General features: G+C 72.1%; 51 protein-coding genes and 1 tRNA gene (1 of these 52 running past the window's edge). 35 read left to right on the forward strand and 17 right to left on the reverse strand.

Features of this window, described 5'->3' with window-relative positions; genetic code table 11:
* Positions 1-175: 175 nt before the first annotated feature.
* Positions 176-931 carry a carbohydrate-binding protein gene (locus tag ABZX22_RS32260; RefSeq protein WP_354916346.1) on the reverse strand — a complete coding sequence of 252 codons (756 nt, stop codon included), beginning with the start codon at positions 929-931 and terminating at the stop codon, positions 176-178.
* 132 nt (positions 932-1063) lie between these two features.
* Here ABZX22_RS32260 and ABZX22_RS32265 point away from each other — a divergent pair, with 132 nt between their 5' ends.
* The 19 genes from ABZX22_RS32265 to ABZX22_RS32355 all read left to right on the forward strand — a co-directional run bounded on the left by ABZX22_RS32265 (position 1064) and on the right by ABZX22_RS32355 (position 25195).
* Positions 1064-2353, forward strand: coding sequence for a folylpolyglutamate synthase/dihydrofolate synthase family protein (locus tag ABZX22_RS32265; RefSeq protein ID WP_354916700.1), 1290 nt, complete (start codon positions 1064-1066; stop codon positions 2351-2353).
* Positions 2350-2691 (forward strand): DUF4233 domain-containing protein, encoded by a 342-nt coding sequence (locus ABZX22_RS32270; protein ID WP_354916349.1) that lies wholly within the window; start codon positions 2350-2352, stop codon positions 2689-2691. Before ABZX22_RS32265 ends, ABZX22_RS32270 begins: the two co-directional genes overlap by 4 nt.
* Before the next feature lie 11 nt (positions 2692-2702).
* Positions 2703-5069 (forward strand): hypothetical protein, encoded by a 2367-nt coding sequence (locus ABZX22_RS32275; protein ID WP_354916352.1) that lies wholly within the window; start codon positions 2703-2705, stop codon positions 5067-5069.
* A gap of 100 nt (positions 5070-5169) precedes the next feature.
* Positions 5170-5580: a nucleoside-diphosphate kinase gene (gene ndk, locus ABZX22_RS32280; protein WP_354916355.1), complete on the forward strand. Its 411-nt coding sequence runs from the start codon at positions 5170-5172 to the stop codon at positions 5578-5580.
* Between the two features lie 788 nt (positions 5581-6368).
* Positions 6369-7400: a rod shape-determining protein gene (locus tag ABZX22_RS32285; RefSeq protein WP_354916358.1), complete on the forward strand. Its 1032-nt coding sequence runs from the start codon at positions 6369-6371 to the stop codon at positions 7398-7400.
* Position 7401: 1 nt separating this feature from the next.
* Positions 7402-8280, forward strand: a complete 879-nt coding sequence (gene mreC, locus ABZX22_RS32290; RefSeq protein WP_354916361.1) for a rod shape-determining protein MreC — start codon at positions 7402-7404, stop codon at positions 8278-8280.
* Entirely contained in the window at positions 8277-8738 is a 462-nt protein-coding gene (gene mreD / locus ABZX22_RS32295; RefSeq protein ID WP_354916364.1) for a rod shape-determining protein MreD, read from the forward strand. Before mreC ends, mreD begins: the two co-directional genes overlap by 4 nt.
* Entirely contained in the window at positions 8738-10873 is a 2136-nt protein-coding gene (gene mrdA / locus ABZX22_RS32300; protein ID WP_354916367.1) for a penicillin-binding protein 2, read from the forward strand. The genes mreD and mrdA overlap by 1 nt, the downstream gene beginning before the upstream one ends.
* Positions 10870-12033, forward strand: a complete 1164-nt coding sequence (gene rodA, locus ABZX22_RS32305) for a rod shape-determining protein RodA (RefSeq protein ID WP_354916369.1) — start codon at positions 10870-10872, stop codon at positions 12031-12033. The genes mrdA and rodA overlap by 4 nt, the downstream gene beginning before the upstream one ends.
* Before the next feature lie 45 nt (positions 12034-12078).
* Positions 12079-13989 (forward strand): TIGR03960 family B12-binding radical SAM protein, encoded by a 1911-nt coding sequence (locus ABZX22_RS32310; RefSeq protein ID WP_354916372.1) that lies wholly within the window; start codon positions 12079-12081, stop codon positions 13987-13989.
* A 108-nt stretch (positions 13990-14097) separates the two neighbouring features.
* Positions 14098-14841, forward strand: a complete 744-nt coding sequence (locus tag ABZX22_RS32315) for a TIGR03936 family radical SAM-associated protein (RefSeq protein WP_354916374.1) — start codon at positions 14098-14100, stop codon at positions 14839-14841.
* Positions 14842-15062: 221 nt separating this feature from the next.
* Entirely contained in the window at positions 15063-17945 is a 2883-nt protein-coding gene (locus ABZX22_RS32320) for an Rne/Rng family ribonuclease (RefSeq protein ID WP_354916377.1), read from the forward strand.
* Between the two features lie 274 nt (positions 17946-18219).
* Positions 18220-18522: a 50S ribosomal protein L21 gene (rplU, locus tag ABZX22_RS32325; protein ID WP_184973140.1), complete on the forward strand. Its 303-nt coding sequence runs from the start codon at positions 18220-18222 to the stop codon at positions 18520-18522.
* Positions 18523-18537: 15 nt separating this feature from the next.
* Positions 18538-18795, forward strand: coding sequence for a 50S ribosomal protein L27 (gene rpmA, locus ABZX22_RS32330; protein ID WP_012893687.1), 258 nt, complete (start codon positions 18538-18540; stop codon positions 18793-18795).
* Positions 18796-19037: 242 nt separating this feature from the next.
* The gene (gene obgE / locus ABZX22_RS32335; protein WP_354916382.1) at positions 19038-20390 is read left to right on the forward strand and encodes a GTPase ObgE; all 1353 of its coding nucleotides are present in this window, start codon (positions 19038-19040) and stop codon (positions 20388-20390) included.
* A 77-nt stretch (positions 20391-20467) separates the two neighbouring features.
* Positions 20468-21595 carry a glutamate 5-kinase gene (gene proB / locus ABZX22_RS32340; protein WP_354916385.1) on the forward strand — a complete coding sequence of 376 codons (1128 nt, stop codon included), beginning with the start codon at positions 20468-20470 and terminating at the stop codon, positions 21593-21595.
* Positions 21596-21613: 18 nt separating this feature from the next.
* Positions 21614-22894 (forward strand): glutamate-5-semialdehyde dehydrogenase, encoded by a 1281-nt coding sequence (locus ABZX22_RS32345; protein ID WP_354916388.1) that lies wholly within the window; start codon positions 21614-21616, stop codon positions 22892-22894.
* 51 nt (positions 22895-22945) lie between these two features.
* Positions 22946-23122, forward strand: a complete 177-nt coding sequence (locus ABZX22_RS32350; protein WP_354916391.1) for a hypothetical protein — start codon at positions 22946-22948, stop codon at positions 23120-23122.
* A 78-nt stretch (positions 23123-23200) separates the two neighbouring features.
* On the forward strand, positions 23201-25195 hold the full coding sequence (locus ABZX22_RS32355) for a protein kinase (protein ID WP_354916394.1): 1995 nt from the start codon (positions 23201-23203) through the stop codon (positions 25193-25195).
* Between the two features lie 117 nt (positions 25196-25312).
* Here ABZX22_RS32355 and ABZX22_RS32360 read toward each other — a convergent pair whose 3' ends face one another.
* A complete protein-coding gene (locus ABZX22_RS32360) occupies positions 25313-26335 on the reverse strand; it encodes a M48 family metallopeptidase (RefSeq protein WP_354916397.1) in 1023 nt (340 codons plus the stop codon).
* Between the two features lie 86 nt (positions 26336-26421).
* Between ABZX22_RS32360 and nadD the strand changes: the two genes are divergently transcribed.
* The 5 genes from nadD (at position 26422) to ABZX22_RS32385 (ending at position 29216) form a co-directional block, all read left to right on the forward strand.
* Positions 26422-27036 (forward strand): nicotinate-nucleotide adenylyltransferase, encoded by a 615-nt coding sequence (gene nadD, locus ABZX22_RS32365; protein WP_354916400.1) that lies wholly within the window; start codon positions 26422-26424, stop codon positions 27034-27036.
* 197 nt (positions 27037-27233) lie between these two features.
* Positions 27234-27629 carry a ribosome silencing factor gene (rsfS, locus tag ABZX22_RS32370; protein WP_354916402.1) on the forward strand — a complete coding sequence of 132 codons (396 nt, stop codon included), beginning with the start codon at positions 27234-27236 and terminating at the stop codon, positions 27627-27629.
* The gene (locus tag ABZX22_RS32375; protein ID WP_354916405.1) at positions 27626-28255 is read left to right on the forward strand and encodes a histidine phosphatase family protein; all 630 of its coding nucleotides are present in this window, start codon (positions 27626-27628) and stop codon (positions 28253-28255) included. The genes rsfS and ABZX22_RS32375 overlap by 4 nt, the downstream gene beginning before the upstream one ends.
* A gap of 127 nt (positions 28256-28382) precedes the next feature.
* Positions 28383-28455, forward strand: a tRNA-Ala gene (locus ABZX22_RS32380).
* A gap of 95 nt (positions 28456-28550) precedes the next feature.
* Positions 28551-29216: a hypothetical protein gene (locus ABZX22_RS32385; RefSeq protein ID WP_354916407.1), complete on the forward strand. Its 666-nt coding sequence runs from the start codon at positions 28551-28553 to the stop codon at positions 29214-29216.
* A 127-nt stretch (positions 29217-29343) separates the two neighbouring features.
* Here the strand turns inward: ABZX22_RS32385 and ABZX22_RS32390 are convergent, their stop codons facing one another.
* Positions 29344-29994, reverse strand: a complete 651-nt coding sequence (locus tag ABZX22_RS32390; RefSeq protein ID WP_354916410.1) for a response regulator transcription factor — start codon at positions 29992-29994, stop codon at positions 29344-29346.
* The gene (locus ABZX22_RS32395; protein ID WP_354916413.1) at positions 29969-31114 is read right to left on the reverse strand and encodes a sensor histidine kinase; all 1146 of its coding nucleotides are present in this window, start codon (positions 31112-31114) and stop codon (positions 29969-29971) included. The genes ABZX22_RS32390 and ABZX22_RS32395 overlap by 26 nt, the downstream gene beginning before the upstream one ends.
* Before the next feature lie 179 nt (positions 31115-31293).
* Between ABZX22_RS32395 and ABZX22_RS32400 the strand changes: the two genes are divergently transcribed.
* Together ABZX22_RS32400 and ABZX22_RS32405 are read left to right on the forward strand one after the other, a co-directional pair.
* The gene (locus ABZX22_RS32400) at positions 31294-31968 is read left to right on the forward strand and encodes a hypothetical protein (RefSeq protein WP_354916416.1); all 675 of its coding nucleotides are present in this window, start codon (positions 31294-31296) and stop codon (positions 31966-31968) included.
* On the forward strand, positions 31965-32510 hold the full coding sequence (locus ABZX22_RS32405) for a DUF1772 domain-containing protein (protein ID WP_354916418.1): 546 nt from the start codon (positions 31965-31967) through the stop codon (positions 32508-32510). The genes ABZX22_RS32400 and ABZX22_RS32405 overlap by 4 nt, the downstream gene beginning before the upstream one ends.
* 143 nt (positions 32511-32653) lie before the next feature.
* Here the strand turns inward: ABZX22_RS32405 and ABZX22_RS32410 are convergent, their stop codons facing one another.
* The 4 genes from ABZX22_RS32410 to ABZX22_RS32425 all read right to left on the reverse strand — a co-directional run bounded on the left by ABZX22_RS32410 (position 32654) and on the right by ABZX22_RS32425 (position 43832).
* Positions 32654-37924, reverse strand: coding sequence for an amino acid adenylation domain-containing protein (locus ABZX22_RS32410; RefSeq protein ID WP_354916421.1), 5271 nt, complete (start codon positions 37922-37924; stop codon positions 32654-32656).
* Positions 37921-42747 (reverse strand): amino acid adenylation domain-containing protein, encoded by a 4827-nt coding sequence (locus tag ABZX22_RS32415; protein WP_354916424.1) that lies wholly within the window; start codon positions 42745-42747, stop codon positions 37921-37923. The genes ABZX22_RS32410 and ABZX22_RS32415 overlap by 4 nt, the downstream gene beginning before the upstream one ends.
* A 333-nt stretch (positions 42748-43080) precedes the next feature.
* Positions 43081-43458 (reverse strand): cupin domain-containing protein, encoded by a 378-nt coding sequence (locus tag ABZX22_RS32420; protein WP_354916426.1) that lies wholly within the window; start codon positions 43456-43458, stop codon positions 43081-43083.
* Complete coding sequence (locus ABZX22_RS32425) at positions 43458-43832, reverse strand: cupin domain-containing protein (protein ID WP_354916429.1); 375 nt, start codon at positions 43830-43832, stop codon at positions 43458-43460. The genes ABZX22_RS32420 and ABZX22_RS32425 overlap by 1 nt, the downstream gene beginning before the upstream one ends.
* 72 nt (positions 43833-43904) lie before the next feature.
* On the opposite strand from ABZX22_RS32425, the gene ABZX22_RS32430 reads away from it, so the two are divergent.
* Positions 43905-44354 carry a MarR family winged helix-turn-helix transcriptional regulator gene (locus ABZX22_RS32430; protein ID WP_354916431.1) on the forward strand — a complete coding sequence of 150 codons (450 nt, stop codon included), beginning with the start codon at positions 43905-43907 and terminating at the stop codon, positions 44352-44354.
* On the opposite strand, the gene ABZX22_RS32435 is transcribed toward ABZX22_RS32430, so the two are convergent.
* The 6 genes from ABZX22_RS32435 to ABZX22_RS32460 form a co-directional block, all read right to left on the reverse strand.
* Positions 44345-44599, reverse strand: coding sequence for a hypothetical protein (locus ABZX22_RS32435; RefSeq protein ID WP_354916434.1), 255 nt, complete (start codon positions 44597-44599; stop codon positions 44345-44347). The genes ABZX22_RS32430 and ABZX22_RS32435 overlap by 10 nt on opposite strands.
* 96 nt (positions 44600-44695) lie before the next feature.
* Positions 44696-44866 (reverse strand): hypothetical protein, encoded by a 171-nt coding sequence (locus tag ABZX22_RS32440; protein ID WP_354916437.1) that lies wholly within the window; start codon positions 44864-44866, stop codon positions 44696-44698.
* Between the two features lie 625 nt (positions 44867-45491).
* Entirely contained in the window at positions 45492-45887 is a 396-nt protein-coding gene (locus tag ABZX22_RS32445; RefSeq protein ID WP_354916439.1) for a hypothetical protein, read from the reverse strand.
* Between the two features lie 150 nt (positions 45888-46037).
* Positions 46038-47411, reverse strand: a complete 1374-nt coding sequence (locus ABZX22_RS32450) for a hypothetical protein (RefSeq protein ID WP_354916442.1) — start codon at positions 47409-47411, stop codon at positions 46038-46040.
* Positions 47412-47517: 106 nt separating this feature from the next.
* Positions 47518-48753 (reverse strand): alpha/beta family hydrolase, encoded by a 1236-nt coding sequence (locus ABZX22_RS32455; protein ID WP_354916445.1) that lies wholly within the window; start codon positions 48751-48753, stop codon positions 47518-47520.
* 56 nt (positions 48754-48809) lie between these two features.
* A complete protein-coding gene (locus tag ABZX22_RS32460) occupies positions 48810-49799 on the reverse strand; it encodes a serine hydrolase (RefSeq protein ID WP_354916447.1) in 990 nt (329 codons plus the stop codon).
* Positions 49800-49984: 185 nt separating this feature from the next.
* Here ABZX22_RS32460 and ABZX22_RS32465 point away from each other — a divergent pair, with 185 nt between their 5' ends.
* Positions 49985-50365: a hypothetical protein gene (locus ABZX22_RS32465; RefSeq protein ID WP_354916450.1), complete on the forward strand. Its 381-nt coding sequence runs from the start codon at positions 49985-49987 to the stop codon at positions 50363-50365.
* Here ABZX22_RS32465 and ABZX22_RS32470 read toward each other — a convergent pair.
* Genes ABZX22_RS32470 through wrbA form a run of 3 tightly spaced genes read right to left on the reverse strand, consistent with a single transcriptional unit; the run spans position 50341 to position 51864 of the window.
* The gene (locus ABZX22_RS32470; RefSeq protein ID WP_354916452.1) at positions 50341-50835 is read right to left on the reverse strand and encodes a DUF523 domain-containing protein; all 495 of its coding nucleotides are present in this window, start codon (positions 50833-50835) and stop codon (positions 50341-50343) included. The two genes, ABZX22_RS32465 and ABZX22_RS32470, sit on opposite strands and share 25 nt — an antisense overlap.
* Before the next feature lie 4 nt (positions 50836-50839).
* On the reverse strand, positions 50840-51262 hold the full coding sequence (locus ABZX22_RS32475) for a DUF6069 family protein (RefSeq protein ID WP_354916455.1): 423 nt from the start codon (positions 51260-51262) through the stop codon (positions 50840-50842).
* Positions 51259-51864, reverse strand: coding sequence for an NAD(P)H:quinone oxidoreductase (wrbA, locus tag ABZX22_RS32480; protein ID WP_354916458.1), 606 nt, complete (start codon positions 51862-51864; stop codon positions 51259-51261). The genes ABZX22_RS32475 and wrbA overlap by 4 nt, the downstream gene beginning before the upstream one ends.
* 89 nt (positions 51865-51953) lie before the next feature.
* Here wrbA and ABZX22_RS32485 point away from each other — a divergent pair, with 89 nt between their 5' ends.
* From ABZX22_RS32485 to ABZX22_RS32515, 7 genes are all read left to right on the forward strand, one after another.
* On the forward strand, positions 51954-52634 hold the full coding sequence (locus tag ABZX22_RS32485; RefSeq protein WP_354916460.1) for a helix-turn-helix domain-containing protein: 681 nt from the start codon (positions 51954-51956) through the stop codon (positions 52632-52634).
* 102 nt (positions 52635-52736) lie between these two features.
* Positions 52737-53099, forward strand: a complete 363-nt coding sequence (locus ABZX22_RS32490; protein WP_354916463.1) for a hypothetical protein — start codon at positions 52737-52739, stop codon at positions 53097-53099.
* A 61-nt stretch (positions 53100-53160) separates the two neighbouring features.
* Entirely contained in the window at positions 53161-53544 is a 384-nt protein-coding gene (locus ABZX22_RS32495; RefSeq protein ID WP_354916465.1) for a hypothetical protein, read from the forward strand.
* A gap of 31 nt (positions 53545-53575) precedes the next feature.
* Positions 53576-54205: an SRPBCC family protein gene (locus ABZX22_RS32500; protein WP_354916468.1), complete on the forward strand. Its 630-nt coding sequence runs from the start codon at positions 53576-53578 to the stop codon at positions 54203-54205.
* A 281-nt stretch (positions 54206-54486) separates the two neighbouring features.
* Complete coding sequence (locus ABZX22_RS32505; RefSeq protein ID WP_354916470.1) at positions 54487-55746, forward strand: MFS transporter; 1260 nt, start codon at positions 54487-54489, stop codon at positions 55744-55746.
* Positions 55743-56579: a metal-dependent hydrolase gene (locus ABZX22_RS32510; protein ID WP_354916473.1), complete on the forward strand. Its 837-nt coding sequence runs from the start codon at positions 55743-55745 to the stop codon at positions 56577-56579. Before ABZX22_RS32505 ends, ABZX22_RS32510 begins: the two co-directional genes overlap by 4 nt.
* A gap of 156 nt (positions 56580-56735) precedes the next feature.
* Positions 56736-57671: the 5' portion of an amidohydrolase gene (locus ABZX22_RS32515; RefSeq protein ID WP_354916476.1), read on the forward strand. 243 nt of this gene lie beyond the right edge of the window; 936 of the gene's 1179 nt are visible here — the first part of the coding sequence; the start codon lies at positions 56736-56738; the stop codon falls past the right edge of the window.

The following is a 57671-nucleotide window of genomic DNA, read 5'->3' on the forward strand; positions in this document are numbered from 1 at the left end:
GTGTGGGAGAGTAGGTCGCCGCCGCGCAATCTTTACGGTAAGGGCCATCCCGGTTGGGGTGGCCCTTTCTGCTTTTCCGGGCTGTTTCGAGGGCGTGCCGGAACGTTCCCGCACGCCTGTCGGACTTCTCTGGTATGCGCTTTCCCAGATAAGTCGACGCCTCATCGCCAAAAGGTCACACGGGTTGCCAGAGGGCCGGCGTGTTGGGCGGTTCCCAACCGACCTGCGCGGTGTGCGGCTGGAGACAGCGATACGTTCGCCCGCCGTACTGGACCTGGGCTCCGGCGGGGTAGGTGGTGCCGGCGCGCCAGGTGCCGCTTCCGGGCGGCGGTGACGTCGGCGGGGCGCCCGGCACGTTCAGGACGAAGTCGAACGTGGCGGTGCCCGGCTGCGGCACGTTCATGAGCAGGGCGGGGTTGAAGATGGTGTCGGTGTTGTTGCGCGGCTCGCCAGGGAAGTAGAGCTGGGTGGTGAGGACGGGACGGTTCGGTGCCTGCAGCTTGACGTGCAGGTGCCTGGTCCTGCCGGGATAGAGGCCGGGGACGATGGTCGTCAGCCTGAACGCCCCCTGGGCGTCGGTGAACTGGTGACCGCGCAGGTTGTACCCGACGTTGTCGTAGGCGCCCTGGGCGTCGGCCTGCCAGAAGTCCATGAGGACGTTGGCCAGGGGCTGGCAGCTGAGGCCGAAGACGTAGCCGCTGACGGTCAGGGCGGTGCCCGAACCCGGTAAGACCGAGCGGCGCGGGGAGTTCGGCTTGAAGTAGGGACCTTCGGTCTGCGGGGGTGTCGGGCCGTCGCCGTCGTCGCAGGACGGGGTGAGAGCCGGGGGCGATCCGGCCATGGCATGGGCCTGGTTGACCACCAAGGGGAGCGGGGCGGCCAGCAGCGCCGCCTTCAACACGGTTTTGCGGGTGATTCCTTCGCCTTCCATGGCCCAAGAATCGCAACGCCGGGGTGGAGCGGCCTACCCTCCAAACGTGCATACGACCGACGTTATGGAAGGGCCTGCCGTACGAGCGGATAGGGTTGTGGGGTGGATTATCGTGCGGTTGAGCGGGCCATCATGGAACGCGGCGTCGAATGGGACTTCGAGCCGACGCTCGACAGAATCGTGGCCCTTCTGGACCTTCTCGGCTCACCGCAGCGGGCCTTCCCCGTCGTGCACATCGCCGGGACGAACGGCAAGACGAGCACGGCCCGGCTGACCGAGGCCCTGCTGCGGGAGCGCAACCTGCGCGTCGGGCGTTTCACGAGCCCGCATCTGGTCTCCATGCGGGAGCGGATCGTCGTGGACGGCGAGCCGCTCAGCGAGGAGCGGTTCGCGGCCGTCTACGAGGAGATCGCGCCCTACGTCGAGCTGAACGACACCAGGGGCCGGCGCATCCAGTTCTTCGAGCTGCTCACGGCGATGGCGTTCGCGGCGTTCGCCGACACGCCCGTCGACGTGGCGGTGATCGAGACGGGGATGGGCGGCACGTGGGACGCGACGAACGTCATGGACCCCGTCGTGTCCGTGATCACGCCGATCTCGCTCGACCACACCGACCGGCTGGGCCCGGACATCCCGTCCATCGCCGCCGAGAAGGCGGGCATCATCAAGGCGGGCGCCACCACGATCCTCGCCCAGCAGGAGCTGGAGGCGGCCGAGGTGCTCATGCACAAGGCCGTCGAGGTGGGCGCGGTGGTCGCGCGTGAGGGGCTCGAGTTCGGCGTGCTGAGCCGCGAGGTCGCGATGGGCGGCCAGCTGCTCACCCTGCGCGGCCTCAAGGGCGTCTACGAGGACGTCTACCTCCCGCTGTACGGCGCGCACCAGGCGAGCAACGCCGCCTGCGCGCTGGCCGCCGTCGAGGCGATGACCGGCGGCGACGACCCGCTCGACATCGAACTCGTCCGGCAGGGCTTCGCCCAGGCCGCCTCTCCGGGCCGCCTGGAGGTCGTGCGCAGAAGCCCCACGGTCGTCCTCGACGCCGCCCACAACACCGGCGGCATGACGGCCACGCTCGACGGGCTGCATGAGGCCTTCGACTTCGCCAAGGTGATCGGCGTGGTGGCCGTCATGGCGGACAAGGACGTCAGCGGACTGCTCGAGCTGCTGGAGCCGGTGCTCGACCAGATCGTCGTCACCCGTAACTCCTCGCCGCGCTCGATGCCCGCCGACGAGCTGGGCGAGCTGGCCGCCGGGCTGTTCGGCGAGGACCGCGTGCACGTCGTCGGGCGGCTCGACGACGCCATCGACAGGGGGCTCGCCATCGCCGACGCCGAGGGCGAGTTCAGCGGCACGGGAGTCCTCATCACCGGCTCCGTCGTGACCGCGGGCGACGCGCGCCTGCTGCTGAAGGTGGACCAGCCATGAACTTCGAGGTGACACCCGGCATGCGCCGCCTCGGCGCGAGCGTGCTCGGCATGCAGGCGATCGTGGTCGCGCTCATCACGCCCGTGGCCATCAAGATCCAGCAGGTCCCGGTGGCGGTGGCGGTGACGGTCGGCATCGGCCTGGCCGTCCTGTGCGTGGTGGCGGCAGGCCTGCTCAAACGGCCTGTCGGCTACGTCATCGGCAGCCTCGTGCAGGTGCTGGCGATCGCCACCGGGTTCCTCGTGCCCATGATGTTCTTCCTCGGGGCGATCTTCGCGGCACTGTGGATCACAGCGATATTCGTCGCTCGCCGTGTCGAGGGCGTGACTTCCCGCTAAAGTCGGCCAACATGGCCGTCCCCCCCATCGACCCCCCCATCGAGCGGTCCCAGGCCGTCGGCCTCGAGGGACCCGCCGCAGGCGCCAGGTTCTCCTGGCTGCTCGACGTGACACTCGGGCTACTGATCGTCGCCGCGCTGCCCCTGGCGATCCTCGCGATCCCCAACACCGTGTCCCTCGTCGCGGCACTGCTGCCGCCGGAGTTCGACAGGCTCGAGCTGATCAGGGCGCACGGGCTGGCGCTGCCGGCGATGATGCTGACCGTGCCGCTGGCATCGGTGCTGGTGCAGCGGATGAAGGCCGCGCCGATCCTGCTCACGGGGCTGGCGGTGCTGGCCCTGGCCGACGCGGCTGGCGGTTTCGCCGGCTCGGCGCTCCTCGTGGGGCTGCTGCGGGTGGTCCACGGCATCGGCGCGGGCCTGCTGGTCCCCGCCCTGCTGATGGCCGCCTGGGAGCGGGCGCCGCTGCTGCGGGCGCTCTGGACGGGCATGCTCGCCGTCAGCCTCCTCGCCGCCCAGGCGCTGGCGCTCTGGCCGCTCGACGCCGCGCGCCACTGGCGGGTCACGCTGCAGCCGTACCCGCTGCTGACCGGCATCGCGCTCGGCCTGGCGGCCGTCTACCTCGCTCTCGGCGTGGTCATGGGCGCCACGGGCACCCCCGGGCCGCGCGCGGCCGAACGCAGCAGGTTGACGCTGACGGCCGTGCCCGCGGCGGGGCTGGCGGTGCTGGCGGTCGGCACCACCTTCGGCTGGCCGGCGGGGCTGGTCATCCTGGCGGCGCTGTTCTCGATCGCGGCGTTGCTGACGCTGGCCTCGATCGGCACGTTCGAAGGTCCGGCCGGGCGCGCTCTTGCCTACGCCATGTTCGCGGTGGGCGTCGTGGTGCTGCCGACGGCCGCCCAGGTCACCTACATGGAGCTGGGCGGGGTCGGCGGGCCCGGGCTGAGCGGCCTGTGGCTGCCCTTCGTCATCTGCGCGGTCCTGGGCGCGGGCGCGGCGCTGGCCGTCGGCGTGCTCGACAGGGCGGCGATGCCGTGGCTGTCGAGGGCGGGCCTGGTCACGATCGTGGTGGGGCTGTGCGCGGTGCGGCTCATGGTGCCGGCCAGCGACGGTTTCCTGCTGGTCGTGCCGTTCGCGCTGCTGGCCCTGGGCGCGGCCGTGGCGCTGACCGCGGCGCTGCGCATGTCGGGGCCGGGGGCGGCGCTCTACGGGCTGTCGCTGTGCTTCCCCGGGGTGCTGGCCGGATACCTGCTCGGCACCGGCGTGCAGATGGTGCTGCTCGGCAGGCCGCAGTCGGCCCAGCAGCTGGTGGACAGGTTCGTGGAGGCGCTGCATCTGTGGGCGTTGATCGGCGGGTTCCTGGTGGTGGCGGTCATCGTGCTCGCGGCGCTGCTGGGGCGGCGCTCGGCCGCCCGTGCCGCCGCTGCCGCCGGAGATGACGAGGAGACCCCCTGCGGGGCTCCTGGAGACCTCGTGGGTACGGCTGCCGCCGCCGACGGCCTCTCTGGGTCCTCGCCGGACCTGCGGGGGCCGTGGGCGGCGAGGACGGCACGGGAGCGGGCCGCTGAGTTCCCGGTGGCGGGCGACGGCATCGCGCCGGAGGAACCCGCCGGGACGTCGGCCACATGGGCGAGCCGGCAGACGCCGATCGAGCGCGAAACAGGCCGGGAGGCGTCAGGCGGGCCCCGGCCGGGTCAGGAGACGTCGGACGGCTTCGAGACGGCGCGAGAGGCACCGGCCGGCTTGGAGGCGGCGCGAGAGGCGCCGATCGGCTTGGAGGCGGCGCGAGAGGCGTCCGCCGAACGCGGCGGCAGGGCGTGGTTGTCGGCGGAGCGTGGTGAGAGGGTGCCGGACGAGGACACGCCGACAGGCGAGGTTCCCAGGGTGACCGCCGCGCAGGACCGGAGGATGGCTTCACGGGCCGGGGCCGTCGCCGATGAGAGCACCGCGGCCCGGCGCGCGGACGGCTCGCCTGGATCGTCGGCGTCGCCGGGGCAGCCCGCGCCCGGCACGCCAGGTGGCGCTCCCACCCTGTCGACCGGCGACGGCGGCGCTGCAGGTCGGTCGCCCGGCGCCGGCGGTGCGGCTGGCCGATCGACCGCCGAGGGCGAGGCTGCGGGCCGAGCGGCCGGCGACGGCGGGGCTGGTGGTCGAGCGGCCGGCGACGGTGGTGCGCGTGGCCGGGCGATGGGCGATGGCGGCGCGCCCGGGAGCGGGGTGACCGACGGGCTGTCCGCGGGTGGCGCGCGCGACCCGCGGCCGTCGGGCGAGGTTCCCGCCGGCAGGGGTGTTTCAGCGGAAGGGCCGGGCGAGGGGACGGGGCCGATGCCGGTCGTCCCGCCGCCCGCGCAGTCCCCGGAAGACGCCGCCGACGACTAGGTGAGTGTCGTCGAGCACGGGGAATTCGTGAGAGGGCGGTAAGCTTCGCGCGTTCGCCGCATTTCGCGACCAAGACATCCAGTTCAAAGGAGAACCACCAGTGTCCGAGCGCACTCTTGTCCTGATCAAGCCCGACGGGGTGAAGCGCGGCCTCATCGGTGACGTGATCGCTCGCATCGAGCGCAAGGGCCTCAAGATCGTGGCCATGGAGCTGCGCCAGCTCGACGCCGAGACCGCCAAGGCCCACTACGCCGAGCACGCCGAGCGGCCGTTCTTCGGCGAGCTGGTGGAGTTCATCACCTCCGCGCCGCTGGTCGCGCTGGTGGTCGAGGGCCCCCGCGCGATCGAGGCCTTCCGCTCGCTGGCCGGTCTGACCGACCCGGTCAAGTCGGCTCCCGGCACCATCCGTGGCGACCACGCGCTGGAGATCGGCGAGAACGTCGTCCACGGCTCCGACTCGCCCGAGTCGGCCGCGCGCGAGATCAAGATCTTCTTCCCGGACCGCTTCTGAGGTTCCGTCCCAGACGCCGGCCCCGCACCACCGCGGGGCCGGCGTCCGGCGTTTGACGCCCCGTTGGGAGTTCGACGCTCCATGAGCCTCGAACGGTCATCGACGGCAGCTGAACGTCCGGTGGCCTGCGGGTTTGACGGCTCCTTGAAGGTGTTGACGGTCTCTTGAAGGACGTCGCCTCCTTCACGGGGCGGCGGTGCCGTTTCCCGTCCGCTCTGCCGGTCGCCGATCGTCTCGGGCGGCGTCTCGCGCCGGTCGTGCACGGAGGCGCTGTCCGCGGGTGGGCCGGGCGCGGCGTCCCGCGCCGGTCCTGCATGGAGGCGCCGTTTCGTGGGGTGAGGGGCGGCTTCATCGGGTCCCATCCCGTACGGCAAGCCGCCCCGGGCGCCTTCGTGTTCACCGGTCGGCGCCCGTCCAGGGGACGCTTCTCGGGAGCCGCCGGCGGGCCGCCGTCACGGACCCCCGAGACGATCTCCGTGTCCCCCGGCTTTGCCTTTCCTTTGCCCTCCAGTCTGTGACGAAAGGGGCAAATCACCCCACCGAGAAACCCTGACAAATCAGGTCAATCCGCACGTCGGGCGGCGCGCTCGATGATCTCGACGCGCCTGCCCCGAGGATCCGTGAACACCGGGTCTGACGTGGTGCAGGTTTGCGGGCAAACGGGTGGTGAGGGGGAGGCGAGAAGATTTTTGAGGGCCACCCGGGCTCATTGCGCTCACATGCGGGTACGTCACGTTACGATTCAAATGCGATCCGTAATTATTCGCGACGACGTTACGGGGCTCCCCATGAGCAGCAGGCTCGCCTTTCTCGGCCGTGACATGGCGGTCGATCTCGGTACCGCCAACACGTTGGTCTACGTGCGTGGCCGCGGCATCGTGCTCAACGAGCCGTCCGTCGTCGCCATCAATACCACGACCGGCAAGATCGTCGCCGTGGGTATCGAGGCCAAGCGCATGATCGGCCGCACCCCCGGCAACATCGTGGCCGTGCGCCCCCTCAAGGACGGGGTGATCGCCGACTTCGACGTGACGGAGCGGATGCTGCGCTACTTCATCCAGCGCGTCCACAAGCGCCGCCACTTCGCCAAGCCGCGCATCATCATCGCGGTGCCCAGCGGCATCACCGGGGTGGAGCAGCGGGCGGTCAAGGAGGCCGGCTACCAGGCGGGCGCGCGCAAGGTCTACATCGTCGAGGAGCCCATGGCCGCCGCGATCGGAGCCGGGCTGCCCGTCCACGAGCCGACCGGCAACATGGTCGTCGACATCGGCGGCGGCACCACCGAGGTGGCCATCATCTCGATGGGCGGCGTGGTGACCAGCCAGTCGATCAGGGTCGGCGGCGACGAGCTCGACCAGGCGGTGATCACCTTCGCGAAGAAGGAGTACTCCCTGATGCTCGGCGAGCGCACCGCCGAGGAGATCAAGATGGCCATCGGCTCGGCCTGCGCCTCCGACGATGAGTTCAACGCCGAGATCAGGGGCCGCGACCTGGTGAGCGGGCTGCCCAAGACGATCGTGGTCTCGGCCGAGGAGATCAGGAGGGCGATCAGGGAGCAGGTCAACACCATCATCGACGCGGTCAAGACCACGCTCGACAAGTGCCCGCCCGAGCTGTCGGGCGACCTGATGGACCGCGGCATCGCGCTCACCGGCGGCGGCGCCCTGCTCAAGGGCCTGGACGAGCGGCTGAGGGACGAGACCGGCATGCCCGTCCACATGGTGGAGAACCCCCTCGACTCCGTGGCGCTCGGTTCGGGCAAGTGCGTGGAGGAGTTCGAGGCGCTTCACTCGGTGCTGGTCCCGGAACCACGTCACTGAGATGAGGGACACGCGCCGTGCCCGGCTCATCCTCGGGCTGCTGCTGACCGTGGCGCTGGTCGTGCTGACCGTCGACCACCGCGCGGGCGGCAGCTCGCCGTTCGCCCTGCTGCGCGGAGTCGGCTCGTCGCTGTTCGGCGGGGCGGAGCGGCTCGTGGCCGGGGTCGTGACACCGGTCAGCGAGTTCGTGGGGGCGCTGGCCGGCGCTCCGGGAGCCCGTCGGCGGATCAAGGAGCTGGAGGCGCAGAACGCCGAGCTTCGCGCCGGCCTGGTGGCGGCCGCTCTCGACAAGGCCCGTTCGGCGGAGCTGCGCAGGCTGCTCGGCACCGCGCAGCGGGGCGGCTACACGGTCGTCCCCGCCACCGTGGTCGCCCGCAGGGGGCACCCGGGTTTCGAGGACGCCGTCGAGATCGACGCCGGCACCAGCGACGGGGTGCGGCCCGAGATGACCGTGATCAACGGCGACGGCCTGGTGGGCCGGGTGGTACGGGCCACGGCGGACAACGCGACCGTCATGCTGCTGAGCGATCCCGCCTCGTCGGTGGGCGCCAGGCTGGAGGGCGACAACGAGATCGGCGTCATCCACGGCGTCGGCGAGTACGGCAGGCTGGTGCAGTTCCGGCTGCTCGACTCGACCGCCCGCCTCACGCCGGGCACCAGGATCGTCAGCTTCGGCTCGCAGCGCGGCGTGCCGTACGTGCCGGGGGTGCCGATCGGGGTGATCGAGCGGGTGGAGGCGACGCCCGGCGAGCTGACCCGCATCGCCTACGCGCGGCCCTTCGCCAACCTCAGCGGGCTCGACGCGGTGGGGGTGGTGGTGGCCGCGCCCCGGCGTGACCCGCGCGATGTGGTCCTGCCCAGGCTGGCGGGCGAGCGGTGATCGCGATCCTGGTGGTCGTCGTGGCGCTGCTGGTGCAGGTCACGGTCGTCAACAGGTTCCCGCTGCCGCCCGGTGGCGGGCCTGATCTGGTGCTGCTCGTCGTGATCGGGCTGGCGCTGGCCAGGGGGCCGGTGACGGGCGCGGTCATCGGGTTCTGCGCGGGGATCCTCATCGACGTGATGCCGCCGACCGCGCACGTGCTCGGCCAGTACGCCTTCGTCTACGCGCTGGTCGGCTACGTGGCGGGCCGCCGGCCGGGCGGCACGCTGGTGACCGTCATGCTGTGCGTGCTGGCGGCGCCGCTGCTGGCGGCCGCCGTGGGCTGGCTGATCGGCGACCCGCGGGTCACGGCCGCCTCGGTCACCTCGGTGGTGCCGGTCACCGTGCTGTACTCGCTGCTCCTCGCGCCCCTGGTCATCCGGCTGATCATCGCCGGCCGGTCGGAGAGGTACGCGTGATGACCAGGATGCGCACCAGGCTGTTCGTGCTCCACGTGCTCGTCGTCACGCTGCTGGCGGTGCTGTCCGTACGGCTGTGGCAGGTCCAGATGATGCGCGGCGCGGAGTTCGTCAGCGCGGCCGACGAGACCAGGAACAGGAACGTCGTGGTGCCCGCCGTCCGCGGGCAGATCCTCGACGCCTGGGGCCACCCGCTGGTCCGCAACCGGACGGCGCTGGTCATCTCGGTGGACAGGACGGCGCTGACCAGGATGAAGGACGGCGGCGCGAAGGTGCTCCAACGGCTGTCGGAGGTGCTCGGCACGCCGGCCAGGCTGCTGGAGAAGCGCATCCAGCCGTGCGGGCCCAAGGTGACCAGGCCCTGCTGGACCGGCTCGCCGTACAGTCCGATCCCGATCGACCAGAAGGCCACCACCCGCGAGGCGCTGCAGATCCTGGAGCGGCAGGAGGAGTTCCCCGGTGTGACGGCGGAGGTGCAGGCCGTCAGGGAGTACCCGGGCGGGAAGGCGGGCGCGCAGATGCTCGGCTACCTGCAGCCGGCCACCGAGGACGAGCTGGAGAAGCGCGAGGGGCTGAAGGCGGAGTTCTCGGGCGTCGACGTGGTCGGCCGCGACGGCCTGGAGTACGTCTACGACGAGGCGCTGCGCGGCAAGAGCGGGCTGCGCAAGGTCCAGGTCGACAGGATGGGCAAGTCGCTCGGGGTGCGGCAGCGGGTGGCGCCCGTTCCCGGCGACACCCTCATCACCAGCATCGACGCGCGGATCCAGGGCATCGTGGAGAAGGCCATCGACGGGGCGATGAAGAAGGCGCCCCAGGCCGACGGGGCGGCGGGGGTGGTGCTCGACGCGCGCTCCGGCAGGGTGGTCGCGCTGGCCAGCGCGCCCGGATACGACCCCGCCATCTGGACGGGCGGGATCTCCGAGAAGGAGTACCAGCGGTTGCTGTCGGACAAGGAGGGCAAGCCGCTGGTGTCGCGGGCGATCAACGGCCAGTTCGCGCCTGGCTCGACGTTCAAGGTGTCGTCGGTGTCGGCGATGCTGCGCGCCGGCTACCCGTTGCACGGCCAGTACTCCTGCCCAGGCTCGTACATGGTCGGCAGCAGGGCGTTCAACAACTTCCGCGGGATCGGGCTCGGCACGCTGACCCTGCACACCGCGCTGGTGCGCTCGTGCGACACGATCTTCTACAAGTCCGCCTACGAGCAGTGGCTCAAGGACGGCGGGCTGCGGCCCAAGAAGCCGCCGAAGGAGCGGTTCGCGGCGATGGCCCGATCGTTCGGGTTCGGTCGGCCCACGGGTGTCGACCTGCCGGGCGAGTCGTCCGGCCGCATTCCCGACCGGACCTGGAAGAAGGAGATGTGGGCGGCCACCAGCGCCGTCAACTGCCGCCGTGCCCGCACCGGCTACCCCGAGGTGGCCGACAGGGCCAGGGCCGCCTTCCTCAAGCGCCTGGCCTACGAGAACTGCCTGGAGGGCTACCTGCTGAGGCCCGGCGACGCCGCCAACTTCTCCATCGGGCAGGGCGACGTGCTCGTCACGCCGCTGCAGCTGGCCACCGCCTACGCGGCGCTGGTCAGCGACGGCAAGCTGCGCAGCCCGAGGATCGGCTGGGCGCTGGTACGGCCCGACGGCACACTGGTGAAGAAGATCGAGGTGCCGGTCAGGGGCGTGTTGCCGTTGAGCCCCAAGGAGCGCGCCTACATCAAGAACGCGCTCAGCCAGGTCGCCTCCGACGGCACCGCGGCGGGCGCCTTCACCGGGTTCCCGATGGACAAGGTGCGGGTCGGCGGCAAGACGGGTACGGCCGAGGTCTGGGGCAAGGCCGACACCTCGTGGTTCGCCTCCTTCGCGCCGACCGCCAATCCCCGGTTCGTGGTCGTGGTCATGGTGTCGCAGGGCGGCATGGGCGGCTCGACCGCGGCGCCCGCCGTACGGGAGATCTACGAGGGGATCTACGGCTTCCCTTCGGCGGCGGACGGCGAGAAGAAGGACACGGTGACGGACGCGGTGACGGACGCGGTGACGGACCCGGCGAAGGAAGCGGCGAAAGACAAGGACCGGCCCAAGGGAGGGCGGCCCGAGCTGCCGACCGGGGTGCTGCCGAAGATCAAGAGTGACGGCACGGTGGCGCGATGACGGCCCGCACGCAGCTGAGGCCGCGCCGGCACTTCGCGCTGGCCGCCGTGGGCGCGCAGTCGGCGCTGTGGCGGCTCGACTGGGTCATGCTCGTCGCGGTGGCCGCGCTGGGCGTGATCGGCACCCTGCTGGTCTGGTCGTCGACCCGCACGTGGGCGCCGGGCGCGACGGGGCTGGTCAAGAAACACGTGCTCAACCTGCTGCTCGGGGCGGTGATGTGCGGGGTCGTGTCGATGGTCGACCACCGGCTGCTGCGGGCCTACGCGCCGATGGCCTACCTGGTGACGGTGATCGGGCTGGTGCTGGTGGCCACCCCCGTGGGCACGACGGTCAACGGCTCCCACTCGTGGATCATGCTCGGCGGCGGGTTCGCGATCCAGCCCTCGGAGTTCGCCAAGGTCGGGCTGCTGCTGATGCTGGCCATGCTGCTGGCCCAGCCCGCGGAGGGCACCGATCGGCCGCGCGGGCTCGACGTGGCGTTCTCGCTGGCGCTGGCGGTGGGCACGATGGGCCTGGTGATGCTGCAGCCCGACCTCGGCACGACGCTCGTGCTGGCCGTCATCACCGCGTCGGTGCTGGTCATCGCGGGCATCAGGAAGCGGTGGCTGGTTCTGCTGACATTGTGCGGCGTGGCCGGCGGGGCGTGCGTGTGGCTCTTCGAGCTGCTGGAGCCGTACCAGGTGGCGCGTTTCACCGCCTTTCTCGACCCGGGCGTGGATCCCCGGGGCGTCGGCTACAACAGCACCCAGTCGATGATCGCGATCGGCTCCGGCGAGTTCTTCGGCAAGGGCCTGTTCATGGGCGGGCAGACGAACGGCAGGTTCGTGCCCGAACAGCACACCGACTTCATCTTCACGGTCGCCGGCGAGGAGTTCGGCTTCCTCGGCTCGGTCACGGTCGTCGCGCTGCTCGGGGTGGTGCTGCTGCGCGGCCTGCACATCGCCAAGCAGTGCGACGACCGCTTCGGCACGCTGGTGGCGGGCACGATCGTGTGCTGGATCGGGTTCCAGACGTTCGTCAACATCGGGATGACCATCGGCATCATGCCGATCACCGGGCTGCCGCTGCCGTTCGTCTCCTACGGTGGCACCGCGACCTTCGCCAACCTGATCGCGGTGGGGATGCTGCAGGCGATCAGGATCAGGGAGAGAGCGTACTGACGGCGGCCGACCCAGTGGTGTTGTCGCTCCATTACCCTTGGTGCTATGTCTGTCGAGTCATTGTTCCCACGCCTGGAAGCGCTGCTGCCCAAGGTGCAGAAGCCGATCCAGTACGTCGGGGGTGAGCTCAACTCGACGGTGAAGGACTGGGACGAGGCCTCGGTGCGCTGGGCCCTGATGTATCCCGACGCCTACGAGGTGGGCCTGCCCAACCAAGGCGTGGCCATCCTCTACGAGATCCTCAACGAGCTGCCCGACACGCTGGCCGAGCGCACCTACTCGGTGTGGCCGGACCTCGAGGCGCTCATGCGCGAGCAGGGCGTCCCGCAGTTCACCGTGGACGGTCACCGCCCCGTGCGCGCCTTCGACGTGCTGGGCGTGTCCTTCGCCACGGAGCTGGGCTACACCAACATGCTGACCGCGCTCGACCTGGCCGGCATCCCGCTGCTGTCGGTCGACCGCGGCGACGACGACCCGATCGTGCTGGCGGGCGGCCACGCCGCCTTCAACCCCGAGCCGATCGCCGACTTCCTCGACGCGGCCGTGCTGGGCGACGGCGAGCAGATCGCCATCGCCGTCAGCGAGGTCGTGCGCGAGTGGAAGGCGGAGGGACGGCCCGGCGGTCGTGACGAGCTGCTCATGCGGCTGGCCGAGTCGGGCGGTGTCTACGTTCCGAAGTTCTACGACGTCGAGTACCACCCCGACGGCCGCATCAAGCGTGTGGCTCCCAACCGGAGCAGCGTGCCGTGGCGGGTGCACAAGCACACCGTCATGGACCTCGACGAGTGGCCGTATCCGAAGAAGCCGCTCGTCCCGCTGGCCGAGACGGTGCACGAGCGGTTCAGCGTGGAGATCTTCCGCGGCTGCACCAGGGGCTGCAGGTTCTGCCAGGCCGGCATGATCACGCGCCCGGTCCGCGAGCGGTCGATCACCACCGTCGGCGCCATGGTCGAGAACGGCATCAACGAGTCCGGCTTCAACGAGGTGGGCCTGCTGTCGCTGTCGTCGGCCGACCACTCCGAGATCGCCGACATCGCCAAGGGGCTGGCCGACCGTTACGAGGGCACCAACACCTCGCTGTCGCTGCCCTCGACCAGGGTCGACGCCTTCAACATCGACCTGGCCAACGAGTTCTCGCGCAACGGCCGCCGTTCGGGCCTGACCTTCGCGCCCGAAGGCGGTTCCGAGCGCATGCGCAAGGTGATCAACAAGATGGTCACCGAGGAAGACCTGATCCGCACCGTCAGCACGGCCTACAGCCAGGGCTGGCGGCAGGTGAAGCTCTACTTCATGTGCGGCCTGCCCACCGAGCAGGACGAGGACGTGCTCGGCATCGCCGACCTGGCCAAGAAGGTCATCAAGGCGGGCCGCGAGGCCACCGGCTCGCGCGACATCCGCTGCACGGTCTCCATCGGCGGGTTCGTGCCCAAGCCGCACACCCCGTTCCAGTGGGCCGGGCAGGCCGACCACGAGACCGTCGACCGGCGGCTCAAGGCCCTGCGCGAGGCGCTGCGTGGCGACAGGGAGTACGGCAGGGCGATCGGCTACCGTTACCACGACGGCAAGCCCTCGATCGTGGAGGGGCTGCTCTCGCGCGGCGACCGCAGGGTCGGCGCGGTCATCAGGGCCGTCTGGGAGGACGGCGGCCGCTTCGACGGCTGGAGCGAGCACTTCTCCTACGACCGCTGGATGACCGCCGCGGAGAAGGCGGGCGTCGACGTCGACTGGTACACCACGCGCGAGCGCGAGGAGAACGAGGTCCTGCCTTGGGACCACCTCGACGCCGGCCTCGACAGGGAGTGGCTCTGGCAGGACTGGCAGGACGCCGTCAACGAGGCGGAGGTCGAGGACTGCCGGTGGACGCCGTGCTACGACTGCGGTGTCTGCCCGACCATGGGCACCGAGATCCAGATCGGCCCGACGGGCCGCAAGCTGCTGCCGCTCACTGTGGTATAGAGACGGCCTTATCCTGAAACGAAGAAACTCTGACACGGGAAGGAAGACGACGTTCTGAAGCCTGTTCCCGAGGGGCCCGCGCCCGCGCCCACGGTGCAGCGCCTACGCGTGCGCTACGCCAAGCGCGGACGCCTGCGCTTCACCAGCCACCGCGACATCTCGCGGGCCGTCGAGAGGGCGGTCCGCCGTGCCGGCATTCCGGTGGCCTTCAGCGCGGGATTCTCTCCCCATCCGAAGATCTCCTACGCGGGTGCGGCGCCGACGGGCGTCGCCAGCGAGGCCGAATACCTCGAGCTCGGCCTGACCGAGCCGTGCGATCCCGGCAGGATCCGCGCGGATCTCGACGCCTCGCTGCCTCCAGGTCTCGACGTGATCGACGTCGTCGAGGCGCGTACTGGAGCGCTCGCCGACCGCCTGGAGGGTTCGACGTGGGAGCTGCGGCTGCCGGGCGCCGACAGTGAGCTGGCGCGCGCGGCGGTGGAGAAGTTCCTCGCGGCGGGCACCGTCGAGGTCGAACGCCTCACCAAGAAGGGGATGCGGCGCTTCGACGCCCGCGAGGCGGTGCTGACACTGGCTTCAGAAAGAACTGCAGCTCAGGTGCCAGGACAGTCGTGTGTCATACTGCGCATGGTTGTTCGGCACGTGACTCCTGCCGTTCGACCCGACGACGTGCTCACGGGCCTGCGCCTGGTGGCCGACTTCGCGCCGCCGGTCCCCCCCGAGGTGACCAGGCTGGCGCAGGGGCCGCTCGACGCCGTAACCGGTGAGCCCGCCGACCCGTTCGACCTTGACCGCGACATGACGCGCGGCGGCGCAGCGGGACCGGCAGGCACGCACGTCGACGGCAGGTGAGAGATGTGAGCTGCCGCACTGGCACGAACGTGACATGGCGGCTGCGCGTCTCACACCGCAAGGGAGAGCTTTGCGAGCCCCGCACGGTGGCGGGGCCCGGAGGGCTCGACCGCTGACAGGACTTGGCGTCCGCGCCTGTCGCAGGCGCGGACGGACAACGAGACACGAGGGCTCCTGCGCGGCGCGGCGACGCGCCCGGGGGCTGACGGGAGAGCGCCCGCATGCTCGACAACGAGCCCGGCACCGGGGCCCATGGCCCTGACGGGGAAACAACAGAACAGACTGCCGCGCCGAAGCGCCGACGCTCGGCGAGCAGGCCCGCGGGGCCGCCGCCGGAGGAGATCGACGACGTTCCGACGGTAGTCGTCACCACGCAGGCTTCCGGTCCGTCGGGGGCGGCGTCAACCGGTTTTCCGGCCTCCGCGCCGGCGAGCGCGGCGCGGGCCAACGGCACGGCCGCCGCTGACGAGGCTCTCGAGGGTCCGGCTTCCTCCGAGGTCGCCGGTGCCGAGGTGCCGACCGGCGTGCTCGAGGGCGCGGTTCAGGCCGCGCGGGCCGCCGTGGGGCAGGCCGCCGAGCAGGCCGCGGCGGAGCAGGCCGGAGCGGAGGAGGCGCCCGCGCCGAAGCGGGCCACCCGGTCCCGGTCGACCGCCACGACCACGCGCCGCCGTACGACGAGGAAGGCAGCCGAGGAGGCGCAGGCGGCCGAGCAGGCCGCCGCCGCGGAGCCTGACGGCGCCGACACCGCCGCCGAGCAGGTGGCGGAAGAGGCCCCGAAGCGGCGCCGCACCCGCAAGAAGGCCGAGCCGGAGCCCGAGCCGACCGCCGAGGTTGAGCCGTCCGTCGAGACGGCCTCGCCCGTCGAGGCCGCGGTGGCCGCCGAGCTGATCGAGACGCTGCCGGAGAGCGAGCCGCTCGACGACGAGCCCGCGGGCGAGGACCTCGACGAGGAGCCGGCCGCCAGGCCCGCGCTGTTCGCCGACCCGTTCGGCCTGTCGGCCAGGGCGGTCCAGGAGCCCGACACGACCTTCCAGCGTCCGGCCGCGATCTTCACGCCGCTCTTCCAGGCGCCCGACCCGAGCCAGGCCCAGCCCGCCAGGGTCGAGCCGCCGCAGCCGGTGAAGCCGGCGGCCGACGAGGCCGAGGCGCTGTTCGACGAGGAGCAGGCCGAGGAGCTCGACGAGGTCGAGGACGAGACCGACGGCGACGATCAGGAGGACGCCGGCGGCAGGCGCAGGCGCCGGCGCAGGGGCGGCAGGGGCCGCGGCAAGTCGCGCGAGCGCGACGAGGACGGTGCCGACGCCGACGAGTCCGACGAGGACGAGGAGGCCGCCGACGGCGGCGAGGAGGCGGAGGAGTCGTCGGCCGACGAGGAGGAGCAGTCGACGTCCCGTCGCCGCAGGCGCAGGCGGCGCAGGGGCGGCGACGAGGTCGCCGAGCCCGCCAGCGACGACCCGCCCAACACCGTGGTGCGCATCCGCGCCCCGCGCACTGGCCGGTCGAGCTCGCTCGACACCTCCGCCGACGGCGTGCAGAGCGTGCGCGGCTCCACCCGGCTGGAGGCCAAGAAGCAGCGCCGCCGTGAGGGGCGCGAGCTGGGCCGCCGCAGGCCGCCGATCATCACCGAGTCGGAGTTCCTGGCGCGGCGCGAGTCCGTCGACAGGATGATGGTGGTGCGCCGGCAGGGCGGCCGCACCCAGATCGCGGTGCTCGAGGACGGCATCCTCGTCGAGCACTACGTCAACCGCGAGGCCAGCCAGTCCTACGTGGGCAACGTCTACCTCGGCAAGGTGCAGAACGTGCTGCCGTCGATGGAGGCGGCGTTCGTCGACATCGGCAAGGGCCGCAACGCCGTCCTGTACGCCGGTGAGGTCAACTTCGACACCGCCGGACTGGAGGGCCAGCCCAAGCGCATCGAGGCCGCCCTCAAGTCGGGCCAGTCGGTGCTGGTGCAGGTCACCAAGGACCCGCTCGGCCACAAGGGCGCCCGGCTCACCAGCCAGATCTCGCTGCCCGGCCGCTACCTCGTCTACGTGCCCGACGGGTCGATGACCGGCATCAGCCGCAAGCTGCCCGACAAGGAGCGCACGCGGCTGAAGAGCATCCTGAAGAAGGTCATGCCCGAGAACGCCGGCGTCATCGTGCGCACGGCCGCCGAGGGCGCCTCCGAGGAGGAGCTCGGGCGCGACGTGGCCAGGCTGTCGGCGCAGTGGGAGGCCATCCAGAAGAAGGCCAAGTCCGCCAGCCCGCCGGAGCTGCTGTCGTCCGAGCCCGACCTGACCATCCGCGTGGTCCGCGACGTCTTCAACGAGGACTTCTCCTCGCTGGTCGTGCAGGGCGAGGAGGCGTGGGAGACCGTCGACGAGTACGTGAAGTACGTCGCGCCGCACCTGGCCGACCGGCTCACGCGCTGGGACGAGGAAGGCGACGTCTTCGAGTCCTACCGGATCGACGAGCAGCTGGCCAAGGCGCTGGAGCGCAAGGTGTGGCTGCCGTCGGGCGGCTCGCTGGTGATCGACCGCACCGAGGCGATGACCGTCGTCGACGTCAACACCGGCAAGTTCACCGGGCAGGGCGGCAACCTCGAGGAGACCGTCACCCGCAACAACCTGGAGGCGGCCGAGGAGATCGTCCGCCAGCTCAGGCTGCGTGACATCGGCGGCATCATCGTCATCGACTTCATCGACATGGTCCTGGAGTCCAACCGCGACCTTGTGCTGCGGCGGCTGCTGGAGTGCCTGGCCCGCGACAGGACCAAGCACCAGGTCGCCGAGGTCACCTCCCTCGGTCTGGTCCAGATGACCCGTAAGCGGGTCGGTCAGGGCCTGCTGGAGGCCTTCTCGACGCCGTGCGACTGCTGCAACGGGCGTGGCCTGATCGTCTCGACCGAGCCGGTCGAGGGCAAGCCGGAGCCGCGGGGCACCCAGGGCAAGATGGCCATCGAAAAGGCGGTGGCGGAGAAGGTCTCGGCGGCCAATGACTCCGCCAACCGTGATACCGTGACCGGTGCGCTTGATGACGTCCCCGCCACGGAGGACGACCAGGCGAACCAGACTTCCGGCAGGGGGCGGCGACGCTCCCGCCGAGCCAAGTCGGCCGAGTAGCGCCGGCTACGGCGGCGCCCCGCTCCGGCGGGGCGCCAACCGAGCCGGCCTCCCACTACGGCGTGAGCGTCCCTTTCGGCGGGCGGAACGCCAGCGGGCATGGCCGGTTTGTCCGACGACCCAGCCGGTTCGACCGGGGGCCGGTAATCCGGTAACCTAGTCAATCGGTGCGTCCAGTGACGCGCCCTGTTCGCGCGCCCACTCGGTTCGTCGGTTCCAGACAGTGATCGAATGCCGGGCGCAGCATTCAGAGAGTCAGCAGAAGGGTTCCGCGGTGTACGCGATCGTTCGTTGCGGCGGCAGGCAGCAGAAGGTCTCCGTCGGTGACGTCCTCGAGGTGGACAAGGTCGCCGGCGAGGTCGGTTCTTCGGTTTCGCTGCCGACGGTGCTCGTCGTCAACGATGGCGACGTGACCACGGAGGCGGGCAAGTTCACGGTCAGCGCCGAGATCCTCGGCGAGACCAAGGGCCCCAAGATCCGCATCCTCAAGTACAAGAACAAGACCGGTTACAAGAAGCGCCAGGGTCACCGCCAGCGGTACACCCAGGTGAAGATCACCGGTATCAACCAGGCCTGATCGGGAGTTTGAGAGATGGCACACAAGAAGGGCGCGTCGTCCACCCGGAACGGCCGTGACTCCAACGCCCAGCGCCTGGGCGTCAAGCGCTTCGGTGGCCAGCTGGTCAACGCGGGCGAGATCATCGTCCGCCAGCGCGGCACCCACTTCCACCCCGGCGACAACGTCGGCCGTGGTGGCGACGACACGCTGTTCGCGCTGGCCGCCGGCCACGTGCAGTTCGGCGTCAAGCGCGGCCGTCGCGCCGTGAGCATCGTCCCGGTCGCGGAGTAATCCGCCGCCGACGAACGTTGTAGCAAGGGGTGGATCGTCATGGTCCACCCCTTGTTCGCGTTCTCGGGGCCCTGAGGGTCTCCGGTACGGCAGGCGAGCGGGCCGGGCCAGGCGGGCCGCGTCGCGACGGCCGGCCCCGCGCTGGAGGAGCGTCTCCCTGGAGGGACGCCGGCCCCGCGCCGAGGGTGGGCTTGCGCCGGCTTGCCGTACCAGATGAAACGTAGAGGATGGAGAGACGGGTAGTGGCGGACTTCGTGGACCAGGTGGTCCTGCACATCAAGGCCGGCGACGGCGGGAACGGCTGCGCCTCTGTCCACCGGGAGAAGTTCAAGCCGCTCGGCGGGCCCGACGGCGGCAACGGCGGGCGGGGCGGCGATGTCGTTCTCGAGGTCGACCCCAACACCGCCACGCTGCTCGACTACCACCGCCGCCCGCACCGCAAGGCCGACAACGGCAGGCAGGGGCAGGGCAGCAACAGGGAGGGCGCCAACGGCGGCGACGTCGTCCTGCCGGTGCCCAACGGGACCGTGGTCAAGGACGCCAGGACCGGCGAGGTGCTGGTGGACCTGGTGGGCGCCGGTACCCGCTACGTGATCGCCCAGGGCGGGCACGGCGGCCTCGGCAACGCCGCCCTGGCGACGGCCAGGCGCAAGGCGCCGGGGTTCGCGCTGCTCGGCGAGCCGGGTGACGCGCTCGACGTGGTGCTGGAGCTCAAGAGCGTCGCCGACGTGGCGCTGGTGGGCTTTCCCAGCGCCGGCAAGTCGTCGCTGATCGCGGCGCTGAGCGCGGCCCGGCCGAAGATCGCCGACTACCCGTTCACGACCCTGATCCCCAACCTCGGCGTGGTCACGGCGGGGGACACCGTGTTCACGGTGGCCGACGTGCCGGGGCTCATCCCCGGCGCTTCGCAGGGCAAGGGGCTCGGCCACGAGTTCCTGCGCCACGTCGAGCGGTGCGACATGCTCGTGCACGTGATCGACTGCGCCACCATGGAGCCGGGTCGCGACCCGATCACCGACTACGAGGTGATCGAGGCCGAGCTGCACGCCTACGGCCAGCTCGAGGACCGGCCCAGGATGGTCGTGCTGAACAAGGCGGACGTGCCCGACGCCCGCGAGCTGGCCGACATCGTGCGCGCCGACCTGGAGGCGCGCGGCCTGAAGGTGTTCACGGTCTCGGCGGCCACGCACGAGGGGCTGCGCGAGTTCACCTTCGCGATGGGCGAGTGGGTGGCCGCGGCCCGCGCCAACAAGCCGGTCGAGGAGCCGACGCGGCTGGTGCTGCGGCCCAGGCAGCTCGGCGTGGCGGGCTTCGCCGTCCGCAAGGTCAACGACAACGTCTTCCAGGTCACCGGCGAGAAGCCGGAGCGGTGGATCCGGCAGACCGACTTCACCAACGACGAGGCCGTGGGCTACCTGGCCGACCGGCTGGAGCGGCTGGGCGTCGAGGAGCAGCTGGTCAAGGCCGGGGCGGTCGCGGGCGCCGAGGTCGTCATCGGGTCCATGGAGGACGGCTACATCTTCGACTGGCAGCCGACGCTCAACGCCGAGTCCGTCCACGTGGGGCCGCGGGGCACCGACAACAGGCTCGGCTGACGAGATGATCGCGTAGATCGGTAAGGTGTCCGCACGGCCCGGGGGAGTCCCGGGCGCGGCAGCGGGCCTCGGATAGGGTGCGGGACGTGCGGGAACAGATCAGCTCAGCGTCGAGGGTCGTCGTCAAGGTCGGATCCTCCTCGCTCACCACCCCTCAGGGCGTGATCGACGTCGACCGGGTCGACGCGCTGGTCGACGTGCTGTCGGCGCGCCGCCGTGCCGGCACGCAGATCGTGCTGGTCTCCTCCGGCGCGATCGCGGCGGGCCTCGGCCCGCTGGGGCTGTCCGCGCGACCCCGCGACCTGGCCACCCAGCAGGCCGCCGCCTCCGTCGGCCAGGGCGTGCTGGTCGCCCGCTACACCTCCTCCTTCGCCCGGTACGGCCTGCGCGTCGGCCAGGTGCTGCTGACGGCCGACGACATGATGCGCCGCTCGCACCACGCCAACGCCCAGCGCACGCTCAACCGGCTGCTGGAGCTCGGCATCATGCCGGTCGTCAACGAGAACGACACGGTGGCCACCGACGAGATCCGCTTCGGCGACAACGACCGGCTGGCGGCGCTGGTGGCGCACCTCATCCGCGCCGACGGGCTGGTGCTGCTGTCGGACGTCGACGCGCTCTACGACGGGCCGCCCTCGCGGCCCGGTTCCACCCGGCTGGCCGAGGTGCGCGGCCCTGAGGACCTGGTCGGCGTCGAACTGGGCAAGAACGGCGCGGCCGTCGGCACCGGCGGCATGGTGACCAAGGTGCAGGCCGCGCGCATCGCGACCGGCGCGGGCGTGCCCGTGGTGCTCACCGCCGCGGCGCACGCCGCGCAGGCGCTGGCCGGAGCCGATGTCGGCACCTTCTTCCACCCCGGCGGGCGCCACCCCGGCACCAGGCTGCTGTGGCTGGCCCACGCGACCACCGGACGCGGGCGGCTGACGCTCGACGAAGGCGCGGTCGAGGCGGTCGTCACCCGGCGCAAGTCGCTGCTGCCCGCGGGCGTCGTGTCGGTGGAGGGCGACTTCGCCGCGGGCGACCCCGTCGACCTGTGCGGTCCGCGCGGCCGGGTGGTGGCGCGCGGGCTGGTCAACTTCGACGCGGGGGAGATCCCCGGGCTGCTCGGGCGCTCGACGAAGGAGCTGGCCAGCCGTCTCGGTCCGGAATATGAACGCGAGCTCATCCACCGAGACGACATCGTCATACTGGAAGCCCACAGCTAGCTCGAGAGGTAGGGCGCGATGTCCGAGGAGTTCCTGAAGGTTGCCCACGCGGCGCGAGAGGCCGCCGCCGAGCTGGCCCCGCTGCCGCGGGCGGCCAAGGACAGGGCCCTGCGCGCCATCGCCGACGCCCTGGTCGAGCACCGTGCGGAGATCATCGAGGCCAACGCCGCCGACGTGGCCAAGGCCAGGGAGGCCGGCACCTCCGAGGCGATGATCGACCGGCTCCGGCTCGACGAGGCCAGGGTCGAGGCCATCGCGCAGGCCGTCCGTGACATCGCCGAGCTGCCCGACCCGGTGGGTGAGGTCGTGCGGGGCGGCACCCTGCCCAACGGCCTGGAGCTGCGCCAGCTCAGGGTGCCGCTGGGCGTGATCGGCATCATCTACGAGGGCCGTCCCAACGTCACCGTCGACGGCGCGGCGCTGTGCCTCAAGAGCGGCAACGCGGTCCTGCTGCGCGGCTCGTCCAGCGCCTACTCCTCCAACACCGCGCTGGTGAAGGTCATGCAGGCGGCGCTGGAGGCGACCGAGGTGCCCGCCGGAGCCGTCCAGCTCGTGCCCGGTCTGACCCGCGACTCGGTCAAGGAACTGATGAGGGCCCGTGGCCTGGTCGACGTGCTGATCCCGCGGGGCGGCGCCTCGCTGATCAACTCCGTGGTCGAGGAGTCGACGGTTCCGGTGATCGAGACCGGCGTGGGCAACTGCCACGTCTACGTCGACGCCGACGCCGACCTCGATCTGGCCGTGGAGATCCTGGTCAACGCCAAGGCGCAGCGTCCGTCGGTGTGCAACGCGGCCGAGACCCTCCTCGTCCACGCCGACGCGGCCGACCGCTTCCTGCCCAAGGCGCTGGCGGCGCTGGCCGAGGCGGGCGTCACCGTCCACGGCGACGCGCGCGTGGCCGCCTTCGGCGAGGTGGTCCCGGCGACCGAGGACGACTACCTCACCGAGTACCTGTCGCTCGACATCGCCGCCGCCGTCGTCGACTCTCTGGAGGCGGCGGTCGCCCACATCAGGAAGTACGGCTCGGGCCACACCGACGCGATCGTCACGCGCTCGCAGCGCGCCGCCCGCAGGTTCGTCCAGCTGGTCGACTCCGCCGCCGTCGCGGTCAACGCCTCCACGAGGTTCACCGACGGGGGCGAGTTCGGGTTCGGCGCGGAGATCGGGATCTCCACCCAGAAGCTGCACGCGCGCGGACCGATGGGTCTTCCTGAGCTGACCTCGACCAAATGGGTCTACACCGGCGAAGGGCATCTTCGCACGTCAAAGGGTACGGTCATTCCGCCGAGTTGCGGCTGAGCCGCGTGTCCGAGTTGGCACGCGGCGGCGATGGCGGCTTGACTGGCCCCCATGGCTTTGGTGATAGCGATCATTTTCGCGGTTGTGGTGCTGTTCGCCGCCGACCGGTTGCTGCTGTGGATGGAGAGCCGCGGACACATCAACTGGCGCAGGAAAGGCCGTAAGAAGCTCGCCGAGGAGCCCACGACGGGGCTCGACGCCATGCTGTCCGACACTTCCCACCGATGACCGGCGCGCCGCGATCGTAAACAGGCGTCACACCGCTAGGGTTGTGTCCCTTATGGGCGCGCCGAGCGGGGAGGGAGCGTGAGCAAGCTCGGCAAGGTCGGGCCATACACCTTGCTCGAACGGCTCGGCCGGGGCGGCATGGGCGAGGTGTACCTGGCCAGCACCCGCAAGGGAGAGCGCGTCGCCCTCAAGGTGCTGCACGACCTGATCGAGGATTCCGCCTCGCGTATCCGTCTGGAGCGCGAGGTACGCGCGTTGCGCAGGGTCGAGAGCCCCTACGTCGCCAGGGTGCTCGACGCCGATCTCGACTGCGCCAGGCCGTACCTGGTGATGGAGCACATCGAGGGCGACAACCTGCTCGACCGGGTACGGCGCAGCGGCCCGCTGCGCGGCGCCGACCTGGTGGAGGTGGCGCAGGGCGTGGCGGCGGCGCTGGCGATCGTGCACGCCGCGGGTGTCATCCACCGCGACCTCAAGCCCGCCAACATCCTCATGGGCGCCGAGGGGCCGGTGCTGATCGACTTCGGCATCGCCCAGGTGATCGACGCCACCAGGCTGACGATGACCGGCACCTTCCTCGGCACGCCGGGCTACGCGGCTCCGGAGCTGTTCGCCGACGAGCACGTGGGCGAGCCCGCCGACGTCCACGCGTGGGCGGCGACGGTCGCCTTCGCCGCGACGGGGCGGCCGACGTTCGGGCGGGGCACGGTCGAGGCGCAGATGTACGCCGTGCTCAACGGGCAGGCCGACCTCAAGGGGGTGCCGGCCGGGCTGCTGCCGCTGGTGCGGGCGGCGCTCAACAGGGAGCCGGGCAAGCGGCCGACCGCCGCGCTGCTGGCCGACCGGCTGGCCAGGCTCGCCAGGGCGACCGTCGCCGCCGACGAGGACGTGAAAGCGCTCAGAGGCAGGGCCGCCGACGCGGCCAGGACGGCGCGGGCACGCGCCGACGAGGAGGTCAAGCCCGCCAGGAGCAAGGCCGAGGAGCCCAAGGTCGTCAAGCCGCGGGCGGCCGATGACGCCAAGGGGATCAGGCCCAGGACCGGCGAGGACGGCAAGGTCGCCAGACCGCGGCCGGCCCCCGACGACGGCAAGCCGGTCCGGGCGCGGGCCCAGGAGGATGGCAAGCCGGTCCGGGCGCGGGCCCAGGACGACGCCAAGGCGGCCAGGCCACGGGTTCAGGAGGACGGTAAGCCGGTCAGACCACGGGTTCAGGAGGATGGCAAGCCGGTCCGGGCGCGAGTCCAGGACGACGCCAAGGCGGCCAGGACGAGGGCCGGTGAGGACGGCAAGGCCGTTCGGTCCCGGTTCGCCGAGGAGGGCAAGGCGGGCAGGGCGCGCGTGACCGACGACGCCAAGGCCGCCCGCGGGAGGGCCGCCGACGAGCCCAAGGCGGGGCGCGGGCGGGCGGCGGAGGAGCCGAAGCTCGTCCGCAGCCGGATGCCGGGCCTGGCACGGGGCCGGGCGCGCGACGACGGCAAGGCGGCGGCCCGCGCGCAGGCCAGGGCGGCACGGGTCCGGCGGGCCGCGGCGGCGCAGGCGGAGCCGGCCCCCACCACGCTGCCCGCGGGGAACGCGGCACTGCTGCTGCTGGCGGTGCTGGCGGTGCCCTGCGTGGTGACGACCGTGATCTGGCCGATCGCCGGTGTGGCGATCACCGGGGCGTTCGTCGTGCTGGTGCGCACGGTGTGGACCAGCCACTGGCTGGTCAGGAACCGCACCTCGAAACGGGTGCGGGTGTCGCTGCGGGTGCTGCTGTTCCCGTTCGCGCTCGTCTTCTCGCTGGTCACCTCGGCGGGCTGGCCGGGGCTGCCCGTCGCGGCGGCCGCCGGCGGGGTGCTGTGGATGGTGGCGGGCGGCGAGCTGGGGCCCGACTGGTGGCAGCAGCCGGCGCCGGTGACGGCGGCGGGCGTGGTGTTCGGCGTGCTGTGCGGGGCGATCACCGGCAGGGAGGTCGAGCGGGCCGGTGCCGGCCTGCCCGAGCTGCGCAAGGAGGGCCTGCGCGCGCTGGCGGTGCTGGGCGGCTTCGTCGCGGTGTGCGCCGCCGCCGTCCGCGCGATCGCCCTCCTGCTCTGACGGGCACATGATCGCTCTGACCGGTACATGACCGCTCTGACGGGGAAACGACTGCTCTGACGGGCGCATGACAAAGGTCTGGAAGGCGGCACTTCCAGACCTTGCCGGTGGGCCGGGTCAGTTGTCGCGGCGGGAGAAGCGGTTGAAGATGCGCTCGCCCGCGTTGACCGCGCCCTCGGCGACGTCGCGCAGGACGCCGATGAACGGGTCCTGGGACTCCGACCAGGAGCGGCGGTAGGACTCGGCGGCTGCCTTGACCTCGTCGGTGACACGGGCGCTGGCGTCGTCCTCGCGGCGCGGATAGGTGCCGCCGACGATGCGCTCGTACTCGCCGCTGCGCTGCCACTTGTCGAGCTCGGCGACGCGGACCACCGCGAACGGGTGCGTGGTGCCGAGCAGGTTGAGCACCTTGAGGAAGCCGTCGCGCAGGTCACCCGCGGTGTCGTACTCCTGGTACTGGGCCAGGAAGGCCTCGATGTTCATCTCGTGGGTGTAGGCGCCGCCCGCGAGCTTCATCAGCGCCCGCTTGGCCGCCTCGGGGTCCTGCCCGCTGAGCAGGCCGCCGCGGTCGGCCGACAGCTCCGACTTGCGGTACCACTCCTCGAGGCCCGCCACGATCGCGCGCAGGCCGATGTAGCCGAGCGGGATCCAGGCCACGCGGGTGGCCAGGCGGGTGAGGATGTCGAGCATCGTCCGGTAGACGGCGTGGCCCGACAGGATGTGGGCGGTCTCGTGGCCGATGACGAAACGCTGCTCCTCCTCGTTCATGAGGTTCAGCAGACCCGTCGTCACCACGATGAACGGGTCGTCGAAGCCGATCGCCTTGGCCTGGACCTGCGGGTCCTGCTGGACGTAGATCTCCGGAACCCGGTGCAGGTCGAGGATGTAGGCCGCGTCGCGGCCCATGTCGTACAGGGAGCGGAACTGGGTCTCGCTCACCCGTACGGCGGAGGCGAGGTACATCAGGCGCAGCCGGCGCTCGCTGATCAGCCCGGACATCTGCTTGAGAACCGTGTCGAACCCACTGAGCTTGCGCAGAGCGACCAGAGCGGACCTGTCTGCGGGGTGTTCGTAGGCACGGGACGAGATGCCGGGCAGTTGCACGCGGTTGCGATCCGGGGTGGTCGTCATGTCCGGCATGCTACGTCGGCGGCGGGTGTGATGCGCGTTTCTCGGAAAGGGGGGTGCTGAATGGCGGGATATGGCATCCGCGTAAGGTCCGTTCCATGATGAACGCGCCCAGTGTCCAGGGAAAGCGACGCGTGGGGGTGATGGGTGGAACCTTTGACCCGATCCACCACGGTCACCTGGTCGCCGCGAGCGAGGTCGCCCACCACTTCGAGCTCGACGAGGTCGTCTTCGTGCCGACCGGCCGGCCGTACCAGAAGGCGGAGAGGGAGGTGTCGGCGGCCGAGGACCGGTACTTGATGACGGTCATCGCGACGGCGTCGAACCCGCGTTTCTCGGTCAGCAGGGTGGACGTGGACCGGCCGGGACCGACGTTCACCATCGACACCCTGCGCGACGTCAAGCGGATCTACGGCCCCGAGTCCGAGCTGTTCTTCATCACCGGCGCCGACGCGCTGGCCGCGATCCTCGACTGGCAGGACGCCTCCGAGCTGTTCGAGCTGGCGCACTTCGTCGGCTGCACCCGGCCGGGCCACACGCTGCGCGACCCGGGGCTGCCGGAGGGGAAGGTAAGCCTGGCCGAGATCCCCGCGCTGGCGATCTCCTCCTCCGAGTGCAGGTACCGGGTCTCGAAGGGCGAGCCGATCTGGTACCTCGTGCCCGACGGGATCGTGCAGTACATCGGCAAGCGCGGGCTCTACCACACGGTCTAGCCGCACGAGGAGAGCCGGACCCGCATGGGCGTCCCCGGCGGGGCAGCGGAGGCGTGTGCCGCTCGCTCGGGCATCGGTGGGACATGAGCCGACATGTACGGCCTGCGGGCGAGAAGCTATGTCCGGCTAAAGCCGGGGATACTATCAGGGTAAGCGTGGGCTATACACGTAGTCACACAGGAGGACAGACCCGCATCGTGACAGCAACCGAAAGATCCGTTCAGCTGGTCAGGGTCGCGGCCGAGGCCGCCGCCGACAAGCTGGCCGATGACATTCTCGCCTATGACGTGAGCGAGCAACTCGTCATCACCGACGCCTTCGTGCTCTGCTCCGCCACCAACGACCGCCAGGTGCGCGCCATCGTCGACGAGATCGAGGACAGACTCCGCATCGAATGCGATGCCAAGCCGGTCCGCCGCGAGGGCGAGCGGGAGGGGCGCTGGGTGCTCCTCGACTTCGTCGACATCGTCGTCCACGTACAGCATGAAGAGGACCGCACCTTCTACGCGCTCGAGCGCCTCTGGAAGGACTGCCCCTCCATCGCGCTGCCGGAGAGCGTCACCAACACCGCCGCCCAGAGGGCCCGTACGTGAGCAAGCGGATCGTCTGCCTGCGTCACGGCCAGACCCTGTGGAACGTGGAGCACCGCTTCCAGGGGCACACCGACATCCCGCTCGACGAGACGGGCCTCGCCCAGGCGGCGAGGGCGGCCTCGCTGCTGGCGTCGCTGCGACCCACCATGATCGTCTCTTCCGACCTGCGGCGCGCCAACGACACGGCGCTCGCCCTGGGCCGGCTGGTCGGTCTGGACGTCTCGGTCGACAAGGACTTCCGCGAGCGCGGCGGCGGCGCGTGGGAGGGCCTGACCCGCGACGAGATCGCCGCCGGATGGCCGGTCGAGTACGCCTCGTGGGAAGCGCCTGACGGCGAGCCCGTGTCCGAGGTGGCCGATCGGGTCGGGGCCGCGCTGCGCAGGTGGACGGGCAGGCTCGGCGACGGCGGGCTGCTGGTCGTCGCCTCCCACGGCGCGGCGCTGCGGCTCGGCATCGCCCACCTGCTGGGGCTGCCCCAGGAGCTGTGGTCGGCGCTCGGCGGGCTCGGCAACTGCTCGTGGTCGGTGCTGGAGGAGGGGCGCAAGGGATGGCGCCTGCTCGAGCACAACGCGGGCACCCTGCCCGAGCCGATCAACAGCGACGACATCCCCGAAGCGGCGTCGTGACCGTCAGGGGGCGCCCGGCGTCCCCTGACGGCGGGTGAACTCGGCCCGAACGTTCGATTATGCGAAACGGGAGAGAAGGTTATATGCTCTCCGAGCGCCGCAACGAGAGAACTCGGAGCGGTGACCAGGGGCTATAGCGCAGTTGGTAGCGCACCTCCATGGCATGGAGGGGGTCAGGAGTTCGAGTCTCCTTAGCTCCACAGCCAAGAACCGCCCCTTACCTGACGCGACAGGTAGGGGGCGGTTCCGTTTTTCGTGGTGCTCTCGTTCGCCGGGATCGCCTAGAGTGCGCCAGGTGATCATCAAACGTTCGACGGCGGCCGCCGGCCTGTTAGGCGGCCTGCTTCTCATGTCCCCGCCCGCGCTGGCCGAAGGCCTCACCGGGCCTGTGTCCCCGACTGAACTCAAGACCGCCCTGCTCCTGCCGGAGGACCTCGGCGCCGAATTCGTCCACAACAAGATCCGGAACAGGGAGTTCCTGGACGCCGAGACCGCCCATACGAAGGCGTGCGCCAAGGCGATCAAGGGGTTGGCTCCGTTCTCGCGGAGCAAGGCCGCGACCTGGCTGATGCGGGACGGCGTCCCCGAGGGGGTCAGGGAGTTCATCGTGAGCGGGACTCGCGCGCAGCTCTCCACACTGGAGCGGGCGGCCAAGGTCATGGTCCGTGACTGCGGCCAGGTCAGAGCCGGCACCAAGAACATGAAGAAGACGATCACCAAGCTGCCGGTCGGCAGGCTCGGCGACAGCGCGTACGGGATCAGGTATCGGGCGGAGAACCCGGCCACGGACCAGGGCCCGGTGATGGCCGTGGACATCGTGATCATCAAGGTCGGCGACGCCATGATCGCGCTGGAACACAGCGGCTTCTACGGCCGGTTCGATCCCGATCTCACCAGACCCGCCGCCGAGAAGGCGGCGACGAGGCTCCGAGAGGCTCTGGAGAGCTCGTCGCGCGGCTAGGCGAGGTGGTGTTCCGGCCCGCCGGAGAGGGTGGGCCGGGATCCGATCCGTGGGTCAGGCCGTGCGCCGTGAGCGGCCTGGACGGAGTCCAGCGATGACGATTCCTGCCCTCGGGCGTGCGGGCCGGTCAGCGGACGAGACCCGACTGGTAGGCGATCACCACGAGTTGCGCGCGGTCGCGGGCGTCGAGCTTGACCATGGCCCTTCCCACGTGGGTGCGGACCGTCGCCGGGCTGACCACCAGGCGCGCGGCGATCTCGTCGTTGGACAGCCCCTCGCCGACCAGCCCCACGATCTCGCGCTCGCGCTCGGTCAGCTCGTCCAGCCGCCGATTCGGCGCCACCGGCGCCCGGCGGGAGGCGAACGCGCCGATCACCCGGCGCGTCACCGAGGGCGACAGCAGCGAGCCGCCGTCGGCCACCACCCGGATCGCCCTGAGCACCTCTTCCGGGTCGGCGTCCTTGACCAGGAAACCGCCGGCCCCCTCGCGCAGCGCCGCGAAGATGTACTCGTCGATCTCGAACGTGGTCAGCATGATCACATGTGTCCCGGCCAGCGTGGGGTCGGCCAGGATGTCCCGGAGCGTGGCCAGGCCGTCGGCGCCGGGCATCCGGATGTCCATGAGCACCACGTCGGGGCGCAGCCGCCGGGTCAGTTCCAGAGCCCGCTCCCCGTCGGCGGCCTCTCCGGCCACCTCCAGATCGTCCTCGGTCTCGATCAGCACCCTCAGGCCGATCCGGATGAGCGGCTGGTCATCGGCGATCAGCACCCGGATCACGGTCGTCCCCTCTCGTCACCGGCAGCCGCGCGCGCACGGCGAAACCGCCCTCCGGCCGGGGGCCCGCGGTGAGCGTGCCGCGCAGCGCCGCCACCCGTTCGCGCATGCCCGTGATCCCGTTGCCGGGGGTGTGCCGCACGTGCCCGGCACCGTCGTCGGTCACCGAGACCTTGACGTCGTCGGCACCATAGTCGATCGTCACGGTCGCCGTGGCCGGGCCCGCGTGCCGTACCACGTTGGTGAGGGCCTCCTGCACGACCCGGTAGACGGTCCGCCCCGTCGCGTGGTGGAGGCGGGCCGGATCGCCGGCGACGGCCAGCTCGACCGGCTGCCCGGCGGCCCTGATCGACGCCACCAGGTCGGCGACGTGTTCGGGGCCGGGGGCGGCGCCGCGGTCCCTGACGAGGTCGAGGGTCGCGCGCAACTCGTCCAGCGCGTCCTTGCTGGTCTTCCTGATCGCCTCCAGCGCGTCCAGCACCTCGTCAGGGCGACGGCGGGCGACGTGGAGCGCGACGCCGGCGCGCATGCTGATCACGCTGAGGCTGTGCCCGAGCACGTCGTGGACCTCCCGGGCGATCGCCAGGCGCTCGTCCTGGACACGCCGCAGCCGCCGCTCCTCCTCGGCCCGCGCCGCCCCGGCCCGCCGGTCCCGGTCCAGACGGATCACCGCGCCGGCCACGAAGGGAAGCAGCATCGAGGCGTTCCAGGCGATCCAGGCGCCGGCGTCCTCGACGACCCACGCGCGACCCCAGCCGATCATGTCCGCGACCAGCAGCACGGTTCCTGAGACGCCCGCCGCCAGCAGCCCGCGCCGCAGGCCGTGGCGGACCACGACGGTGGCGAGGGCGACGTACAGCGCGAGGAAGATCGGCCCGTAGGCGTGGTGCCGCGCGAGCATCCCCGCACCGCAGGCGAGGGTGACGGCCAGGACCGCCGCCGGATGGCGCGACCGGGCCGCCAGCGCCAGGCCGGCCACGACCAGCAGCGTGTAGGCGAGCGCGTCGAGCGCGCGGAAGGGCGGCACCCTGGTACGGGACGCCTCCACGCTTCCCAGGACGAACAGCGGCACGGCGACGGCCGCCACCGCGCCGTCCCACAGCCGGGCTCGGGATGATCTCACGCCTGCCAGCCTAGGAAGCGGGCGGCCGGCCGTCATCAACGTCCGGACGTACGCGCCGTACGTTCCGGCCGTCACCCGGCTACGGCGGATGTGGCAGGGCCCCTACGGCGCGGCCCGCAGACCACGATGCGCCGGCAGGCCGACGACAGCGGCGGCCGGGCGGGGGAACGCTGGCGTCCATGTCCGATGAACGTGTTGCCCATGGTTCCCGCGCACATCCGACGAGCCGCGGCCCGACCGGGTGGCCGCCGCGCAGGCCCCGGTTGCGCAAGGCGGTGCTCGTCGTCCACGTCGGCGCCTCGGTCGGCTGGCTGGGCGTCGCCGTCGTCATGATCGTCCTGGGGATCACGCTCCGGTACACCCAGGACCCGGCCGTCACCCGGGGCGGCTACCTGATGATGACGGTCATCGACGACGTGATCGTCATTCCGGCGGGGCTGCTCAGCCTCGTCACCGGCATCGCCGGCGGGCTGCTCAGCACGTGGGGCGTCGTCAGGTACCAGTGGGTGGTCGCCAAGCTGGCCCTGGTCGTGCTGACAATGGCCAACGGCTTCTTCTTCCTGCACGGCTGGACCGGCCAGGCCCTGGCCGCCGCGGCGGGACCGGCCGCGGCTTCCGGCGGCCACGGCCCCGACGTCGCCAGGGGCCTGCTGATCGCGGGAAATCTCACCGCCTTCGCCCTGCTGGCCGCGGCGACCGTCCTGTCGATCTACAAGCCGTGGGGGAGGACCCGCTGGGGACGCCGCGTGGCCGCCCGGAGACAACGGGGGCGCGCGGATCGCGACCAGCGGGCCGATCGGCAGGCCGACCGGCGGGCCGCCTGGCCGTCCTTGTCCGGCAGGGAGGCGCGATGACGCGCGTCGTGTGGTCCGCCGCGCTGACGGCGACCGGGCTGATGGCAGGCATCATGGCCGGGGGTGTGCTCACCGCTCGGGCCATGCTCGGCCAACCCGCCGCGGTGTACGCCGCGGTCGCCCGGCCGACGCACCAGACCTTCGCGCTGCCGATGACGGCCGTCGCGCTGGTGGCCATCGCCGCGACCGCGACGCTGCTGACGATGCTGTGGAGGCGCCGCCCTCGCCGGGTCGCGGCGACCGCCGTGGCGCTGCTGTGCCTGCTCGGGGCGATCGCCGCGACGCTCGTGGTCAACGTGCCCATCAACGGTCAGATGATCCATGAATGGCCGGGCCGCATCCCGGCGGACTGGGCCCAGGTCCGCGACAGATGGAACACCTGGCACGTCGTCAGGGCGGCGCTGAGCATCATCGCCCTCGGCTGCCTCGCGGCGGCGCGGGCGCCCAGGTTCCGCGCCCCGCGCTCTTCCACGGCGATCGATGCCGACGCTGCCGACGATGCCGACGCTGCTGACGACGCTGACGCGAGGAGGGCCGGTTGACAGAGGACCCCGGTCGCCGGTGACGGCGAGCCGGGGTCCGAGAGGGGGTTGAGGCCGAGAGGTGGGATCCGGGAGGGGGTTGAGAACCGAGGATCGGGTCCGGGAGGGGTTGAAGTCCGGCGGTTGGATTCCGGGCGGGCCGGTCAGGCCGCGCGCAGGGAACGGTCGGCCTCGGCCTGGACGGCGTCGAGCGACTCGGCGATCTCGGCACCGGCCACCGCGTCGGGCAGATCGTCCTCCATCCGGCGCAGCGGGCGGTACCAGAGCCCGAGCGCCCCCCACAGCACCAGCAGCGCGCCGGTGGCCGCCAGCAGGAGGCCGATGCCACGGCCGGGTCCCACGCCGACGATCGTGCCGACGACGGTGTCGGCGAGCGCTCCGCCCGGCTCCAGCAGCGGGGCGAAGAACGCGGTCAGCGGCGGCGCCGTCAGGAAGGCCAGCGGTGTCATCGACACGGCCAGCATCTGGTTGGTGGCCAGCACGCGTCCCTGGAGCTCCAGGCCCACCTTCATCTGGATGAGCGCCATCCAGTGGGTGTTCAGGATGCTGAGGCACACCCACGACACCAGGCCGCCGATCGCCGCCAGCACGACGGAGGGCCGCAGCCCGATCAGCAGCACGCCGAGGCCGAAGCCGCTGACGAAGCCGACCATGCCGATCGCCCTGCGGGAGGTGCCGCCCCAGAACACCATCACCACGCCGCCGAGCACGGCGCCGAGGCCCTGGGCGGCGGTGACGGTGCCGACCGCGGTCACGTCGCCGAACGACAGCAACGTGGGGACGGTGACCGCCAGCGCCAGCATGCCGAGGTAGTTCTCGACGGTGAAGAACGCGATCATGATCATGAGCGGGCGGCGCCGTACGAGGAAGCGCCAGCCGCCCACGATCGACTGGGCGAAGCTCTCCTCGAGCCGGTGGAAGAGCCGGTCGGGGAAGCGGACGGCCAGCAGCGTCGCCAGGCCGATCAGGAACGTGACGATGTCGATCGCCACCACGCCGTGCAGGCCGAACAGCGTGACCAGCGCCGCGCCCGCCATGGGCGCCAGCAGCATGCCGAGCCCGGTGCCGAGGTTGGCGAGGGCGTTGGCCTGCATCAGATACGGCTTGGGCACCAGCTGGGCGACCGCCGCCAGGTAGGCGGGCCGGTGGAAGGCGGTGACCAGGGACAACGTCCCCGATATGACGCCGACCTGCCAGATCCGCAGGTCGCCGAGCCACAGCAGCAGCACCAGCGCGGTGGTCGCCACGGCCGAGACCGCGTCGCACGCCAGCATGACCAGCCTGCGGTCGATCCGGTCGGCGACCGCGCCGCCCAGCGGGGCGGCCAGCAGGGCGGGCAGCACGGCCAGCATCGTCACCAGCGCGTAGTCGGCGACGCGCCCGCTGCTCTGGTAGGCCCACACGCCCAGCGCGAACGAGGTGAGCGCGCTGCCCAGCAGCGAGGCCGTCTGCCCGGCGGCGACGGTGTAGAAGCGGCGCAGGTCCCTGCGCGCGTCGGCACCGGTGACCCCGGTGTCGCCGGCGGGCGCGGGCAGGTCGCCGGACGACCAGGCCGACAGGTGGTGGTCCATGTGGGCGGCGACCTGGTCGGCCTGGTGCTTGAGGAAGTAGTGGCCCGCCTTGGGGATGACCGCCAGCGCGACCCGGTCGGCGAAGGCGCCCCACTCCCGGTAGCGCTCCTGGTAGAGCTCGGTGGCCCGGTCGCGCTCGCCGATCAGGCACAGCACGGGCGCCTGCAGCCTGCGTGGCGCGGCCAGCTCCCCGGTGAACCAGGCGGTGGCCTCCTCCACGTCGTGCCGCAGGGCGCGGATCATGAGGTCGACGTCGGCCGCGTCCTCCTCCAGCCCGAGTGTGCGCAGGAAGTCGCGCTGCGAGCGGTCGGAGCTCCACCGCGAGGAGGGGAAGCGGCGGTTCCACCACGCCGACAGCCTGCCGGGAAGCCGGGCGTCGGGGAAGCTGCCGCCGAGGAACAGCCCGGCGACGGGCACGCCCGCCTCCTCCAGCCGTAACGCGACCTCCGTGGCGGGGGCCGAGCCGACGCAGTGGCCGTACACGACGACCTGCTCGCTGCGCGGCAGCTCCGCCAGGATGGCGTCGACCAGCTCGGGCACCGGCAGCATGGGCTCGTCTGGCCGGGCGGGGTCGTGTCCCGGCAGCTCGACCGCCAGGACGGCGGTGCCGGCGTCCCGTTCGGCCAGCGCGGTCGCCAGGGGCCCGTAGGCGGCGGCCGAGCCGCCGCCGTAGGGGATGCAGAGCACGGTACGGCGGGCCGTGGCGGGCCCGGCGAGCCGGTGCAGGATCCCCGCCTCACCCGCGTCGGCGGACAGGTAGGCGGCCAGCTCCCTGATCGTGGGCCTGGTGAACAGGTCGATGACGCGCAGCGAGGGGTCGATGTCCCTGACGGCGCGGACCGCCTTGAAGGAGTCGCCGCCGAGGGCGAAGAAGTCGTCGTCGACGCCGAAGTCGTCGGTGCCGAGGACCTGCGCCCACGCGGCGGCCACCCTCAGCTCGGCCGGCGTGCTCGGCGGGATCCGCTCGCCCGCCGCGGCCACCTCCGGCATCGGCAGCGCGGCCCTGTTGACCTTGCCGATCGGCGTGAGCGGGAGGCTGTCGAGGACCACGATGGCGGGCGGCACCATGTACTCCGGCAGCCGCTCGCGCAGGCCCGCCCTGATCGCGGCCGGGTCGGCGGTGGCGGGCGCCACCCAGGCGGCCAGCCGCCGGTTGTGGGCCTCGCCGATCGGCAGCACGACCGCCTCCGCCACCCCCGGCTGGTCCTGGAGCGCGGCCTTGACCTCGCCCAGCTCGACCCGGAAACCGCGGATCTTGACCTGGTCGTCGACGCGGCCGAGGAACTCCATCATGCCGCCGGCGTCGAGCCTGACCCGGTCGCCGGTGCGGTAGACGCGCTCGCCCGCGTGCTGGACGAACCTGTCGGCCGTCAGCTCGGGACGGCCCAGGTAGCCGCGCGCCAGGCTGGGCCCGCCGATCCAGAGCTCACCGGGCACGCCACGGGGCAGCGGCCGTCCCGCGGGGTCGACCACGTAGCAGGTGACGTCGGCCAGGGGGGTGCCCAGGGGGACGACGGCCGAGCCCGTCGGCGCGTCCGGTGCCACGCAGGCCAGCACGGACACCGTCGTCTCGGTGGGTCCGCAGTGGATCTGCAGCTCCAGGCCCGGCTTGGCGGCCCTGATGCGCTCGGCCAGTTCCCAGGAGGTCGCCTCGCCGGCGAGGATCAGCACCTTGTCCGGAAGCATCGCGGCCAGGTCGCCGTGCGCCGCCAGGAGCTCCAGATGGCTCGGCACCATCTTGATGACGTCGATGGGATGCGCCGACAGGTAGGCGCTGTAGGCCTCGGGGTCGGTGGCGGTGTCCTGGTCGACCAGGTGGACGGTGGCCCCGGCGACGATCCCGCCGAGCAGGCAGGTCAGGACCAGGTCGGCGGCGAAGGTCGAGACGACGCCGTAGGAACGGTACTCGCCGGTCAGGCGCTCGGCCACCGCGAGCAGGAAGTGGACGATGGCCCGGTGCTCGACGGCCGTGCCCTTGGGACGTCCGGTGGAGCCCGAGGTGAACAGCACGTAGGCGAGGTCCTCGGGCGAGACGGTCACCTCGGGCGGGGTGTCCGGCAGGTCCTGCGCGAGGACGTCCTCCAGCACCAGCGCGCCCGCGATCCTGGACGCCAGGTCCCGGTCGGCGAGCACCAGGCGGGTCTCGCCGCTGGAGACCATGTAGGCCAGCCGCTCGTCGGGAGAGGCGGGTTCGAGCGGCAGGTAGGCCGCTCCCGCCTTCAGCACGCCGAGGATGGCGGGGATGAGCGGGGCGCGCCGGTCGAGGAGCAGCCCGACCGCGTCGTCGCGGCCGACGCCCTCGGCGATCAGCCGGTGGGCGATCCTGTTGGCCTGCCGGTCCACCTCGGCGTAGGTCAGCCCGCCCACCGCGACGGCGTCGGGGGTGCGGGCCACGTGCTCCTCGAACAGCCGGTGGAGCGGCCGTGACAGGTCGTAGTCGCGCTTCGGCCCGGCGGCCAGCGGCCCGGTGACCGGTTCGAGCGGTACGGCGCCCGCCGGCGCGTCGAGGTCGGCGAGCATGCCGTCCAGGAGCGTGACGTACCATCCCGCCATCCTGCGGGCGGTGTCCTCGTCGAACAGGTCGCGGCGGAAGGTCAGCGATCCGGCGTAGGAGTCGCCCGCGTTGTTCAGCGCCAGGTTGAGGTCGTACTTGGCGGTGCGCAGCGGCGGCTCGAACACCTCCGCTTCCAGGCCGGGGAAGCGCGGCGGGGTGGTGGGGGAGTCCACCACGTTGAGCACCGCCTGGAAGATCGGCGTGGTGGCCAGGTTGCGGTCGGGGTTGACCTGCTCGACCACCCGCTCGAACGGTGTCTCCCGGTGCGCGAACGCCTCGAGCGCCACGTCGCGGGTACGGGCCAGCAACTCCCGTCCCGTCGGGCCGCCGGACCTGTCGACGCGCATGACCAGGGTGTTGACGAAGCAGCCCAGCATCCGCTCGGTGTCGGGGTGCAGCCGGCCCGCCTCCAGCACGCCGACGGGCACGTCGTCAGTGGCCGAGACGCGGCCGAGCAGTTCCTGCCAGACCGCCAGCAGCACCATGAACGGCGTGCATCCGGTCTCGGCGGCCACCCGCCTGATCCCCGCCGCGTCGACGCGCAGCGGGATCTCGCCCGCCGACCAGTCGGCCACCGACGGACGCGGCCGGTCGGTGGGCAGGTCGAGCACCGGTTCGAGACCCGCCAGGCGCTCCACCCACCAGGTCGCGTCCGGCTCCGGCCGTCCGGCCAGCCACTGGGCGTAGTCGGCGTACCTGACCCGCGGCGGCTCGGGCGGCTCGGCCAGGCCGAGCCGCGCGGTGTAGAGGGCGGCCAGCTCGCTGATCGCCAGGTCGCGCGACCAGGCGTCGAAGGCGACGTGGTGGACGGTCAGCAGCAGCACGTGCTCGTCCTCGCCGCCGGCGAACAGCGTGGCCCTGGTCGGCGGTTCGGATTCGAGCCGGAAGGGCCGGTAGGCCTCCGTCTCCAATGCCGCCTCCAATGCCGTCTCCAATGCCGTCTCCAGGTCGGCGTGCTCGCCGGCGAACCCGATGGGCACCCGGTCGGCGGGGACGACCGTGGTGCCGTCCTTGCCGACCAGGGTGCGCAGCACCTCGTGCCGTTCCACCAGGTCCCTGACCGCGTCGAGCAGGGCGCTCGTGTCGAGCGGGCCGCGCAGCCGTACCGCGGTGGGCACGTTGTAGGCGGCCCGCTCGTCCAGCTGCGACAGGAACCACAGCCGCGCCTGGGCGGGCGACAGCGGGGCGGGCCCCTCGCCGGTCCTGGCGGGGATCCCCGGCTCGGCCCGCGCCACCGTACGGCGGGCGGCGGCCAGGCGCTCCGCGAGGCGGTCCTGGAGCTCGGTCACTGTCCCGCCTCCATGTCCGCGATGAGCAACTCCTCCACGGCGGCGGCGAAGCCGGCCAGCGTCGGGTGCTCGAACAGCAGCCGGACGGGCACCTGGAGCGCGAGAGCCTCCATGAGCCTGCCGGTGACCAGCGTCGCGGCCACCGAGTGACCGCCGAGGACGAAGAAGTCGTCGTCGGCGCTGACGGCGCCGAGGTTCAGCACCGCCTGCCAGACGTCGGCGACCAGGAGCTCCGCCTGCGAGGCCGGCGCGACGTACTCCCTTCCGGCGTCGTGATCGGGTTTGGGCAGCGCCGCCCGGTCGAGCTTGCCGGAGGAGGTGGTGGGCAGGGCCGCCACGCGGATCCACTGGCGGGGCACCATGTAGTCCGGCAGGCGCGCCCGCAACGACTCCCGCAGCTCGGCGTCGGTGGGTGTGTCGCCGCTGTCGACGAGGTAGCCGACGAGCCGGTCGTCGTGGACCGTCACGGCCGCGTCGGGCACGAGCTCGCGCAGCGCCGTCTCGATCTCGCCCAGCTCGATGCGGTGGCCGCGGACCTTCACCTGCTGGTCGCGGCGGCCGAGGAAGTCGAGCGTGCCGTCCGGCCGCCAGCGCACCAGGTCGCCGGTGCGGTAGCGGCCGTCGGTGAAGGCGGGGGAGCGCAGGCCGCGGTAGCCGCGCGCCACGCCGGCGCCGCCGATCCACAGCTCGCCCTGCATGCCCGGCGGCACCAGGCGGCCGGCCTGGTCGAGGACCTGGACGTCCTCGCCGGGCAGCGGGCCGCCGATGGACACGCTGTCGCCGACCGGCGCGGTCAGCAGCGTCATCGTGGAGTAGATCGTGGTCTCGGTGGGGCCGTAGGAGTTCCACATCTCGCCGACCCTGGCCAGCAGGTCACCGGCGAGCACCGGGTCGAGCACCTCGCCGATGCTGATCGCGCGGACGCGCGGCCCGCCCTTCCAGCCCGCGGCCACCAGCATGCGCAGCGTGGTCGGCGTCGCGGTGAACAGCGTGACCCCCGACTCGTCGATCCTGCGGGCGACCGCGTGGCCGTCGACGGCGTCGTCCCTGCCGAGCAGCTCGATCCGCAGGCCGCAGGCCAGCCCGACCCACAGGTCGAAGCCGAAGACGTCGAAGGAGAACGGTGTCAGGCCGAGCATGACGTCGTCCGGCCGGACGCCGGGGGTGACCCGCATGGCCGCGACGAACGCGGCCAGGTTCGCGTGCGTGACCTCCACGCCCTTGGGCCGGCCGGTCGAGCCTGAGGTGTAGAGGACGTAGGCCAGGTCGTCGGGGCCCGGCAGGCCCGCGTGGCCGGCGTCCTCGGGAAGGCCGGCCAGATCGAGCACGCGCGCCTCACCCGCCACCTCGCGGGCCACGGCCAGCGCGTCGCCCGCCGACACGATCGTCGTGACACCCGCGTCGTCCAGCTGGTAGCGCAGCCGCTCGGCGGGCTGGTCGGGCTCGACGGGCACGTAGGCGGCGCCCGCGCGGGCCACGCCGAGCAGCGCGGCGGGCAGGAAGCGGTCGCGCGGCAGGCACACGCCCACGGTGGCGCCCGCCGCCTCGGCGCCCAGCGCGCCGGCGATCCGGCCGGACAGCGCGGCCAGCTCGCCGTAGGTGAGCGTCGCCTCGTCGTCCACCACGGCGGCGGCGTGGGGCTGCCGGGCGGCCTGCTCGAGGACGGCATGCGCCACCGTCGGCGGCACGTCCTCGGGCAGCGGCGCCCCCGTGCCCCACTGCCTCAGCAGCTCCCGCTCCTCGGCGGTGACCAGCTCGAAAGCCGACAGCGGCAGGTCGGGGCCGTCCAGGAGGGTGTCGAGCAGCCGCATCAGCCGGTCGGCGAACGCCTCGGCCGCCACCCGCCCGACCAGGTCGAGGTCGTACTCGAGCTGCACCTCCACGCCGTCCACCGTGGTGTTGACGAACACGGTGAGCGGCGCCTGCGCGCCGCCGCCGCTCAGCTCGCCGAGCAGCTCGACGGTCAGGCCGCCGCCGGTGGCGGTGACCGGCACGTTCGGCGGCTGGAGCGACAGGACGACAGGGGTGAGCAGGGAGCCGCGCGGGCGCTCGATGCCGGAGACGGCCAGGCGCTCCTGCGGGGACAGGCCCAGGTGGTCCAGCGAGCGGGCGGTCGCGGCGGCGGTGCGCGCGACGGCCTGCCGTACGGGGAGGTCGGGGTCGAGCCTGACACGCACGGGCAGCACGTCCACCAGGGGGCCGACCAGCGACTCCAGGTCGGGATGGGCGCGGTCGGCGACGGCCGCGCCGAGCAGCACGTCGGGCCGGTCGGTCTGGGCGGCGACGAGCAGGCCGAGCGCGGTGAAGTACACCGCGAACGGCGTGGTGCCCGTCGCGGCGGCCAGGTCGTGCACGGCCGCCACGGTCCGCGCGGGGACGGGACGGGTCAGCCGCGTGCCGCGGAACCTGCTCGGCCCGCCGCCGGCGCGCCCGGCCAGCTCGTACGGCGGCGCCGCCCCCGCCAGCTCCTCGGCCCAGAACGCGCGCAGCGGCTCGAGGTCGACCTCCTTCTCCATGAGGGCCACGTCACCCACCTGGACGGGCGGCTGCCCGGCCGCGCCGGTGAGGGCGGCCAGGAGCGTGGCGTTCGACCAGCCGTCGTAGGCGATGTGGTCGGTGACGACGACGAGCTCGGCCGTGGAGTCGTCCTGCCACTGCAGCCAGGCGCGCAGCAGCGGGACCTCGGCCGACAGGTCGAAGCCGTGGGTGATGTCGGGCTCGCCGTCCTCCTCGAACGGGACGGGAGCCGGCGGGCGGACCTCGGCGACCGGCTCGCCGTCCTCACCCATGACGATCACGCTGCGCAGGACCTCGTGGTCACGCACCAGCCCGTCGAGGGCCGCCCTCACGGGCGCGGCGTCGGTGAGCCCGGCCAGGCGCAGCCGGAAGGCGAGCGTGGTGGCGTTGCGGGTGTGGCTCACCTCGCGCAGGAGCCACATGCCGTGCTGGGCGGCGGTCAGCGGGTAGCGGGTCGCGCCGTGGTGGCGCACCAGGGCGGCCGCGCCGGTCGACCGCTCGGCCACCTCGACGAGCGGGGCCAGCTCGGCGATCGTGGGACGGCCGAGGAAGGCGGTCAGGACCACGCGGGCCCCGAGGTCGCGCTCGATCATCGCGCAGACGCGGGCGGCGGCGAGGGAGTGGCCGCCCAGGTCGGTGAAGTGGTCGTGGACGCCCACCCGCTCGACGCCGAGGACCGTGCCGATGATGTCGGCCAGGCGCCGCTCGGTGTCGGTGGAGGGGGCGGTGTACTCGCCGCGGGCGGCGGTGAGGTCGGCGGCCGGGAGCGCGGCCCTGTCGATCTTGCCGGTGGGGCCGAGGGGGAGACGGTCCATGACCGTGATGCGGGTGGGCACCATGTAGTCGGGCAGGCGGTCGCGCAGCCACTGCCGGAGCTCGACCTCGGTGAGAGATCCTGGTGCCGCGCCGGGCGCCGGCTCGACGTAGGCGACCAGGCGGCGGACGTCGTTGCGGTCGGTCTGGGTGAGGACGGCCGCGTGGTTGACCGACGGGTGGCGGACCAGCGCCGCCTGCACCTCGCCGAGCTCGATCCTGAAGCCGGCCACCTTCACCTGGTCGTCGTTGCGTCCCAGGTACACGTAGCGCGCGCCCTGCCCGTCCTGCCCGGCCTGCTCGTCCTGGCTGCTTCGACCGGGCTCGCGCCGGACGAGGTCGCCGGTCCGGTAGTGGCGCACGCCCTCGGCGTCCACGACGAAGCGTTCGGCGGTCAGGTCGGGGCGGTTCAGGTATCCCCGCCCGACCAGCGGCCCGGCCACCCACAGCTCGCCGGGCTCGCCGTCGCCCAGCGGCTCGCCCCGCTCGTCGCGGACCGACAGGATCGAGCCCGCGTAGGGGCCGCCGATGGTCGGCTCGGCCGTGTCGTCGCGGGTGATCTCGGCAGAGGTGCACGTGACGGTGCACTCCGTCGGGCCGTACACGTTGACGACGCGGCGCACGCCGGGGTTGGCGTAGAAGCGGTCGACCAGCGCCCTGGTGAGCGCCTCGCCACCGGCGATGACCGTACGGACGTTCGGCGGGAGCGGCTCGTTGAGCAGGGCGGTGAGGGCGGACGGCGCGCCGTACAGGGCGCGCACCTCGTCACGGGCCGGCAGCGACGGCAGCGACAGCACGGTGTCGGCGACGATCACCGTGCCGCCGGCGATGAGCGGCATGAACATCTGGGTGATGCTCGGGTCGAAGCAGACGGAGGTGGCGAAGAGCATGCCGTGGAGTTCGTCGGCGTAGACGCCGGTCTCCCACGTGAGCAGGGCCATCGCGTTGCGGTGCTCGATGACCACGCCCTTGGGCCGGCCGGTCGAGCCCGAGGTGTAGATCACGTAGGCGACGTCCGAGCCGTCGCCGGTCTCCGCCGGGCCGGGTAAGGCCGCGCCCTCACCGGCGGTGCCCTCGACGGCCGCGCCCTCGACGGCGGTGAGCGTGTCGAGCAGGAGCGGGGCGGCGCCCGACGAGCGCAGCACCGCCTCCTGCCTGCGGGCGACGGGTGTCGAGGTGATCAGCTGTGCCATCTCGGCGTCGGCGGCGATGAACTCCAGCCGGTCGGCGGGGTAGGCGGGGTCGAGCGGCACGTAGATCGCCCCCGCCTTCCACACCCCGAGGACGGCGGCGAGCAGTCCTTCGTCCCTGTCGAGGCACACGCCCACCGAATCTCCGTGCCCCGTTCCCCGGCGGCGCAGTTCGGCGGCGACCAGTTCGGCCCGTTCGTCCAGTTCGGCATAGGTGAGGCGGGTGGTGCCCGCCACCACCGCGGTGCGCTCAGGAGTGCGTCGCACCTGCGCGGCGAATGCCTCGTGAACTCGTTCGATCACCAAGGGATCTCCCCCAGCAAGAGTGCCTGTTTTTCCGGGGCACACATTTGCACCGTGCGGGAGGGTTCGGGGTATATGACACGTTTCGTTACCAGAACGATGATCTTGTCAGAAGTTAAGAAAGTTTCCTCTGACTGGGTGAGGTAAACACTTTACCTACGGATGGTCATCCCTCCATGTCGCGCTGTATTCGCGACCGGCCGGGCCTGCGGTGTGGCGGCGTGTTCGCCCACGTCGGAGGCGGTTTCGTGGCCCCGGGGCGAGTTCCGGTCATGGTCCTTCCCTTCTCGACGCCGAACCGTACGGGCTCGGTTTCCGAGAGTCAGGGGCCATTCACTGCGCCCATGGTGGGATGAAAGGCTCCATTCCCGGCATGATGGCCCGGCCGCCGACGGGCAGCACCGCGACGAGTTCGGCGGGCTCGCCGTACGGGTTGCCCAGGGCGAACGGCGTGTGCGGCGGCACGATCAGCGCGTCGCCGGCGGTGAGCGCGTGCCCCTCATCCGCCACGGTCGCGCGCACGCCGCCGGACAGCACGACGAAGATCTCCTCCCTGTCGACCATGTGGACGTTGTCGTCGGGCGCGCCCGAGACGATCGTGAAGCGCCAGGCGCAGGTCTCTCGCGCGCCCCTGCTGGGCGCCGCCAGGCCGGTGGCGGTGACGTGGGGGACGGTGAAGGTCGGCGCGTCGGCGCCGCAGATGACGGTCATCACACCGCCGCCGGCGGGACGAGGGTGGTGCCGTCGGCCAGCGTGGCCAGGGCGCCGACGGGCAGTGCGACGATCAGCTCCATCGGCTCGGCGTGCGGGTTGCCCAGGCCGAACCGGACGCCCGCCGGCACCACGATCGCGTCGCCCGAGGTGATGGTGTGCTCGGTCCCGTCGAGGCGCGCCACGCCGCTGCCCGCGATGACGACCAGGACTTCCTCGCGGTCGAAGGAGTGCTCGTTCGGTTCGGTGCCCGGCGCGACCGTGGTGCGCCAGACGCAGGTCTCCGACGCGCCCCGGCTCGGCGCCGCCAGGCCGGTGAAGCGGGTGGTGCCGATGGTGTAAACGGGAGCGTCCGCTCCGCTCACGATAGGCATGGGTGGTATCCTTCCAGCAGATCTACAACCAAGGTGTTCAACCATGGTTGTATATCCGAGGAGGGGTTGTCAATGGATTTCGGTGTGCTGCTCGGGCTCGCCTTCAACCAGTTCGTCGCCGAGCTCCACGAGCACCTGGCCGAACACGGGTTCACCGACCTGCGGCCCACGTTCGGCTACGCGTTCAAGGTGCTGGCGGTGGAGCCCACCACGACCAGCGGGCTCGCCGCCAAGCTGCAGATCACCCCGCAGGGCGCCGCCAAGACGGTCGAGGAGATGGTGGCCGCCGGATACGTCGAACGGGTCGCCGACCCCGCCGACGGGCGGGTGAAGATGCTGCACCTCACCGGCGCCGCCCGCGCGCTGATGGCGACCGCGCACGACTTCCACGTGGACTTCGAGCGGCGGATGGCCGCCGAGCTGGGCGAGGCCGAGGTGGCGACACTGCGCGAGGTACTCGGCGCGGTGGTGGCGCGCAGCGACTCACCCGACGGCCTGGCCCGCACGCTGCGTCAGCTCTGAGGGGCCACCTTCCTGCCGGTGTGGTTGAAGAGCAGGTTGAGCAGGATGACCGCGACACAACCGGCGCTGATGCCGCTGTGCATGATGATCTGGAACCAGTGGGGGAACCTGTCGTAGATCCCCTCGGCGCCCAGCGGCACCAGCGCGATGCCGATCGACACCGCCACGACGAGCAGGTTGGAGTTGCCGGCGAAGCTCACCCTCGACAGCGTGCGGATGCCCGTGGCGGCGACCGTGCCGAACATCAACAACCCCGCCCCGCTGTCTCCCGCGCGTGCCCCCCGCTCACGAAACTCGGGCCCGTGAACCGTGGCGGTTTTGGAGGATCCTCCAGCGCGTTCCTACCGGGGACCGGCCAGGCCCTGGGCGGTGCCGTGCGGGCGGCCGGTGTCGGCGGCCGCCGCGGTCAGCCGGAGCGCCCCGAACACCAGGGCGCCCACGAGGAGCAGGAACAGGATCACCCCGATCACCACCAGGTGCCGGCGGGGTTTCGGCGGCGGGCCGTAGACCACCGGCGGGAGCTCGTCCGGCGTGTACGGCAGGCGGACCGTCCCCGGTCCCTCGAAGGCCGGCTGCCCCGGCGGCCCGGCAGGCGAGCCCGGACGCGGCCCCGCGGGCGGCCCAGGATGGGGCCCGGTGGAGGGCGGCCCGACATGGGGCCCGGCATGGGGCCCGGTATGGGGCCCGGTATGGGGCCCGGTATGGGGCCCGGTATGGGGCCCGGTATGGGGCCCGGTATGGGGCCCGGTATGGGGCCCGGCGTGCGGCCCCGTGGGCGGGCCGACATGAGGGCCGGTGGGCGACGGCCCGGGATGCGTCCCGGGATGCGGGCCGGCGTGCGGTCCCGTGGGTGGCCCGGGGTGTGGTCCCGTGGGTGGCGGGGCGGGCGGTCCAGCCGGAGGCTGGACCGGCAGCGGCTGGCCCGGCTGGCCCGGCTGCGGACGCCGGATGCGGACCGTGTGGTCGGGATCGCCCTCTGCCGTCATGCATCCCCCCGCGAACCTCGACGATCTCTCCCGCTGAATATAGCCAGCGGTCCCACATCGCGATACCGATCCGGCATTGCTCGCATGCCACGAATTCTGGTGACAGGAGCGGCGGGTGGGCACGGCGGACCAGGCCGTGCGGGGACGCGGGCTATCGGGTGGGCCACTGACCGGGCGGGGGCGGCTGCTGCCAGCCCGGCGCCTGCTGCTGGTACGGCTCGCGCTGCGGCGGGGTGCGGCGGGCGACCACGCCGGCGATCAGCAGACCGGTGCCGATCACGCCGACCATCATGAACACGAACCCGGCCACGGCGTTCACCAGCGCGAACATCTCGTAGCCGGCCGACTCGACGACCGCGGGGAGCAGGACCTGCCATACCCCTTGCAGGATGGCGCCCAGCAGCAGCAAGACGCAGCCGGTCAGGCCGAACGTGGCCGCCCTGCCGTGCTCGCCCCTGGCGCGGGCGGTCAGCACGATGCCGACGACGGAGAGGATCAGCGACGGGATGATGAACAGGAGCCCCATGAAGGCGTTGCCGATGCTCATAAGCCGTGGATGCTACGGCATCAGGCATGATCCGCACAGGCCCCCGCAGGCCGTGGATCCCGTACCGCCCGCCGGGCGAGGGACGACCGGGGGACGACCGGGCGGGGGATGGCCCGGGGTACGGCCGGCCGTACCCCGGGCCCGGAGGGGTCAGAGGCCGCGCAGGTAGGCCAGGGAGGGCATGAAGAAGTACTCCCCGCCCCGCATCGTGACCGTCTGAGCGACCTGTGCCTGCGGCGCCGACTGCTCCGGCCTGCCCCAGACCTTGGGGAAGGCGACCTTGATGTCGCGGACGCCCTGCCCGATCACCGGGTCGTGCCCGGTGCCCGGGTTGAGGAAGTCGGCGTTGTCGGCCCAGTCGCGCTGGGTGAACTCGAACTGGTTCTCCAGGCTCGAGTTGAACGCCATGAACAGCAGCCCCACGCCGCCGCTCGGCCTGGTCTCCGGCGGGGCGTCGTCCCACGGCCGGTCGGCGCGCTCGCCGTAGGTCTGGCCGCGCCGGGCCATCAGCACGTTCCTGATGCTGTCGAACCGGGGGTTGGTCTTGCGGATGTGGCCGCTGAACGGGCACTTGTCGCCGGTGTCGGCGTCGAAGGTGAAGTCGTTGCCGACCGGGCCGCCGCCCGCCCTGGCCTTCTCCGTGATCGGGGTGCCGTCCTTGAAGCGGCCGACCAGCATCGCGCCGGCCCGGTCGCGGTCGGCGCCGGTCAGGCCGAGGGCGTCGGCCAGGTCCCGCTCGATCTCCTTGAAGGCCCTGACGTCCTGCTCCAGTTTGCGGAAGACGAAGTAGCTGCCGAAGTGCCGGTTCGCGTCGGGCGCGAACGGGTCGGCGACCAGCACGTTGCCCAGCGGGAAGGCCGGGTTCCAGTGCTTGCGCGGCTCCTTGGCGACCTCGTCGGCGACGAACAGCGGCTGGCTGCGGCCGTCGACGTAGCCGAAGTGCTCGATGCCGTCGCCCGCCGGGTTGCGCATGCCGGCGCCGGTCTCCTCGCCGAGCACCCGGGCGGTGCCGGGCAGCTGGCCGAGGATCTCCTTCCTGAGCTTGGCGACGGGCTCGGGCCGGGCGTCGCCGATGAGCACGACGGCGTGGATCTCGCGCTGGTAGGCCGCCTCCCACTCGGTCACGGCAGGGTCGTTGACCTCGGCGATCCTGCGCTTCATGCCGTCGCGGAAGGCGCGGTCGCCGAACCTGCGCAGGTCCTCGACGCTGTGGCCGAGGTCGCGGTAGCCGGCCTTGCTGATGCCGATCCCGACGTACGGCGTGCCGGGCCGCCCGTCCTTGCCGAAGGCCCGCACCTCTTCAAGGTGTTTGCGGGCGGACTTGAGATGTCTGGTGGCAATTGTCCGTAAAAAGCGCTTGCCATCTGAAATGTCGTTGAATCTGATGAAAAGGAGAGAAAGGTGCTCGCGAACATGAGCGCGTAGAATGTTCGGCTGGAGATTGTCGAGCATCTCCTTGGTGTCCGCGTCGAGCGTGGCCGAATCCCAGGCCAGAGGTCGTGCGTTGGTGAGGTCGACAGGCATGTGCCGATTTCCTTCCCCGTAGCGATGCGTCGCCGGGCCCCCATGTCCGGTGTCAGTGTTTGACTCGGGAAATCGGCAAAAGGTTTAGATCATCCTGTCGAGGTGCTCAACGGTTGAGATGCCGCGCGAACCACGCGCTCGCCAGCTCGGCCACCACCTGGAGCGTTCCCGGCTCCTCGAACAGGTGCGTCGCGCCGGGCACGATCTCCAGCTTGTTGGGGCAGTGGAGCTGCTGCTGCGCCGCGCGGTTCAGCGACAGCACCGTGTGGTCACGCTCGCCCACGACGAGCAGCGTCGGCGCAGTCACCTCGCGCAGCCGGGCGCCCGCCAGGTCGGGGCGGCCGCCGCGGGAGACGACGGCGGCGATCTCGTCGCGCAGCTCGGCGGCGGCCCACAGCGCCGCCGCCGCGCCCGTGCTGGCGCCGAAGAAGCCGATCCGCGCCGCGGGCATCCGCCGGCGCACCCAGGCCGTGGCCCTGAGCAGCCGCTCGGCCAGTAGCGGGATGTCGAACACGTCCTCGTCCTGACGGGTCAGGTCGAACAGCAGCGTGCCCAGCCGCGCGTGGTTGAGCGTGGCGGCGACCTGCTGGTTGCGGGGGCTGTGCCGGCCGCTGCCGCTGCCGTGCGCGAACACCACGATCCCGCCCGCCCCCTGCGGCACGGTCAGCTCGACCTCGCCCACGAAGACGTCGGCGTCCGACAGCGTCTCGTGCGGCACGCCCGAGGACGCCCGGTCGAGCAGCTCGATCACCTCGTCCTCGCTGACCTGGTCGAAGTTCTCGTACCACTGCGAGATCGCCCGCAGCCCCTGCGGCTCGCTCAGGCAGACCACCTCGTCGGCCTCGGGCAGCACCGTGCCGGGCGCCCGCACCGGCACGGCCACGACCACCTTCGCCGCCCTGTGCGCCCTGGCCACCGCGCACGCCGCCCGCGCCGTCGCACCCGTCGCGATGCCGTCGTCGACCACGATGACGGTACGGCCCGCCAGCGGGACCCTCGCCCGTCCCGCCCGCAGCCGCTCGGCACGCTGCTCGATGACGGCGCGCTCCCGCTCGGCCACCCGCGCGGCGTCCTCGGGTGTCACGCCCGCCGCCCGCATCAGCGACTCGTTCTCGACGCGCACGCCGTCCTCGCCGAGGGCGCCGAACCCCAGTTCCGGCCGGCCCGGCACGCCCAGCTTGCGCACCAGCGCCACGTCCAGCGGCGCGTCGAGCGCCCTGGCGATCTCGAAGGCGACGGCCACCCCGCCGCGCGGCAGCCCCAGGACGACGGGATCCTCCTTCGCCAGATGCCGCAGCTGGGCGGCGAGCCGCCGCCCAGCGTCCGCCCGATCGATGAACATGCCATGGAGCTTCCCCGCCGTCCGGGTTTGACACCGAACGCCCTGGTGAAGCGGAATCAGCTCGTGACGCGCGCCGCCAGCAGCCCGTCCAGGACGGCTTGCGTGGTCTCCCACACCTCGGGAGAGTCGTAACCGCCCGCGGTGGTGACCACGACCAGGCCGAGATCGCGGCGGACGACCAGGCGCTGGCCGCCGTTGCCGTTGCCCGCCACGAACGGCGGGCTGCCCGTGCCCAGCCACCACTGGTAGCCGTAGGCGGTGCCCTCGTCGACCTCCACCTTCGGGCGCAGCGCCCTGCCGAGCCACGAGGCGGGCACGACGCCCGCGCCGTCGTCCAGCACGGCCTGACCGATCCGCGCCAGGTCGCGTGGCGCCAGCCGCAGGCCCGAGGCGGCCGAGTGCACCCCGTCGTCGCCCGCCAGCCACTCGAAGGCGCCGATGCCGAGCGGCTCGAACAGCCGCCTGCGCGCGAACTCGGGCAGCGGCAGGCCGGAGCCCTTGACGATGAGCCGGGCCAGGAGCGCCGACGCGCCGCCGCAGTAGTGCCAGCGCCGTCCCGGCTCCTCGACGATCGGCCGCTCCAGGACGAAGCGGTGCCGGTCGGGCGCGAGCTCCATCGCGATCTCGCTGTTCTCCGGCGTCGTGTACGGCAGGTCCTCCCGCCATTCCAGGCCCAGCGTCATGGTCAGCGCGTGCTCGACCTTCAGCGCCGCCCTTCGCGGGTCGGCGGCCAGGTCGGAGTATTCGGGGAAGTGCGCGAGCAGCGGCTGCTCAGGATCGGGCACCAGGCCGTCGGCCAGCGCGATGCCGTACAGGAGGCCGACGACGCTCTTGGTGACCGATCTGATGTCGTGCAGCGTGTCGGGGCCGAAGGCCACCACGCCGAGGGAGACGTTCCACGAGTGGTCCTCGCCCTCGCCGTACCGCTCGAACAGCAGCGCGCCGTCCTTGAACACCACGAGCCCGTGCAACTCGCCGAACCTGGCCGCGAGCCGCTCCTCCAGGTCCGGTGCGAACCCCGCCTCGCCGGGGCTGATGTGTTTCATCGGCTTCATGGTGCCAGGACCTATGGGCTGACACGGTGTCAGGGTCAAGCCCGCGCGGAGAAGGGAAGGGTGGGGTCGGCGCCGGACCGCACCGGCACCTGGGAGTACTGGTACGCCACCGGGCGTAGCGGCGATGCCCACGACGGGCGGATTGCGGCGGCGGCCGTGCTTGCGAGCGTGGAAGCGTGAACAGCCTCAGGAAGATCCTCGGCGCGCTCGCCGCCGGCTACGCCCTCAGCTTCTACCTCGGCGCGCTGCTGCACGCCGGCGTGGCCATCGGCCCGGTCGCCGAGCCGGTCATCGTGCCCGCCGTCATCGTCGAGACCCTCTGCGGCACCGCGCTGGTCACCGGCGCGTACGGCGCGCTCGCGTCCAGGCCCTGGGCCTGGACGGGCCTGCGGCTCGGCCACGCCGTCGCGCTGGGCGGCGTCCTGCTCGGCGTCGTCGCCCGCACCCTCGGCGCGGGCCAGTCGACGCCGCTCAACGACTGGTACCACCGGATCATCGCCACCCTGCTCGTGCTGGGTCTGGCGGGATCCCTCTACGCCTCGAGGGCGCGCAGGTAATCGCCCGCCTCGGCGATGTGGTCCTCGGTGAACACCTTGATGCCGTGCAGCTCCAGCAGGCTGGCGGTGACCCCCTGGCCAGGGGTCCTGCGGCCGCGGAAGGTGCCGTCGTAGATGGTCAGCGCGCCGCAGGACGGGCTGCCCTCCTTCAGGACGGCCATCTTGATGCCGAAGGAGCTCGCGGCTGCGAGAGCGCCCTGGGCGCCGGCCAGGAAGGCGCCGGTGACGTCGCTGCCCTCGGTGTCGAGCACGCGGGCGGCGCCCGCCAGCACGGCCGCGCCCCCCGCGCCGCCCTCGATCTCGGCGGCCGGCCGGGGCGTCGGCAGCCCGCCCTCGACCTCGGGGCAGAAGGGCACCAGCCTGCCCTGCTCGCGCCACTCGGCGAGCAGGGCGTCGGTGCTGGTCTTGGCACCTCCGTCGTAGCGCACACGGCGGCCCATCAGGCAGGCGCTGACCAGGATTCGTTCCACTCCATCAATCGTAGGCGCCGCGCTCAGGGGATCGCCCGGCGGTCCTCGCGACCCCCGAGCTCCGCAGCCCGGGGATGAGGACGGCGGCCACGGCCAGGTGCATGAGCGCGAGCGCGCCCTTGGTGCCGCCCGACGCCTCCGCCGCGACGATCGGCAGGAAGGACACCAGCAGCACGATCACCGCCAGGACCGTCCAGACGGTCGCGGCCCGCGCGGTGAGCCGTTCCATGATCGCCAGTGCCGCCCAGCCGAGCAGGGCGAAGACCAGCGCGAACGCCACGACCAGAGGGAGGGCGACCACCATGGGCGGCTGGCCGTTGCGCATGTCCACCCGCATGTCCGCGCCCAGGAGCAGGGCGGCCAGGCCGATCAGCGCGGGTGCGAGCACCGCGCCGCCCACGGCCAGCGCCCTCCGGCGCCGCGTCATGCCGCGCTCGCGGCCAGGCGGGAGGCGACCTCGGCGATCCGCCTGCCCTGGTGACGGGCGGCGGCCAGCTCCACCTCGCCCGGCAGGCCGCCCATGCCGGCGACGAACGAGGTGCCGTAGGGGTTGCCGAGCCGGAACTGCACCGGGTCGGTGTAACCGGGCGGCACGATAATGCCGCCCCAGTGGTGGAACACGTTGGTCAGGGCCAGGATCGTGCTCTCCTGGCCGCCGTGCGCGGTCGAGCCCGCCGTGAAGGCCCCGCACACCTTGCCGGCGAGCCTGCCCTGTCGCCACATCGCGCCGGTGCCGTCGATGAACTGCTTGAGCTGGGCGGCCGGCGTGCCGTACCGGACGGGAGTGCCGAACACGATGGCGTCGGCCCATTCGAGGTCGTCCAGCGTGGCCTCGGGTACGTCGGCGGCCCGCGCGACGTGCTCCTGCCAGGCCGGGTTGCTCGCGATGGCCTCCGCGGGCGCGGTCTCGGCGATCCTGCGGAGCCGGACGGCCGCCGCGGCCTTCCACGCCCCGTCGGCGACCGCCTGGGCCAGGGCGTGCACCGCGCCGGTCGAGCTGTAGTAGATCACTGCCACATGCGCTGACATGGGTTCCTCCTGAACTTCACATCGTCTGCAATTTGGAACCTACAGATAGTATGAAGTTCCTGCAAGAGGAAAGTGCACAGAGTCTGCAGTTGGGGAGGGTCACGCTGATGGCGGCCATCGACAAGCCGCAGAACGCCCGCAGCCGCCGCACCCGTGAGGCGCTGCTCGCCGCCGCCCGCGAGCTCATCGAGAAGGAGGGCTTCGAGGCGACGACCATGGCCGCCGTCGCCGCGCGCGCCGGGGTCTCCCCGCGCGCCCTCTACCTGCACTTCGCCTCGCGCGGCGACCTCCTGACCCAGCTGTACCGCCACCTGGGCGCCACCGAGGACATCGGCTCCTCGCTGGAGCGGGTGTGGAACAGCCCCGACGCGGTGAGCGCGCTCGGCGAGTGGGCCCACCACCTGGCCCGGGCTCACCCGCGCATCATGGCGGTGTCCCTGGCCGTCGAACGCGCCCGCTCCGTCGACCCCGACGCCGCCGAGCTGCACCGGACCACGATGGACAACTGGCGCCGCGGCTGCACCCGGCTGCTGTCGTGGCTGGCCGACGAGGGCAGGCTGGCCCCTCCGTGGACCCTCGAGGCCGCCGTCGACATGCTGTGGGGTCTGATGTCCTGGTCCCTGCTGGAGCGCCTGCTCGTCGAGCGGGGCTGGACCCCCGAGGAGTACGGCCTGCACATGGCGACCCTGCTGCGGTCGACCTTCGCGACGCCCGACGGCCCCCTGACCGGCTCGGGCGAGGGCGCTGACCGGCTCGGGCGAGGGCGCTGACCGGCTTGGGAGGCGGGCGTCGCGGCCGGCACTCCGCGCACGCGTGCGCCGGGTGCCGGACGGTATCGAGACCGGCAGGGGCGCGCGGTAGCCTGTCCCGCGATGAACACCACCCTGGCGACCTGCGTCATCGTCGGCTCCCTGCTGCTGGCCCTGGCGAGCCTCATCGTCGCGATCCGCAACCGCGCGATGGGCATGGTCCTGCTGATCGGCTTCGCCGTCCTGGAAGTGGCCGTGCTGGCCCAGGCGGGCGTGGCGATCGCCGCCGTCGCCGCCGGGCAGGGCCCGCAGGACAAGGCCACGCTGTTCGGCTACCTGGCCGGCACCGTGCTCATCCCGCCCGCGGGCGTGTTCCTGGCGTTGGCCGAGCGGAGCAGGTGGGGGTCGGCGATCCTGGTCGTCACCGGGTTCGCGATCGCGGTGATGACCGGACGGCTGCTGCAGATCTGGCAGGGCGTGGCATGACGGCGGGGGGACCGCGCTCCCGCCCGGGCCGCCGGGCGAGCACGGCGGGGCGGGGCGGCGCGTGAGCGGGCCCACCGGCATCGGCACCGGCCCGGGGCGGGCGCTGCTGGCCCTCTACGGACTGTTCGCGCTGGCCGCCGGGTCGCGGGCGGCCGTGCAGATCCTGACCAAGTTCGGCGAGGCGCCCCTGGCGTACTCGCTGTCGGCCTTCGCCGCCGCCGTCTACGTCCTGCTGACCGTCGCCCTCGCCCGCGGCGCGCGCCGCCTGGCCCTGTGGGCGCTCGGCATCGAGCTGGCGGGCGTCCTGGTCATCGGGACGGCCAGCCTGCTGGCGCCGTCGGCCTTCCCGCACGACACGGTCTGGTCCGCCTACGGCAGGGGCTACCTGTTCATTCCGCTCGTGCTGCCGCTCGTCGGCCTCTACTGGTTGCTGCGCAGGCGTTAGCCGGCCGCCCTTCTGGGCAGTTCGGGATGCCATGAGCACCATCGAACATTCAGTTGACGTCAAGGTTCCGGTCTCCGTCGCCTACAACCAGTGGACGCAGTTCGAGAGCTTCCCCGAATTCATGGAGGGCGTGGAGTCGGTCAAACAGGTGACCGACACGCGTACGCACTGGCTGGTCGACATCGCCGGGGTCACCAGGGAGTTCGACGCCGAGATCACCGAACAGCACCCGGACGAGCGGATCGCATGGCGCTCGGTCGACAAGCCGCACCAGGCCGGTGTGGTGACCTTCCACCGGCTCGACGACACCACCACCAGGGTCACGCTCCAGATGGAGTACGACCCCGAGGGCTTCGTCGAGACCGTCGGCGACTGGCTGCAGATCGTGCGCGCCCGCGTGCGCGGCGACCTCGAGCGGTTCAAGGACTTCATCGAGTCGCGCGGCGGCGAGACCGGCGCGTGGCGCGGTGACGTGCCGGGCAGGCATCAGCGCGGCTCCAGCGCGGGCACGGGCTACGGCGAGCCGGCGCCGCCGAACGTCGTCGGCGGCGACGACTACCCCCGTGAGCCCCAGCTGCCCCCGCCCGGCCCTGGACCGGTCCCGCCCGCCGGTCGCCGTCCCGGCGAGGAGCCGCCGCCGGCTCCCGGCCCGATCCTCTAGTCGCTTGTCGTACGGGGTCGCGTGACCACGCGGGCGCGTGGGGCGTCGTCGCACAAGGGCCCCCGGGACGTCGCCGCGTGAGCCCGCCGGTACGTGACCTGGCGAGAAGCGCATCCCCCGCCCCCATCCCGGCCTCCGGGATGGGGGCTCTTTCGTGCGCGCGGGGCCTCCGCCGTGCCGCGCCGTCTCATGGGTCAGGAATAAACGTCTGTTTCAGTCCTGTTAGGCTGGTGACTCATCAAGTCATCCCATGATTCAACGACTGGAGGAATCGGTCCAGCATGAGCGTGCTCACCCAAGAGTCCAGAGGCGGCAGAACCGGCTCGTTGGCCTGGCTGCTCGTACTGGGAATCGTCCTCGCGGCGCTGAACCTGCGCACCGCCGTCACCAGCGTCGGCCCCCTGCTCGACCGGCTGGCCGCAGGCCTCGGCATGTCGAGCGTCGGCACGGGACTCCTCACCACCCTGCCCGTGCTCGCCTTCGCCACGGTCGGCGCGATCACGCCGTCCCTCGCCCGCAGGATCGGCGAGCACCGCCTGCTCCTGCTGGCGCTGGTCACGCTCGGCGTCGGGCTGGTGGTCAGGGCGTCGGTCGACTCGGCCCCGGTCTTCCTGCTGAGCAGCGCGGTCGCGCTGTCCGGCGGCGCGATCGGCAACGTGCTCATCCCCACCCTGATCAAGCGCCACTTCCCCGCCCGCGCGGGGGCCATGACCACCGTCTACACCACCGCCCTGGCGGTGGGCACCATGCTCGCCGCCTCCGCCACCGTCCCGATCGAGCGTGCCGCCGACGGCAACTGGCACGTCGCGCTCGGCGTGTGGGCGGCACTGGCGGTCGTCGCCGCCATTCCGTGGCTTGCGCTGTTGCGCAGTGAGCCGGAGCGGGACACCACCAGGTCGCAGGCGAGCCGCGGTCGTCTGGTGCGCAGCAAGCTGGCGTGGGCGGTGGCCGTCTACTTCGGCACCCAGTCGATGATCGCCTACATCATGTTCGGCTGGCTGGCCAAGATCCTCACCGACAGCGGCTACACCACCGGCCAGGCCGGGATGATCCTCGGCGTCTTCACCGCGCTGAGCATTCCCGTCTCGCTTGTGCTGCCCTCGCTGGCCACCCGCTTCCGCGACCAGCGGCCGGTCGTGGCGGGGCTCGTGGGCTTCTACGTGGTCGGCTTCCTCGGCCTGTGGTTCGCCCCGTCGTCGACCGCGTGGGTGTGGGTGCTGTTCGTGGGCATCGGGATGGGCTCGTTCCCGCTGGCGCTGACCATGCTCGCGCTGCGCACCCGCACCGCCGAGGCCACCGCCGCGCTGTCGGCCTTCGGGCAGAGCGTCGGCTACCTCATCGCCGGGGCGGGCCCGCTCCTGGTCGGCGTGCTGTACGAGGTCACCGGCGGGTGGCAGGTGCCGTACCTGATGATGCTCGCCGTCGTCGGCGTCCAGCTTCTCACCGGCTGGTACGCCGGGGGCAACCGCTTCCTCGAGGACGAGGGCGCCCGCCGCCCCGTGCCGGCCGAGAAGGAGAAGGCTGAGACGATAGCGGTGTGAGATCCACTGTTGTCACTTTCCCGCAAGGCCAGGTCAGCGGCCGTTCGGAGATCGTGGGGTCCGTGCCGGCGGGGGTACGGCACGGCCTCGTCACCGCTTCCACTCCCTTCCACCCGCTCGACCACACCTGGCCCGACCAGCCCGCCGATCGCGGCACGATCGGCGGGCTGCCCGTCGTCGACTGCGTGACCGGCGCGGTGTCGGCCGAGGGCGAGGTCTTCCTCGACGAGGACATCCCCGTACGGCGGGGCACCGACGGCTGGCAGTGGCTCGTCGTGCACGTCACCGAGGCGCCGATCGAGGTCGGGACCGAGGTCGACCTCGAGGTCGACGCCGCCCACCGCCGGGCGCTGTCGGCCGGTCACACCGGCTGCCACCTGGCCGCGCTGGCCCTCAACGCCGCGCTGGCGGGCCACTGGCGCAAGGAGGCCAGGCTCGACGCCCTCGGCAACCCCGACTTCGACCAGAGCGCGATCATCGCGTCGCGGATCATCCCCAACGGCAGCGTGGACGAGTACCGGCTGGGCAAGTCGCTGCGCAAGAAGGGCTTCTCCGCCGAGGGGCTCGACCTCGACGAGGTCGCCCGGCGGGCCGACGACACGCTCAAGGAGTGGATCGGCGCCGACGCGCCGGTCTGGATCGACGTGCCAGACCAGGGGCTCACCGCCCGCCGTACCTGGCACTGCGCGCTGCCCGAGGGGGAGGTCTCCATCCCGTGCGGCGGCACGCACGTGAAGCGCACCTCGCGGCTGGGCGCGGCGAGCGTGACGCTCACGCTGTCGCCGGACGGCAGCGCGCTCACGATGCGCACGACGGTCGCGCCCGCGGGCTGAGCCCCGGGCCGGGCTCTCATGATGCGCACGACGGTCTGCACCCGCGGGCTGAGGTGCCGGACGCTCGGGATGCGCACGAGGGTCGCGCCCGCGGGCTGAGGTCCGAGGCCGCTGCCCGCGTCCCGTGCGGCGCATAGCGGTATACCATTAACTCTCATGACGACCGAGCTGCTGCTGCGCAACGCCAACCTCTGGGGCGCGGGCCCCGCCGACGTGCTGATCAGGGACGGCCGCATCGCCGAGATCGGGTCCGGGCTCCAGGGCGGCGCGGCCGCCGTCGAGGACCTCGGCGGCAAGCTGGTCATCCCCGGCCTCATCGACGGCCACGCCCACATCGACAAGACGCTGTGGGGCGGCCCGTGGACGCCCCACAGCTCCGCGCCCGGCCTCATGGGCAAGATCCGCGGCGGCCAGGAGCGCCGTCCCGAACTCGGCATCCCCAGCGCCGACTACATCTCCGCCCTCCTGGCCAACATGATCACGCTGGGCACCACCCACGTCCGCACGCACGTGGACGTCGACACCCTCATGGGCCTGGACGCCGTCCACGCCGTCCGCGAGGCGCTCGCGCGCCACGAGGGCCGCATCACCGCCCAGCTCGTCGCCTTCCCGCAGGCCGGCCTGCTCATCGCGCCGGGCACCGACCGCCTGCTGGAGCAGGCGCTCGAGCAGGGCGTCGACCTCATCGGCGGCCTCGACCCCGCCGGTCTCGACAGCGACGCGGTCAAGCACCTCGACATCGTGTTCGGCCTGGCCGACAAGCACGGCGTCGGCGTCGACATCCACCTGCACGACCGCGGCTCGCTCGGCGAATGGCAGTACCGCCTCATCATCGAGCGCGCGAAGGCCCTCGGCCTGCGCGGCAAGGTCACCGTCAGTCACGGGTTCGCGCTCTCCGACGCTTCGCCCGCCGTACGGGCCGAACTGCTCGACGGGCTGGCCGAGGCGGGCGTCGCCATCGCCTCCATCGCCCCGCCGGGCCGGGCGATGCCGCTGAAGGAGCTGGCGGCGGCGGGCGTGCCGATGACCCTGGGCAACGACGGCGTGCGCGACCTGTGGAGCCCGTTCGGCACCGGGTGCATGCTCGACCGC

The organism is Nonomuraea sp. NPDC003804 (assembly GCF_040610675.1).
In the GTDB taxonomy this organism is placed as follows: Bacteria; Actinomycetota; Actinomycetes; order Streptosporangiales; family Streptosporangiaceae; genus Nonomuraea.

Excerpts from the sequence above, each read along its gene's own strand:
- mrdA (WP_354916367.1), top strand. The coding sequence starts at position 8,738 with ATGACCAGGATGCGCACCAGGCTGTTCGTGCTCCACGTGCTCGTCGTC.
- ABZX22_RS32460 (WP_354916447.1), bottom strand. The coding sequence starts at position 49,799 with ATGAAACACATCAGCCCCGGCGAGGCGGGGTTCGCACCGGACCTGGAG.
- ABZX22_RS32405 (WP_354916418.1), top strand. The coding sequence starts at position 31,965 with ATGACGCGCGTCGTGTGGTCCGCCGCGCTGACGGCGACCGGGCTGATG.
- rpmA (WP_012893687.1), top strand. The coding sequence starts at position 18,538 with ATGGCACACAAGAAGGGCGCGTCGTCCACCCGGAACGGCCGTGACTCC.
- ABZX22_RS32490 (WP_354916463.1), top strand. The coding sequence starts at position 52,737 with ATGAACACCACCCTGGCGACCTGCGTCATCGTCGGCTCCCTGCTGCTG.
- ABZX22_RS32275 (WP_354916352.1), top strand. The coding sequence starts at position 2,703 with ATGGCCGTCCCCCCCATCGACCCCCCCATCGAGCGGTCCCAGGCCGTC.
- ABZX22_RS32445 (WP_354916439.1), bottom strand. The coding sequence starts at position 45,887 with ATGAGCATCGGCAACGCCTTCATGGGGCTCCTGTTCATCATCCCGTCG.
- ABZX22_RS32400 (WP_354916416.1), top strand. The coding sequence starts at position 31,294 with ATGTCCGATGAACGTGTTGCCCATGGTTCCCGCGCACATCCGACGAGC.
- ABZX22_RS32430 (WP_354916431.1), top strand. The coding sequence starts at position 43,905 with ATGGATTTCGGTGTGCTGCTCGGGCTCGCCTTCAACCAGTTCGTCGCC.
- ABZX22_RS32450 (WP_354916442.1), bottom strand. The coding sequence starts at position 47,411 with ATGCCTGTCGACCTCACCAACGCACGACCTCTGGCCTGGGATTCGGCC.
- wrbA (WP_354916458.1), bottom strand. The coding sequence starts at position 51,864 with ATGTCAGCGCATGTGGCAGTGATCTACTACAGCTCGACCGGCGCGGTG.
- rodA (WP_354916369.1), top strand. The coding sequence starts at position 10,870 with ATGACGGCCCGCACGCAGCTGAGGCCGCGCCGGCACTTCGCGCTGGCC.
- ABZX22_RS32270 (WP_354916349.1), top strand. The coding sequence starts at position 2,350 with ATGAACTTCGAGGTGACACCCGGCATGCGCCGCCTCGGCGCGAGCGTG.
- ABZX22_RS32425 (WP_354916429.1), bottom strand. The coding sequence starts at position 43,832 with ATGCCTATCGTGAGCGGAGCGGACGCTCCCGTTTACACCATCGGCACC.
- nadD (WP_354916400.1), top strand. The coding sequence starts at position 26,422 with ATGATGAACGCGCCCAGTGTCCAGGGAAAGCGACGCGTGGGGGTGATG.
- ABZX22_RS32420 (WP_354916426.1), bottom strand. The coding sequence starts at position 43,458 with ATGACCGTCATCTGCGGCGCCGACGCGCCGACCTTCACCGTCCCCCAC.
- ABZX22_RS32360 (WP_354916397.1), bottom strand. The coding sequence starts at position 26,335 with ATGCCGGACATGACGACCACCCCGGATCGCAACCGCGTGCAACTGCCC.
- ABZX22_RS32455 (WP_354916445.1), bottom strand. The coding sequence starts at position 48,753 with ATGTTCATCGATCGGGCGGACGCTGGGCGGCGGCTCGCCGCCCAGCTG.
- ABZX22_RS32505 (WP_354916470.1), top strand. The coding sequence starts at position 54,487 with ATGAGCGTGCTCACCCAAGAGTCCAGAGGCGGCAGAACCGGCTCGTTG.
- ABZX22_RS32265 (WP_354916700.1), top strand. The coding sequence starts at position 1,064 with ATGGAACGCGGCGTCGAATGGGACTTCGAGCCGACGCTCGACAGAATC.
- ABZX22_RS32320 (WP_354916377.1), top strand. The coding sequence starts at position 15,063 with ATGCTCGACAACGAGCCCGGCACCGGGGCCCATGGCCCTGACGGGGAA.
- ABZX22_RS32435 (WP_354916434.1), bottom strand. The coding sequence starts at position 44,599 with ATGTTCGGCACGGTCGCCGCCACGGGCATCCGCACGCTGTCGAGGGTG.
- ABZX22_RS32310 (WP_354916372.1), top strand. The coding sequence starts at position 12,079 with ATGTCTGTCGAGTCATTGTTCCCACGCCTGGAAGCGCTGCTGCCCAAG.
- ABZX22_RS32260 (WP_354916346.1), bottom strand. The coding sequence starts at position 931 with ATGGAAGGCGAAGGAATCACCCGCAAAACCGTGTTGAAGGCGGCGCTG.
- ABZX22_RS32475 (WP_354916455.1), bottom strand. The coding sequence starts at position 51,262 with ATGACGCGGCGCCGGAGGGCGCTGGCCGTGGGCGGCGCGGTGCTCGCA.
- ABZX22_RS32345 (WP_354916388.1), top strand. The coding sequence starts at position 21,614 with ATGTCCGAGGAGTTCCTGAAGGTTGCCCACGCGGCGCGAGAGGCCGCC.
- ABZX22_RS32285 (WP_354916358.1), top strand. The coding sequence starts at position 6,369 with ATGAGCAGCAGGCTCGCCTTTCTCGGCCGTGACATGGCGGTCGATCTC.
- ABZX22_RS32350 (WP_354916391.1), top strand. The coding sequence starts at position 22,946 with ATGGCTTTGGTGATAGCGATCATTTTCGCGGTTGTGGTGCTGTTCGCC.
- mreC (WP_354916361.1), top strand. The coding sequence starts at position 7,402 with ATGAGGGACACGCGCCGTGCCCGGCTCATCCTCGGGCTGCTGCTGACC.
- ABZX22_RS32500 (WP_354916468.1), top strand. The coding sequence starts at position 53,576 with ATGAGCACCATCGAACATTCAGTTGACGTCAAGGTTCCGGTCTCCGTC.